Raw genomic sequence first — 57,671 nt, 5'->3', positions numbered from 1 at the left:
CAGATAACTACGTTAAACTTCTCATCCTGACGGCATTTTAAACCTCGCTCTTTTGCAAAGTTTACCAGATAATTACTGATCTGCTCCACATTTCTTGAACCATGAGGAATGGAACAGATTTCCTCAAAATACTGAAATACCTTTGCAGGTTCCAATGCTGATAATACTCCCATAATGTCCTCCTGTATTTGTACAAATATTTATTGTCAATGGGGCGCCTGCCAGATACATTTTCTGCCGGTGCCACATATTGATACCTTCTTCATGTATCCCGGATTCCGGCGGCTATTTCTTTTTGCCGGCAGCCGGGAAATATTCCGCGCCCCGCTTCTCCACCTGTCCTGTCTTTACCATATAGGAAAGAAGCTGATCCGCAAAATCTCTGGCATCCTTCACCACCGCCTTGTTGGCAGAAAAAGGCTGCCGGGCTTCCAGCCCTTCACAAAGCTTTGCCGCCTGTCCCAGAGTGATGGCGCTGTTCTTTTTCAGATATTTCTTTACCCGGCCCTGACCTTTGCTGAATAAAAGCTTCATCAGATCGCCGGACTGATTCTTCTGCCGCACGATGCCCCAGCCATAAATGAGCATGGTCACCAGGGCAAAAAAGATAATTCCCAAAATGATCGTACTGATTTTCATTTATCACTGCTCCCGTTCAGAAAAACCACGTATCCGTTACTTTCCAAAATTTTAAAATAAGATGCCAGACGCTCATAGAGCTGATCAGCTGCACCTTTGTGGGTATTTTTCAGAATCTGGCCAATCTCGTAAATGGTTTTCTTACCGTCAATCTGCTGCCAGACGCAGGTGCCATACTTATCCAGCTTGATAAAACTGTACCGGGGACGCTTAAAAAACTTCTGGGCAATGGTATTATAAAAACCAGTGTTCTCCACGGTCACCTCCACCAGACCATTCTCATCCAGCTCCCATTTCTTATCGTTGATTTCAGGGATTCTGTCCAGATAATTCTCCTGTTTTTTCTTTTTCTTCATGATACTCCTTCTCATTTTGCCTGAGGCAGATACACAAACGCTCTTTCCTCGTTACATAGCACTCTTTTCATATGGAAAAGGACACTGCCGCATTTATCTGCGGCAATGCCCCCTTATCATAGTACCTTCTGTTTTATGTGTCAATTACTGCGCTTTCTTTTTGCGGCAGAAATAGAACAAAGTGGCAAGGAGCAGCACAAATGCGATAATGCCGACCCAGTTTCCTACTGTAGCAAAGCTGTCTCCATAAATGCCGGAAATATCGATATTCAGATTGAATACAGCGACAATGGCAAGAATGATACCGACTATACCTTCACCGGCAATCATACCTGCAGAATAAAGCACACCGGATTCCACACAGTGGCGTTTCTGCTCTTCATTGTCATATTTTCTCTTTTCTTCCATAAACCATTTAATAAGACCGCCCACAAAGATCGGAGCACTCAGATGGATCGGAAGATACAGTCCGATAGCGAAGGCCAGTACCGGAATACCAAGAACCTCAACGGCAATGGCAATAAATACACCCATGAAAATAAGTGTCCATGGAAGAGTTCCGCCCATAACGCCTTCCACAACCATCTTCATAAGAGACGCCTGCGGAGCAGGAATCATTTCAGAACCAAATCCCCATGCCGCGTTGAGCAGGTACATAACACCGCCGATGGCAAAAGCTGCCACAACAGCACCGAGAATCTCACCGATCTGCTGAAGCTTCGGTGTTGCTCCAACGATGTAACCACATTTCAAATCCTGTGAAGTATCACCGGCAATAGCCGCAATGATACAGATAACTGTGCCGACTGTGATGGCGCCGACCATACCCTGTACGCCTGTCATACCGGCTGCCTTAAATACAAATGTAGTGATGATCAGTGTGGCGATGGCCATACCGGACACCGGGTTGTTGCTGCTTCCCACGATACCAACCATACGGGAAGAAACCGTAGCAAAGAAGAAACCAAAGATGACCACGATGACAGCTCCCACCGGGCTGATCGGAATAGCCGGAACCAGCCACATAACAACGGCCACGATCACAACACCGATCAATACGGTACGAAGAGAAATATCCACCTGGGTTCTCTCGTTGGTATCCATATGTTTTCCGAATCCCTTGATCGCCTTGGCAAAAGTTCTCACCATGGTCGGGAATGTCTTGATCAGACTGATGATACCGCCGGCTGCCACGGCTCCGGCTCCGATGTAACGGTTGTAGCTGCCCCAGATACTGGACGGATCCAGCTGATTAAACGGAATCGCATTGCCCGCTGTGTCCGTCACTGAGGACAACGCATCCCCTCCAAAGAAGGAAATCGCCGGAATCAGTACCAGGTAAGAAAGAATACCGCCGGCAAACATATAGCTGGAAATCTTCAGACCACAGATGTAGCCGACACCAGCCAGGGCAGGAAGAACATCCAGACCTACGCCGCAGGTATAATTCTTAGCATAAATATCAAAGTTAACTTCACTCGGGAATAATTTCAGTCCGTCTGCAATAAACTTGTAAACAGCTGAGATACCCAGTCCGGCGAAAACCACCTTGGACTTCTCGCCGCCCTCTTCACCGGCCAGAAGTACCTCCGCACAGGCAGTTCCTTCCGGATACGGCAGGGTTCCGTGTTCCTCTACGATTAAAGCTGTACGTAATGGAATCATAAAAAGCACACCGAGGATACCACCGCATAAAGCGACAATAGCGATGGAGAAAAATCCCGGTTCATTGGTCTTTCCTTCCGCTGCCCACATGAAGATGGCCGGAAGGGTGAAAATTGCTCCGGCTGCCAGAGACTCTCCGGCAGAACCGATGGTCTGCACCATGTTGTTCTCCAGGATGGAATCTTTTTTCATGATCACGCGGATAACACCCATGGAAATAACCGCCGCAGGAATGGACGCGGATACTGTCATACCAACCCGCAGTCCCAGATACGCGTTTGCTGCACCAAATACCACCGCAAGAATAAGACCCAGTACAACGGATGTCACAGTGAACTCCGGCACAATCTTATCTGCAGGAATAAAAGGCTTGAACTCATTTTTGTTGTCCATACTTTTCTCTCCTATTCTAGTAAAGTAATGTAGTACAAAAGCTATTATACTAACATCACTTAAAAAAATAAAGTCAAAATTGAAATATGTATAATTTTCCTAAAAATCCAATGCATTTTTTATAAAAAATTGACGAAAGGATACGGAAAACGCTATGAAACATTCCATATTATATTTCCTCTGTTTTTCTTTTTTATTCTTTTTCACCTGTATCTTTTTCTCCGCCTGCCATTTTCTTCCTGGTCAGAAAGGTTCTTCCTCTCAGAACACTTCTGAACCGGCTGCCGGAGCGGATAAGACCGGAGGCGAAGCTGGTGAGGGAACTGTCAATTCTTCCGGAGAAGGAAGCGGCGCCCCGGACTCTTCCGGCGCAGACGGCTCTGACAATCATTCTCAGGGTCAGGCTTCCACCGAATATGTGGATCCTTCCACCCTGCCGAATACCATGGCTTCCTGGTGGTTTAAACGCAACGAAGAACACCGGACACCGGAAGTTCAGAACGAAATCGATCTGACAAAGTATGACGCCTGGTATGCAAAACTAAATTTGAAAGAAGGAGAAAAGCCGGTATTTCTGACCTTTGACTGCGGCTATGAGAACGGATACACTCCCGGAATTCTGGATGTGCTAAAAAAACATAAGGCAGCTGCCGCCTTCTTTGTATGTAAACATTTCATTGAGGATCAGCCCGAATTGATAAAAAGAATGAAGGAAGAAGGGCACGTGGTGGGAAATCATACCGCCAACCATATTTGTATGCCCGAGAGCGATGAGAGGACGATCCGGGAAGAAATTGCCAATAATGCCAATTACATGAAAGAGGCGACCGGATATGAAATGGATCCTTTCTTCCGGCCGCCAAAAGGAGAATACAGCGAACGCACCCTGCAGATTACCAGGGAAATGGGGTATACCACCGTGTTCTGGAGCCTTGCCTATCCGGACTATGACGTGAACAACCAGCCGGGCGCAGACTATGTCATCGAACGGTTCGAAAAGTACATACACCCGGGGGCCATTCCGCTGATCCATAATATATCAGAATCCAACGCGCAGGCTCTGGACACCGTATTGACCAATCTTGAGAAGGAAGGATACACCTTCCGGTCTCTTTATGATCTGTCATCCACCGGAGATGCCTGAGTCAGGAGAGACTCCCTGTGATCTCCGGCATAGTTTCGAAAATTCATTTAGCGCCGGCAAAATCTCGGCAATCTATTTACCGCCGGCAAAATTTCAGACATACATTTACGCGAAAAACTCCTGCAGCACATCCTCCAGCAGCTGCTCCTCTTCCGGGGAGACAGGAGCTTCTACTTTTTTCTTTTTCCTGTTCTCCTCGGCATACCGGAGCAAACGGCGGTTACGGGCTTTCTGGCTGACGGAATCTTCCACAGCCTCCCTGCCGCTTATGGTATTTTCCAGTACATTTTCCAGATAATCGTTCATATTGACGATGACTCTGTGTTTCTTTTCATTGGCTCTGAGAAATGTATCAAGAAACAGCAAACTGCAGGCGGCAGTTATGCCGGTAAGGTACGATATCATTACATCCGCAAGAGGCGCACCCTGCTGGGATGCCGCCAGGGCGCCGGCTGCTCCGGCTATGGCGCAGCCGGCTATGGAAAGTCTCTCCAGCGTCAGCCAGAAAGAACAGGTCAATCCCAGTATCTTTTTTCTCTGGAATAATCGGTCAACAAAAGTAGCTACGTTATTAACCTTTACATTCATCTCATGATAATCTTCATATCTTTTTTTCAGGGAAACCAGCCATTTTTTCTTTGTCTTTCCTATCTGCGCTGTGGACTTTATCATGCTCCTGTAGGATATTTCCAGAATAAACCAGCTGATCACGCCGAGGAAACAGCACGCCACGATTGTTTTCATAAAAATCGTACTATTTATTATGTATTCGAACATTATCTTCCCTCCTGTTCAAATCGAAACAAACCATTTGCTGCAAATCCGCCGAAGACCCCGTTCTTCTTTCGCGGCCGGACAGGCGCCACCGGTCTTACGCCCCTCCCTTTTTGCAGCAGGAACCTTCCGCCAGGATTTTCCTGCCGCGCTGCCGCCTCCTGAAACTTTTTTTCATAAATTGTCTGGCTGGATTTGTCCCAATTATAAGCAATGGAATTTCGTTTGAAAAGGGGGATTCGTTCGTAAAAAAAATCCCTTCTCCTGCAAAAAGGGAAGGGATTTATCATAATCTTCTGTTATTTGCTCATTTTCAGGAACATGGCAGCCAGAAGCTTCACTGTGTGAACGATTGCCTGCTCCTCAAAAGTCTGATAAGACACCGGAGCGCTGTTGTCCGCTTTGTCAGAAATCGCGCGGATAATCACAAACGGCACCTGATTGAGGGTGGCAACCTGAGCCATAGCCGCTCCTTCCATTTCTGCACAGTAACCGCCGAAGGTCTCAACCAGTTCTTTCTTTTTGTCATTATCGGAAATGAACTGATCTCCTGTGACCACTCTTCCCACGAAACACTGAATCTCCGGATTCACGATCTCGCAAGCTTCTTTCGCCATTTCCACCATCTCTGTATCCGCCTGGAAAATGGACACCGGCAGATCCGGAATCACGCCCCGCTCATAGCCAAGTCCTGTCACATCAAAATCATGCTGCAGGGCATCGCTGGAGATCACGATATCTCCCACATTGATATCTTTATAAAGTCCGCCTGCCACGCCGGTATTGATAACCATGTCCACCTCGTAGACATCCACCAGAATCTGCGTGCAGACCGCCATATTGACCTTGCCCACACCGCTCTTTACCACAACTGCCTGCTGATTCCAGAGTGTACCGTGATAAAATGTCATCCCTGCCAGAGTCTTTGACTCCGCATCTTCCATCTGCTGGATCAGAGAGGAAACTTCTTCTTCCATTGCGCCGATCACGCCAATACAAACCATATCTATATCCTCCATTTTCTTTTTATGTGCTGCTTTACTCAGTTCATGTGTGATTCTCACACACATTTGTTTGTACCAGTATAACATATTTTTTCAGCTTGTGTACACCCTAAACTGGAATACAGATTTTTGTTTCGGGGAAACCCCGCCATTTTCCGGCTTCCCACAACAGATCCTGTATGTGAAGAAAATGAAATTCTCGCTAAAATACCTTAAATTTTTCGTAACATTTCGTAAAATTTAACTCTGTGAATTTGTAAAAAAAGGTGCTATACTGTTTTCACTAAATATTTCACAGTACAGAGAAATCTCCATCTCTGTGTGAGACCACATTTTTACAATTTTCAGCCGGGGTGTTCCCCGCTGAAAGTTGAGCCTCCGGCGGATCGCAGAGGCGCGCAGATGAAAGCTCCTTCGGAGCGCGCGCCTTGCGGCAAGTACGCCGGTGGCGTACTTGAACTATTTTTATAGAAAAGAGGATATAACACATGTACAGTTACAAGACCAGAGGAACTTGTTCCAGAGAAATACAGTTCGATATTGATAATAATATCATCAAGGAAGTACATTTTGTCGGCGGATGCATGGGAAATACCACCGGTATCAGCGCCCTTGTAAAGGGAAGAAATGTTGATGAAGTCATCAGTACTTTAAAAGGTATTGACTGCGGCGGCAGAGGAACATCCTGCCCGGATCAGCTGGCTCAGGCTCTTACAGCATATAAACAGCAGATGCAATAATTTTCAGGAGGCATGTTGTATGAAACGTATTCTTTTAACCGGCGGAGGAACTGCCGGACACGTCACACCTAATATGGCTTTGATTCCGGGACTAAAGGAAGCCGGTTATGATATTCATTACGTCGGTTCTTATAACGGGATCGAGCGGAGATTAATTGAAGACATGGGGATTCCTTATCACGGAATCTCTTCCGGAAAGCTTCGCCGGTATTTTGATATCAAAAATTTCTCAGACCCTTTCCGGGTGCTGAAAGGATACGCGGAAGCCTCCCGACTTATGAAAAAGCTGAAACCGAATATTGTTTTTTCCAAGGGCGGTTTTGTGGCCGTTCCTGTGGTTCTGGCGGCCAGAAGACGGCATATTCCTGTCATCATCCACGAGTCTGACATGACGCCGGGCCTTGCCAACCGTATCTGTATCCCGTCCGCCACCAAGGTCTGCTGCAACTTCCCGGAGACTTTAAAGAATCTTCCGGAAGACAAGGCGGTCCTGAGCGGTTCTCCTATCCGGAAAGAGCTTTTTGACGGCAGCCGGGAAGAAGGTCTTCGTCTCTGCGGCTTTGAGGGGGATAAACCGGTTCTCATGGCTATGGGCGGAAGTCAGGGCGCCGCTGCCATCAACAAAGCGCTGCGCTCCAATCTGGACGCGCTGCTCAGGCAGTTTGATATCATCCACCTGTGCGGAAAAGGTAATTATGATTCTTCTCTGGAAGATAAAAAAGGATACAAACAGTTTGAGTACGCCAAACGGGAACTGCCGCATCTGTTTGCCATCACCGACCTGATCATCTCCAGAGCCGGCGCCAACGCCATCTGCGAGCTTCTGGCCCTAAAGATACCAAACATTCTGATTCCGCTTCCGGCTTCTCAGAGCCGGGGCGATCAGCTCTTAAACGCCGCTTCCTTTGAGAAGTCCGGTTACAGCTACGTTCTGCAGGAAGAAGATATGACCGATGACAGTCTCTTAAAGGCGGTACAGTATGTTTATGACGAACGTGAGGAATACAAACAGGCTCTGGAAGAGAGCCGCCTCAACGACTCCATTGCGATCATTACAGATTTGATTATCAAATATTCTAAATAAGAAATAACGCCGGGTATTCCGGCGTTACAGGCTGTAGATAAAGATGGAGAAGATTTCACGCCAGAGGAATTGCATAAAATCGAAGAATAATAACTCCTAACACATTTAAGGCTCCAAAATCCACTTGGGGCCTTTTCAAACATTTAATAACTTACCATCAGGAGGTGCAGCATGGAGAATAACGGAAATATATTGATTTATCAGACAGAAACCGGAGAAACCAAAATAGACACTTATTTTAATGATGAAACTATCTGGATGACTCAGAAAAGCATTGCGGAATTATACCAAACTACTCCCCAAAATATTATTTTACATATAAAAAATATTTATTCCGATGGTGAATTAGATGAGAATTCAACTTGTAAGAATTACTTACAAGTTCAAACCGAAGGGACACGCAAAGTACAAAGGAATGTAAAAATATATAATCTTCAAGTAATTTTAGCCATTGGATACCGAGTCAGGAACAATATTGGTATGCATTTTAGAAATTGGGCCTCTTCTGTACTTTCTGAATATATGAAGAAAGGCTTTGCCCTCAATGATGAACGACTTAAAAATCCTAGAAAATTCGGAGAAGACTATTTTGATGAGCTTCTTGAAAGAATTCGGGATATCAGAGCTTCTGAAAAACGAATGTATCTCAAAATACGTGATATATTTGCTACGTCAGTAGATTATGACCCAAAAAGCAAACAAGCTCAATTATTTTATAAAACCGTTCAAAACAAGCTTCACTATTCTGTACACGGCCATACTGCTCCAGAATTAATATTTGAGCGGGCCGACGCCACCAAAGACAATATGGGATTAAAATCTTTTAAAGGTTCTAAGGTAAGAAAATCGGATGTGACAATTGCAAAAAATTATTTGAATCAAGAAGAGATTAGTAATTTAAACAGGATTGTAACTATGTATTTAGATTATGCCGAAGATCAAGCCAAACAGCACATTCCCATGTATATGAATGATTGGGAACAACGCCTTAATATGTTTTTGCAATTTACAGGAAGGAAGGTTCTTGAGTCAGGAGGTACGATAAGCAGAGAAGAAGCTGACAGATTCGCAAAAGAACAATACGAACTGTTCGACCATAATAGAAAAAAACTAGAAAATAGCAAAGTAATTATAGACGATTTGCCAACGTTGCCTCATCATTCATAAGAACAATTATTCCCTGACTGCTATTTTTATATCCTTCTCGATTCTGCTCTCGACACTGATATCAAAAACAAATATCTGAAATTTATCGTCAGCAGAATCGAGTTCAGCTGTGAAAACAAGGATAAATTCATATTATATGTCAATCTCAAGTCCCACCGGACAATGATCAGATCCCATGACTTCCTTATAAATCAGAGCATCTTTCATCTGCTCTTTGATCCGTTCTGACACCACAAAGTAGTCAATACGCCATCCGGCGTCCTTCTCCCGCGCCTTAAAACGGTAGGACCACCAGGAATAAGCCCCTGTTTTATCCGGATAAAAATATCGGAAACTGTCCACAAATCCGGCGTCCAGCAGCTCGGAGAATTTGTCCCGCTCTTCCTGAGTAAATCCGGCGTTCTTTTTGTTGGTCTTCGGGTTCTTCAAGTCGATCTCCTCATGAGCCACGTTCATATCTCCGGTCACGATCACCGGCTTATGGGCATCCAGCTCCTTCAGATAATCCCGGAAGGCATCCTCCCACCGCATCCGGTAATCAAGTCTTGCCAGCTCTGACTGAGAGTTCGGCGTATACACGGTCACAAAGTAAAAATCTTCATATTCCAGTGTGATGACTCTTCCCTCATGGTCATGCTCATCGATACCAATACCGTATACCACTTCCAGCGGCTTTTTCTTCGTAAACACAGCAGTGCCGGAGTACCCTTTTTTCTCCGCATAGTTCCAGTAACATTCATAACCTTCCGGGCAGAAATCAATCTGTCCTTCCTGCAGTTTTGTCTCCTGTACGCAGAAAATGTCCGCGTCCGACTCTTTAAAAAAATCTTCAAATCCCTTTTTCATACAGGCCCGAAGCCCGTTTACATTCCAGGATATCAGTTTCATGATCCTATTCTCCTATCTGTCATTTATATTTTCAGCGGTTTCGCCTGCCGGCAATGTTTCATCCGCACAGCGATATCGTCTCTTCCGGGCCGCCGGCTTTTCGCCCGGGCTGTTACCGGTATTCCATCCTGATGGAAATATCATTTCCTTCCACGGTCACATGTCCCACGCTTCCGCAGACCAGCGGCATCATCGGAGCCAGATGTCCCAGGTCCACATCCATGATGATCGGAACGTCATAGTGGGCAAGAACCTCCGTTACCGCCCGATATTGATCCATACCCATCATCTCCTCGCCAAAGCAGAGCGGGCGGCCGATAAGAAAGCCCTTTGTGTATTTAAACCAGCCGGCATGTTCCAGCTGCCAGATGGCTCTCCGGATACTCATGACATTTAAGTCACAGGACTCCATAAACCAGATGATACCGTCTTCTTTATATTTCTCATTGAACGACGCGACCTTATCAAACTTTGTGCCGCAGAGCGTTACCAGGCAGTCCAGGCAGCCGCCCAGCAGCCGCCCTTCCATCTCACAGTCCCTATCCGGAAAACGTTTTAAGACTTTCATTTCTGTGAGATTGTACGGCTCCAGAGGATTTTCCTCTGTCTTGAGACTTTCTTTCTCCCACAGGACATATCCGTGAACTTCCTGCTTGCTTCCGGTAAGCAGTCCATAGGCGTCAGCAAGGCTCTCATGCCACGGCTCCATGCCAAAAGCTGCCGCGCAGGGACCGTAGATGGATGCGGTATCACAGAGGGTGGTCAAAAGAAAGGTGAGGTTCGTGTTATCAGAATAACCCATGAACCACTTCGGCTCTGCCTGGCGGATGCTGTCAAAATCCACATGATCAAGGATGCCGCACATAAGCTCCCCTCCTCCGCAGGATATGAGCACGTCATTTTCCTGTGAAGTATACCACTGATTAAATTCTTCCGCACATTTTTCCGGCGTATTACTGATGCCGATACCACTGCCCTCGTACACATTTGGGCCACAATTCAAATTGTATCCTTTTTGTACCCAAATTTCTGCAGAATGGTCGAAAGCTGTTTTATATGGCTCAATATTGCACCCGAAAGATGGCGCCACAAAGCCTATTGTTCCTTTTTCAGGCAGAAATTTCCCATATCTCATCTTTTTCTTGCCCCTTTCTTTTACATTTTTATTCTTCTGTTTATTGCGTTTTATTACAAATTTGTTAACAACTATTGACAAATGTTAATAGTTGTATTAATATATGTCAGGTAAGCGTTAACACATTGACTAAAGGAGATCTATTTTGAGAAAATTATATTCAGGAATACCTATTCATATATTTGCGCTGGCACTTACCTGCGGCGGTCTTTTTTTTGCACCTGCTCACCTTCATGCCGAAGAGGCAACTGATGTTCAGGTAGCAGCCACCCAGAATACAACTATTTCTACAGAAAATACTATCACAACTTCCACAGATGGGACAAGCAATTCTGATGAAATTATTTCAGAAGACAAAAACACACCGGATTCTGATATTCAGGATGACAATTCTCAGGGAAGTACTTCATCTGATAACAATAATTCTGATAACAATTCTTCCGAAGAACCCGGTCAGGGTTCTTCCACCGGGGGAACAACCACAGAAACGCCGGCCACTCCGCCGACAGAAGAACAGAAACCGGCCACTCCGGCTGCTCCGTCCACACCGGCGAAACCAGCCACTCCGACAAACTCCGGAAACAGTTCTTCCTCAGCATCACAGGCTCCGGCTTCCAACACAACTTCCGGTAATTCCGGCAAGTCTTCCAAGAAATCTGAGAATACCAACTTAAATCGTTGGCTGAAGATTTGCGAAAACATGGGAAAGAATCTGAAAAAGAAGAAATTCAAATACAGCAACAGCGGAACCCGTTCCACCTATAAGGGTGCCCTTTCCAGCGGAAAAAAATCCAACTGCGCGCTTTATGTTTCCTGGTGCCTGCAGCAGTACGGCGCCCTGAAAAAAGGCAGAACATTTTATGTGCGTTCCAGTGGTTCTCTGAAAAAGAATTTTGGTAAATGGGGCAAAAAGGTAAAAGTCATCCGCGTCAACAAAACCTGTTCCTCCACAGACCTTCAGAAGGGTGATGTGGTATGCTGGGCAGGAATCGCCCACTGCAATATCTACGCAGGACGCAATAATTCCGGAGACCGTTTATGGTATGATGCAGGAAAATCTGCCACATACAGCGGACGTTCCGGCAGCCGTTTTGAAAATGTAGGAGCAAAAACACAGGGCTATCTTGATTCCAAACGGATTTCCTACATTATCCGCATTAAAAATCTGTAAAATACATACGCTCATACATTATAAAGGAGCCGTCGGCACGGACAATTTTTCAATTAAAGTTGTTCATGCCGGCGGCTTCTGTTTTATTGGATCAATGAATGATGCCTGAACGCATCGGTTATTCCATAATGGCGTCCACCGCGTCAAGAAATGCCGCGCGCAATCCTGCTCTGTCCAGAGCGTTGACACCGCGGATGGTAGTTCCTGCCGGTGAACATACATTATCTTTCAGGACTCCCGGATGTTCTCCGGTCTTAAGCTGCAGTTTCGCGCTGCCGAGGATCATCTGCGATACCAGTGCATATGCCTGCGCTCTCGGTACGCCGTATTTTACACCGGCGTCTCCCAGTGCTTCGATAACCAGATCAATAAACGCAGGACCGCAGCCGGTCAGTGTTCCCGCGATCCCCATGAGATGGGTTGGTATCTCCTCCACAAGTCCCAGCACAGAAAACAGTTCCATCAGTTCTTTTCTTTCCTGTTCTTCCAGAGAATTCGTCTCCTCAAATAATAAAACGCCTTCTCCCACCATGGCCGGTGTATTTGGCATGATAAACTGCACCCGGGTGGTCTCGTCAAGAAGTGGTTTATATTTTGCATAATCCCATCCGGCCGCAATGGAAATCAGCGCTTTTCCTGCCAGGGCATCTTTATATTCCGCCAGTACCCCTTCAATCTGATACGGTTTACAAGCCATCACAATGGTATCCGCCTCCCTGAGAAGGACTTCCATGCTCTCACAGGCTGTAAAGCCGATGGCCTGTGCATTTTTCTTAAGCTTGTCCTGATGCGGCGCATAGGCGTAAATATCACTGCCGTTTACTTTGCCGCTCCTGATGATTCCTTCCGCGATGGCCTTCGCCATATTTCCCATACCGATAAATCCTAATGCTTTCATGTTCTTTCCTTTCTTTCTGTGTATATTTCTTATTTTCGCCGGGATTTTATTATTATTCTGATGCGGTCCCTTCGTTTACATCTTTTCCGGCTTTTGATGAATGTTTTTCCAGGTGCGTTCATAAATCTGTTTTTCTTCCGGAAAATGCCTGAGAAAACTGTCTTCCGCCGCCACGGCAAAAAGAGCAAATTCCCGGGACAATCCCAGGCTCTCCGGCAGATCCACAGTTTTTTCCCGCAGATCTTCCGCAATTTTCACAATCAATTGATCTTCGGAAATCTTCGCCAGATGAAAAAGCACATTTGTATAACTTTTATCTGTCTTACAGATGGTGATATAGAAATCAAAAAAGTTCATATATTCGTCATACCAGAGATTCTCATATTCCGGATTCTCCTTCTGAAGTTCCGTCTGAAATGTCTCCCTCACCTGTTCCACAAATGTCCGGACTGTCTTTCTGCCAAAAAACGAACCTTTCTGCCCGGCAGCCATCGGAAGCATCGTCCAGAGTTTCAGATAGTTATCAGTTCCGTCCTGCTTTCCCTTTCGGTCTAAGTAGCGGGCTTCCCACAGTTTCCGCCGAAGCTGATCTTCCACCTTTTCTTCTGCGGAAGTCGTTTCCGCCATCCTGTCTTTCAGCATCTCCTGCCTCTTTACGCTGTCGGTTTCCCGGTAATAATTTTCCGGCCATGTGTACTGTACACTGGTCATCCATTTATCTCTGTCGATCATATCTCCTCCCGATATTTTTCCGCTGACATTTCTTTTCCCGATATCCGCTCTTTCAATGGATGATTCCTTTTTCAGGCAGATTACCAGGATTTCCTGCTGCGTTGATTCCAACGTCTTAAGTCTATCACAGAAAAAAAATTTTGTCCCTTTTATTGTAGAAAAAATTCTTCCGTGGTATGCTATAGGGCAGTGACGCCGGCGGCGTCGCTGGGAACAAGAAGACAACCAACTATGGAAAATAATAATTATGCTAAACACATACGACGATATTTTTATCGGGCATCCCGGCAGTTTATCTGCCCAAAAACTTGATATTTTATGGGAACTGGCCGGAGGCGGCGTCCGCATTCTGCGGGTCTACGGGGAACATCCGGTGGTCATGCTGCCGGAAACCATTGAAGGACAGCCGGTGACAGAAATTGGCGCCTACTGTTTTTCCCGTTCCGAACCCCGGCTGCCGGAGCAGTATTTTCATTATCACACAGATATACTACCTGACACAGGTACACGGTCTGATTCAAATGTGCTGCCTGACTCAAATACACAGCCTGACTCTCCGCACGGACCAGACGCCGGGGCATATGAGAAAGCTGCCGCAGATTCCGGACAGCGCTCGCAGCTTTCCTGTCTCAGCGGCTCTTCCGTGGAGGCTGTCTGGCTGCCGTCTTCCGTTACAACCCTTCATAATGCCGCTTTTTATAACTGCAGGAAGCTTCACACCCTCTCCGCAGGTGCCGGCATTCAGTCCATCGGAAGCGACGAATTTATGAATTGTACCAGCCTTTCCAGGCTGATCATGCGGTGCAGTGACACTGAGGCTGAAGGACTGCCTCTTCTGCTGGAACGTTATGCGGAAGACCTTCTGGTCCTGTTTGTACCGGAAGCGGATCCTATTTCCGGCTCTGTTTCGGAAAAACGCACGGAAAATGAAACTGCTTTTTCGAGACAGGCTGCCGTCTCCGCTGCTTTATTTTTTCCGGAATATTATGAGTGGCTGGATGAGATTTCCCCGGCGCACATTTTCAGCAGAAGTATCCACGGGGAGGGGTTTCGCATGCGAAAATGTTTTGAGAACGGCCGCATTAATTATGAAAAATACGACCTTTGCTTCGAGAACGCCCTGAAAGTAGAATCTGATGAATCTCTGTGCCGGATTGCCATTCAGCGGCTGCGATGGCCGAACGGACTGAAAGAAACAGCAGAATCTCTCTATACCGACGCTCTGACAGCCCGGCTTTCCACAGCAATTTCCATGGCCGTAAAAGCAAGGGATCTCCCTCTGCTTCTGTTTCTCTGCGGATATTTTTCCGCCGATGATTACAGTGCAGCTATCTCCGCCTGCGTGGATGCAGACTGGGGCGAAGGAAGCGCCCGGCTCATGGAAGAACAGCACCGGCACGGCAATTTTGCCGGCAAAAATTTTGACTTTGATGATTTTTAGTAACTATTCGGCCACGCGCCTGCCAAAGCAGTACTGACTTATGGCAAGTCTGCCTTTCTAAGGATTCTTGCTCTGGCAGAAACGCACTTTCTTAGAAAGAGAATGATTATGGCACACAGACAGACACAGACCGAGTGGGAAAATGAAATGTGTCTGAAGATTCTGGATGTAATCCGCAGTGAACTTTATCTGGATTTCCGGTATCTGGACATGGCTCTTTCTGCCCTCACCTGGTCTTCCAACGAACAAATTCATACCTTTGCCACGGATGGCAGTTCCCTGTTTTTTTCCCGTGAGCAGATTCTTCGTGTATTCCGGAACAATCCGCTCTTTTTAAACCGGGCCTATCTACACAGTATTTTTCACTGTATTTTCCGGCACCTCTGGATGCGGGGCAGCCGGGAACCGGCCATCTGGAATCTGGCCTGCGACATTGCGGTGGAATGGACCATCGATTCGTTTGAAAAAAAATCTACCCGGAGAACGCTGTCGCTGCGCAGAATGAACTATTACAAACATTTAAAAGAAGAGCATATTCCTGTCACCGCCGCTGCCATCTACCATGATCTGCTCGCCATCACGGATCATGAAGAGCAGGCTGCCCTGCAGTTTGAATTTTATACCGACGATCATCGCTTCTGGCCCAGAGATCCGTCCCAGTCTCCATCCTCTGCCCGGGCAGGGGAAAACTGGGAAAAAATCGGACGGCGGGTCTCAAAGGAGATGGAACTTAAAGGCAGACAGGACGGCGACGCCCTCTCCTCTGTACAAACGCAGATCAGTCAGGGCAGATCCCGGCGCTCTTACCGGGAATTTCTCCGGAAATTCACGGTGTTAAAAGAAGAACTGCAGTGCGATTATGATGAATTTGACTTAAATTATTATACCTACGGACTTCGGCTGTATAAAAACATGCCTCTCATCGAACCTCTGGAAAGCCGGGAGATCATGAAAATCTCCGAGTTTGTCATCGTCATTGATACCAGCTACTCCACTAACGGTCCTCTGGTCAAACGTTTTCTGGAGGAAACTTTTCAGATCATCCGCCAGAGAGACAGTTTTTTCCGGAAGAGTCATATCCGGATCATCCAATGTGACAACCAGGTCCATACTGATACCATCATACGGTCTCAGGAAGATATCGACCGGCTGCTTCAGAATTTTTCCCTCATCGGAGGCGGCGGCACCGATTTCCGTCCGGCTTTCGCCTATGTCGACCGGCTGCTGGACGAAGGCGTCTTTCACAACCTGAGAGGATTGCTTTATTTCACCGATGGCAAGGGCATTTATCCGACGAAACGTCCGCCTTACGAGACGGCGTTCGTCTTCGTCGATACCCCCGGATATGGAAGAAATGTTCCGTCATCCGGCGGAACTGCGGGAACTTCTCCGCAGCAGAACGCATTTGGCGACGACATCCCGGAGGTTCCTCCCTGGGCCATGCGCATCCACCTGGATGAGGATGAACTGGGAATGTGAAGATTCCTCTGACATATTGAAACTATAAAAATCAGGCTCTTTACCACGTTATATCATAAAGAAATTTAGAGGATTGATACCCATGAATATAAAGAAAGCAAAAGAAGATATCAAAAATACTGTCCGGGCTTATCTGGACAAGGATGAATACGGTCAGTACCGTATTCCGGAAATCCGGCAGCGTCCCATCCTTCTGATGGGACCTCCCGGCATCGGCAAGACACAGATCATGCAGCAGATTGCCAGAGAGTGTAATATCGGCCTTATCGCCTATACCATCACCCATCACACAAGGCAGAGCGCCGTAGGCCTGCCTTTTATCAAGGAAGAGGTATTTGACGGCGTTACCCGCTCCGTCACCGAATACACCATGAGCGAGATCATCAGCAGCATTTACCGCTATATGGAGGAAACCGGCAAAAAAGAAGGCATCCTTTTTATCGATGAGATCAACTGCGTTTCTGAGACGCTTGCCCCGACCATGCTGCAGTTCCTCCAGTGCAAAACCTTCGGCAATCAGGCGGTGCCAAAGGGATGGATCATCACCGCCGCCGGCAATCCGCCGGAATACAACAAGAGTGTCCGGGATTTTGACTTCGTAACTCTGGACCGTGTGCGTAAGATTGATATTGAGGCTGATCTGGAAGCGTTTCGCAGCTACGCCCGCACCCGCCATATCCATCCGTTTATCTTAAGCTACCTGGAGCTGCGCCCGCAGAATTTTTATCGCGTGGAAAATGATGTGGACGGTATGCAGTTTGTGACCGCCCGTGGATGGGAAGATCTCAGTTATCTTATCTATTCCTATGAATCCCTGTCTATCCCGGTGGAAGAAGATATCATTCATCAGTTCCTGCAGCATGAAGATATCGCCAAAGATGTGGCTGCCTATTACGATCTGTATCAGAAATATCGCGATGAATATGATATCAGCCGGATCCTCACCGGAGAAGTAAAGAATTCTGTCTTCGAACGTCTCTTCCGGGCCTCCTTCGACGAACGGCTGAGCTGCGTGGAACTGCTCACCGGCGGTCTCCACAACTATATTGCCGCCGCCATGGAAAAAGACCGGATCACCACGGAATGTTACGCCTTTCTTAGACAGTACCAGAAGGGGCTGAAAGAGCTGCTGTCCGCTGAAACGGAGAATACCGGCCAGGACAACTCTATGGCTGTCTCCGGAAATGTATCCGATACTCCGTCCGGCAGCGCCGCCTGGAGCCTGTGGCAGCAGATGCTCTCCGACCGCGATGCTTCTTTCACTCTCACAGAAAAAACCGGCCTTGTCTCCGCGGAAGATAAGAAACAGCATCTTTCAATCATGCAGCTGCTCCGGGAATGGACGCCGGATACCGTTGCCGCTCCGAAAGAAGCTTTCGGACAGGTGAAAAACGGGTTCGACCATCTGCGTGAACAGCGCAGCGAGGCTGTTACAACGGCCTCAAAAGCTCTCGACTACAGTTTTACCTTTATAGAGGACGCTTTCGGCGAAGGACAGGAGATGGTCATCTTCGTCACCGAACTTACCATGGATTCGGAAATCTCCGCTTTCATCACTGAAAACGGCTGCGAGAAATACTTCCAGTACAATAAGACTCTTCTGGTGGGCAGCCGCCGAGCCGCCATCTTAAACGAGCTGAACCGGGATGACATTTATTCGGACGCTTCGGCGTATGAGTTTTAGAACAATCTTATAATCCGGGTGAATGACCGGCCCACAGATTAAAATGATCGCGGACAATACTAAATGTAAAGAATCATAGACCAAAAAAAGCGCCCTGAAAGAACTTCCCACACTTTATGGGATACTTTCAGGGCACTTTATAACTATATTCTTAATTCACTTTCCAATTCAGTGTATACAGTTCCAGGATGCCTCTGTCATACCTGCACTGGTTCCCGTTCCGCAGCGCTTGCCATGATCTTTTTAATGATTGCTTCATCTACCCCCTGTTCTCTCATCAAACGCACCATCTTCTCACAGCCTTCCCGCAGGCCCTCTTCTTTTCCTCCGTTAAAGATTCTCTCTGAGTATTCACACATTTCTTCCATTCCTCCTTTTTCCCGTTTCAGATAATGTACCCGTCGGGACAGGGCTCCCTGGCTCATGTCCTCCGGGTCGCTGGTTTTATATAACATTTTTTAATCCACCGCAGCGCAATCCCAGCAAAGTGTCTTTGCTTTCATAGAAACACCGTTTCCTATAAAAGCAAAAAAACACTGTCCTATGTTTTTACATAAGACAGTGTTAAAGACATAAATTGGTGATGTAACCGTTGATGATATCTCTCATGATATTCTATATAGCCGCAAACAGGTTACATCCCACAAAGGAAATGGCCGCGGAAAGAAGAATCTTCCACAGAAGATGGATATCTTTTTTCTGCTCCAGCACAAAGACCAGAGCAATGATAATCAATGTGATTACCGATAAGATCGTCATGGTCAGGCTTCCTCCGGCGATTTCCAGAATACCGGAAAGGTATAGTGACAACGCCACGTTTAAAAGCAGACCGGAAATGATCGGACGGATAAAATGTTTGACCACCGCGAAAATCCGGAGATTCTCATATTTATCATAAATCATCCGGACGACAATGACGATGGCTCCCGAAGCCGCCACACTGCAGGCAAAACCGCAGACGGCCATAAACAGTCCCATGACCACAGAACCGTTCTGTTGAAAGCCCATGACATAGCCGCAGCCGGAAAGGATCTTACAGAGAATGGAACCCGGCAGCGCGTTGGCCACCGATACGATACTTCCATAGAAATCCTGATAACTGATCATTCCGCTGTCCACAAACATTCCCTGTGCTACGGACAGGTATGCGTCTCCGCCTCCGAAGGAAAGCACGGAAGACAGAAAACCATCTCCGATATATCTGGCAACTCCCGGCAGGGATATGATCGCCGGGAAAGAGAGAATCACCGTAAACAAGCCCCAGCATATGAGAGAGATGGCCAGCGCCTTTCCTGCAAAAGCTCTCTTCTGGGAACTTTCCATGAGTGTCTGCACCATACCGATGACAGACAGCAGAATCATCAGTCCCACCAGAAACGGCTGCAGCACTCCCGGAATGAGATGAGCCTTGCCGGCACACAGGAAATATAAAAGTGCAATGACGAGGGCCGGAATTGCCCGTTTCTTATCCCGTGGTTTTCCCTTGGTAAAAAGAATCACAAAAAATGCCGCTCCCAGTATCTGAATAGTGGAAATACCAAAGATCGGTGTGATGGATAAACCAAGAATCTGATAGATATTTGCCTCTCCGGAGAGCAAAAAGACTCCCATCATAATAATAAAATACAGGATGCTCTCATTCTTATCCTTCGCCTGCTGCAAAGTTCCGGTACAGTACCTGATCAGAGTGAGAATTATGTAGGCGGAGATTCCCACTGCAAGATAACTGATCTGTGTTTTGAGCATCTGTCCCGCGCTGGAAAAAATGACCAGAAATAACACGGTGAGAAAGGCTCCCGGAAAGGCCATGGCGGAGGCGGCAGCCATCATGCCCCTGTTTCCATCGGTCTGATAACCGATTCCGCTGGCGATTTCCACCGGGAGCGCTCCCGGCGTAATACTGGCGATCATTACCTCATTATTAAATTGTTCTTCTGTTACGACCTTATTTTTCTCCACGATTTCTTCTTCTATAACAGGAATGAGGGCGGTACCGCCCCCAAATCCTATAAAACCGATTTTTAACATGGTCGTAATCATTGACGTAAACTTTTTTGTGTTCATTATCAATGCCTCTTACTGATCTTTTCCTGAAATGTGGCGGATCTTTCTCTTCAGTCTGTAGAAGAAAACATCTTCCCGCAGATCCTTGATCATCTTCTCAAGCTCTTTCTTCGTCTGTCTATCTCTGTCACTGGCCTCTTTCCGGATCTCGGCGTTCTCCCGTTTCAGGTCAAAAATCTCATTTTTCAGGAGAAGATTTTCCGTACGCAGAGCGTGGATTCTGTTATCGGCTGTCTCAATCCTGCGGGTGGTCTCGGTCATGTCCTCAATCTCTTTGTGCTGGTTTAATACCACCTCGCTGACAGTCTCGAACTTTTCTTCTTCTTCCGGTGTGATGCCCTGCGCCTCCTGCTCTTCCTTTTTCTCCAGCTCAAACTCTTCGGCGTACTGCTTCACAGCCTCAATTCTGCTCTCCTTGAGACGCTCCATATCCTGAGTCATCTTATCTATACATTCCTGTTGACGCACAACCACATCAGCAAAGTAACGGATGATATCCTCGTACATAAAACGATTCTGCGGTGTCCAGCACTCGCCTTCTTTGATCTTTGTGTCAAACAGCGGCTCGTCCTGTCCCAGATATTCCTTTGCGATTGCCTGATTGCTTTTCTCATATCGTTTCAGAAATGCAGTGAGTTCTTCTTTGGAAAACATCGTAAAATTATTTTCCGCATCCTTTAACTCTTCACAAGTCATAGCAGCATTTCTCATGAAAGCGACCACTCTCGGATTATCCGGCAGCACGGAGTTCACAATCCGCATAATCTCCTGACTGTTCCCGGTAAGAGACTTGTTCGCTTCTGCTTCCGTTATCTGATATTCATCCTTATATTCCAATCCAATTGCCTCCAAAAAATCAGAAAAAATAGTGTTTCCGTTTCCTTTAAATTTATCCCGCTCAAACACGCGGACAATGATATTTTCCTTTCCAACGACCGCAGCGATCTTTTCCAGATGATTATAGTAATTCAGCACGATCCGCCGGGTCTTTTTCTTAAAGGAAAGCCATTTGATACAGGCGTTGGTATTCCATCCTTCCTTCACCTGCTGGCTGAGCCAGGAATTGGCCATACCATCCTGTCTTCTCAGATATACAATAACCTTGATATCATAGCCGTGTTCCCTGGCATCCGCCTTAATTTTTTCCCAGAATTCAAACTTTGCTCCCAGGGAGGCATGCCAGATATTCTCATCGGAAAGGATGACATTAGGATACTTTTTAAATTCTTCATGGATCATGGCAAGACCTCTGTCCCAGAGTTCTTTTTCCATCTCCACATTTTCCGTCTTATCAGGATAATAAACCCTTCCCACAAGAAAATGTCCGTTTCTCCGATGAGCCACGTGAGGATACACAAAATCCAGCAGCGGATAACTGTATCCTTTTTCCCGGAAACGCTCCTGATTCTCCACAAAAAACATCTGAATGGATGTGGTCGCCGTCTTCGGCGTTCCCATGTGTATATACAGTGTTGGCATTCGTTCTTCCTCTTCCTCAGATTTATTTGATCAGTACAGGAGCAGTCACGGTTCCGGCATTTCGCCGAATCCGGTACCGCTATCCTGTGGATTTATCTAAATCTGTCCCTCAATTTGTTTCAGAAGCGCATCCACGCACTCTTCCAGAGGCATACTGCTGGTGTCAATGGTCACATCCGGATGCTCCGGCACTTCATACGGACTTGAAATTCCGGTAAAGTTCGGAATCTCACCAGCTCTCGCCTTCTTATATAAGCCCTTCACATCACGTTTTTCACATTCTTTCAGTGGTGTGCTTACATATACTTCAATGAAGCTGTCCTCACCGATGATCTCTTTTGCCTTTCTTCGGTCTCTCACGTAAGGGGAGATGAAGGATGTGATGACGATCAGTCCGGCGTCATTCATCAGCTTGGCCACCTCGGAGATACGACGGATATTCTCAATACGGTCCGCCTCCTTGAAACCAAGGTTTTTGTTAAGCCCCATACGGACATTATCTCCATCCAGAAGCATGGTGTGCTTTCCGAGAGCCACCAGACGTTTCTCCAGCTCGTTGGCCAGAGTGGACTTACCGGATCCGGACAGACCAGTCATCCAGATGGTCTTTGGCTGCTGACCCTTCTGCTGTGCACGGAACTCTCTGGTGATATCCATCTCATGCCAGGTCAGATTGTCGGTACGACGCAGAGAATGCATCACAACGCCGCAGGCAGAGGTCATATTTGTGATACGGTCAATGAGAATCAGACAGCCCAGCGCCTGATTTTTCTTAAATTTATCGAATACGATCTTATCGGAAACGGAGATATCGCAGACGGCAATCTCATTTTTATAAATCGTGTCGGCGTGAACTTCATTTCCTGTATTGACATCAATCTTATACTTGATATTCATGACAACGGCCGGAACCATCTTGGTGCCAAGCTTTAAGAGATAGTTCTTTCCGGCAACCAGATAGGAATCGTCCATCCAGAGCAGTTCCGCTGTGAACAGATTGCCGACAATAGGCTTTGTATCTTTCGCCAGCACGCAGCCTCTGGAAACGTCCACCTCTCTGTCCAGAGAAATGGTAACGGCATGACCGGCATCAGAAGTCTCCACTTCTTTTCCACTGTCGATGATTCCCTTTACCACCGCCTTCTCGTTGGAAGGAAGAGCGGTAATCTCATCGCCGACGCTGATCTCGCCGGTCTCGATCTGTCCCTGGAATCCACGGAAAGTACGGTCCGGACGGCATACACGCTGTACCGGCATGGTAAATCCTGTCTCAGAAGGATTCTCATGAACATCGATATTCTCCAGATAAGTCAGCAGGGACTCTCCCTTATACCAAGGCATATGACTGGATTTTACCGTAACGTTGTCGCCCTCTGTGGCTGAAACCGGAAGAATCTTGATGGAATTATAATCGTATTCTCCCATCATCATCTTGATCTCTTTCTGAATCTTATCAAAACGGTTCTCATCATAATGGATCAGGTCCATCTTGTTGACTGCGAACACAAAATGTTTGATACCCATCAGAGCGCAGATTCTTGTATGTCTTCTGGTCTGCACCAGAACTCCCTGGGTGGCGTCCACCAGGATAACCGCCAGATCCGCGAAGGAGGCGCCCACCGCCATATTTCTCGTGTACTCTTCATGTCCCGGAGTATCTGCCACGATGAAAGAACGATGTTCCGTGGTGAAATAACGGTACGCCACGTCGATGGTGATTCCCTGTTCTCTCTCTGCCATCAGGCCGTCCAGCAGCAGGGAATAATCAATGGCTCCTCCTCTGGAACCCACCTTGCTATCCAGCTCCAGCGCTTTCTCCTGGTCCGCAAATAACAGCTTGGCGTCATAAAGCATATGTCCGATCAAAGTGGACTTACCGTCGTCCACGCTTCCACAGGTAATAAATTTAAGAAGACTATTCATTTTAGAAGTAACCCTCCCTCTTTCTCTTTTCCATGCTGGCTGCTCCGCCGTCACTGTCGATGACACGACTGGTACGTTCTGACGATACAGCACTCAGAGTTTCGTCGATGATGGCGTCCAGAGTATCTGCTGTACTCTCAATACCTCCGGTCAGCGGATAACATCCGAGAGTACGGAAACGGATCATGCCATGTTCAATCTTTTCGCCCTCTTTTAACCGCATTCTGTCATCATCCACCATGATGATATTGCCGTCTCTTCTGACGAACGGACGGTCCGCCGCAAAATACAGCGGTACGATCTCGATATTTTCCCGCTTGATATATTGCCAGATATCTGACTCTGTCCAGTTGGAAATCGGGAAGACACGCATCTCCTCACCTTTGTGAATCTGCGTATTATAAAGCTTCCACATTTCCGGACGCTGATTCTTCGGATCCCAGGCATGGCTGGAATTACGGAAGGAGAAAATACGCTCCTTGGCACGGGACTTTTCCTCGTCTCTCCGGCCGCCGCCGAAAGCCGCGGTAAAACCATATTTGTCCAGAGCCTGCTTCAATGCCTGCGTCTTCATGATATCCGTATAGGCAGCGCCATGGTCAAATGGGTTGATGCCCCTTTTTACACCGTCCTCATTGATATATTCAATCATATCAAGGCCATACTTCTTTGCAGTTTTATCACGGAACTCAATCATTTCCTTAAACTTCCATGTGGTATTTACATGAAGGAACGGAAACGGCGGTTTTTCCGGATAAAACGCTTTCAGTGCCAGATGCAGCATGACTGAAGAGTCTTTTCCGATGGAATAAAGCATTACAGGTTTTTCACATTCTGCTACAACCTCACGCATGATGTATATCGCTTCCGCTTCCAACGCATCAAGATGTGTCATATCACTCATGAATCATACTCCTATTCTATAAATTTTGGTGTCGGGACGCCTGCGGATTCCTGTATATTCCATACGGTACCCGGCGTCAGAAAATATTGATAGTAAAAATATATAACAACAGAGAAAGAGTGTTTCCGCTCCGTCTCTGGTATTAACATACGGTACAAACATTAACGCTTCATGAAAGAATCGTACTTTGTTTTCATTTTATAAAAACGGCTGCCTTTAATCTGCGCCAGTTCCTTCTGAAGGGCGGCCTTTTCCTTTTGCAGAGCCTCAACCTTCTTTCTCTGATTATCGGCGTTCTGCAGTAATTCCATACTTTCCCTGCGGTATTTTCCAAGATATTCCGCCAGGCGTTTTTCCTGCTCTGCCACTCCGATCACAGAAAACGGATGAATCAGGTCCAGTCTGTTCTTCCGGGCGCGCATACGATCAAACAGGGTATCCGCCCCGTTCATGGCTTCCCTGGAAATTCTTGGCACCTTATTGGTATCCAGAAAATCCAGATAATGGCTGAACCGGTCTTCATGACCATCCTTAAGACGGCTGTAATCGGTCTTTTCATACATGGAAATCACATCCATATCCCCGGTGAGATCATTGGCTGTGATACATGGAATATGATGATAGTCCGCCAGTTCTTTCACCCGGCAGTCCCCGGCATAAATATAACATGGAACGCCGGCCAGCACTGCGGCGATATTGCCGTGAATCCGGCTGCCAAAATTAAAATCCTGCTGTCGGAGAAAATCAAACCAGGAATCAATGTCCAGCACTCCGACAATCCGGTCATCCCGCATCATGGGATGATCAAAATGCATAGGATAATCCGCCGGCACCTTTTCTCTGTTCTCCTCAGTTATATAAGGATCACCCACGTAGAGCATACGAATCTCCTCGATCACCTGTGTAATAAATACCGAGTGTTCGAATCTTTCACCCTGTTCTCTCAGAAATGTATAGAGATTCTCCGGCAGCCCCGCCTTAAAATTCATGGTCACCTTCGACGCCGGCGTAAGCTCTGTCTTCTTCGGTTCCGGAAGCCTGTCTCCAAACATATAAAGAGACGGACAGCCAATGACTGTAAAATCCTTTTCCGGACGGAATCCCTTCTGCTTTAAGTACTCCGCGGTGATCTCTCCCCGCACGCCGATGATGGAGGACTTATCAAGCACTGCCCGCACAAAAGCGGTGGATTCCTCATCGTGAAGAAACGTCCACTTGTTGGATTTCAGGCTGCGGGCCAGCCCCACACCGACAACCACACAGGGAATCGTCAGACGCTCCACTAAATCTGTGAGCATCTTTAATTCTTTCTTAAACGTGGTCCGGAACGCATTGGCCAGCGGAATCAGAAACATATCATACTCTGCATTCCACCGTTCCACCTGTTCCTCCGAATAGATCAGATCTGTTCTTATGGTGGTGATCACCGTATCTTCCGTCAGCACTGACCGTGCCAGACTGGATTGGAAAATCAGATTACCGGTGTTATTTCCAATGAGGTTCTCAAGGAGAATCTCAGAAATGTTTCTCTCTTCCCCGAACGGCATAGCCGAACGCATCAATATTTTTTTCACATTAACTCCTTCCAGATACCGCTCTGCCGCTGCCGCGTCCCTCTTCGGCACCTGCCGGTATCCTCGCTGTCTTTTGACTTTTGTGTTATAGATTATTACATAATTATTACACGTTAATTTATTATATATTCAAACCCTGGAAACTGCAAGAAAAATCGAGTATATCCGGGCCGAATACCCCCTGTTTGTCCCTATTTTATAAGATATTTCCCGATGATCTGTCAGAAATTCATATTTGAAATATAAAGTTCCATAAACCTGGAATCAGAAGCCAGTTCTTTGTGCGTACAGATGTCCGGTATCTTTTCGAGCTTTCTCCTGCTGTCGGAATCCAGCAGCACCATCTGCACACCTCTGCCGGCTCCATTGCCTACAGAAATGATTTTGTCTCTCGCCACTGGCGGCAGCAGACCGATGGACAGTGCGTGATCCACATTGATATAATTTCCAAAAGCCCCCGCCAGCACCAGTGTATCCACCTGATCAGCTGTGATGCCATATTCCTCAAGAAGCGCCAGGCAGCCGGAACAGATGGAGCTTTTGGCCAGCTGAATCTGACGGATATCCTTCTGACAAAGATACACCGGATGTTCTCCCTCCACAAAATAAAAGGCCATATTATACTCTCCTGCTTCCCTGAGCCGCTGGCAGAAAGAACTTCCCGGATGTTCTTTTTCATACTCCTGCGCGGAAAGCAGACGGCCGGTATCGTCAATCAATCCGACTTTCCGCATTTCCGCGACGGCGTCCACCACGGCCGAGCCGCACAGCCCCCGGGGAGCGGAATCACCGATCACCTGAATCGTCACCTGATCATCGTCCAGAGAAATGCTTTCCACTGCTCCTTTCTCTCCCCGCATGCCGCAGGCAATATTTCCTCCCTCCAGAGCCGGGCCGCAGGCTGTGGACGCCACCATAAATCCATGATGGTTCCCCACAGCGATTTCTCCGTTGGTCCCCAGGTCGACCATCAGATATTTCCTGTCATCCTCTTCCAGCGTCAAAAGCACCGCCGTCGTATCCGCTCCCACAAATCCTCCCAGCAGAGGCAGAAATTCCACCATCCCTTCGGAAGCGCAGTGAAGTCCCGCTTCCCGACCGCTGGTCAAGATTTCTTTGGCAGTAATATTGGCAAAGGGACTTTTTCCCAGATTCACAGGATTGATCCCGTAAAACAAATGCTGCATGGTACTGTTCCCACAGAGAACCACATGATAAAGATTCTCTTCCTCCGACATCTCCAGAGCCCGATCCAGAAGCTCATTGACGGTCTCCCGGATCAGCCTCTGCATCTCTTTCAGATTATCCGGCCTTTCCTGCGCAAACATATTTCTGGAGATCACATCAGCGCCATGGGTAATCTGCCGGTTGGCGCCGGATTCCGTCTTTATCAGCCGGCCGTTCACCAGGTCATACAGGTAACAGACCACCGTCGTCGTCCCGATATCCACCGCCGCTCCGAAGCAGACCTCTGTCCGGTCTCCTTCCTGGACATCGATGATGCGGTCCCCATAATACACAAAAGTACATCCCTCAAAATCCGGGGCAGCGCTGAATTTCGCGAACTTCCGCATCACCGGTACAGACACCCCTGAAAGAAAGGCTTTGCCGCTTTCCGGCATCAGTTCTTCTTTCGTCCGGTACACCTTTTTCACTGACGGCGAAAACCTTACGCCGGACAGCTGACTTTCTGTTAACACACTGCTTTCATGGAGATAATCCTTTTCTTCCAGATAAACCTCCTCGTCCATTCTTATCATTTCCCGGCACGCCAATACCTCTTCCAGCGTTCCATTTCTTTTTACTGTCACCCGGCATTTTCCGCAGACGCCCCGTCCGCCGCAGACCAGATTCAGCGGATATCCCGCTTTCTCACAGGCCCCGGCCAGAGTGCCGCCTTCCACAGTTACTATTTTATTCTGATTCACAAACCGTACGGTATACTGCATTTCTTCCTCCTGATTTTCTCTTTTCACCTGTCACATGAGAATTCATATTATATAATACGTCCGATTATATATTACATCAAAAATAATGTACAGACGGCGGCGCCTGTTCTCTCCGATTTTTCTTTCTGCCCCCAACAAAATGATCCCTCTGGTTGTTTTTCAAATATGAGAATGTTATAATTTCGGTATGAATGTCTGTATCTGTCTTTAAGACAGACAGAAAAGAAATGGAGGTCCTGATTATGGGTAAAATGACAATATGCGTATACGGAGCTGCCAGCAACAAAATTGATTCCGTTTTTATCACAGAAACGGAGAAGCTCGGAGAAGAAATTGCCCGTCGTCATCACCAGATCATATACGGCGGAGGCGCCAGCGGAGTCATGGGGGCCTGTGCCCGGGGTGCTGCCCGTGAAGGCGGAACTGTCATCGGAGTGGTACCAAATTTTATGGATGAATTCGAGATCATCAATAATAACTGTACTGAAATTATCCGGACAGAAACCATGAGTGAACGGAAAGATGTCATGGAAGACCACGCCGATGCCTTTATCATCGCTCCCGGCGGTATCGGAACCTTCGACGAGTTCTTTCAGATTCTTACCTTAGCAGAACTCGGAAGAAAGAACGCTCCCATCGTCATTTACAATACAGATGGCTACTACGACGATATGATTGTTTTTATGAAGAAATGTACAGAAAAAGGATTCATCCGGGAACGGGCGCTGTCTTTGTTCCGGGTCTGCACCACCGCAGAAGAAGCGATAGACGCCATCGAAGAGATGAAAGCACAGAATAATTTGTGATAACTAAAACAAGAGTGTCGCAAAATCTTTAAATTCGATGATTAAGCGACACTCTTGTTGCTCTATAAAACCAGAATTTATATAGTCTTCACAACGATAAAATCTTCTTGCTGCTTCCCTTTTACATTTTTATATAATTATCATACATTTGCTGTGCTGCTTGTACAAGATCTGTTGTACAAGGGAGGCCTAATTCCATGCAGAGTTTATTGATATAGGGTAATTCCAAATTTGCTGTTTGAAATAATTCTGGAGTCTGTAAGGCATTCTGGCTTTCGCCATAAAAAAGGATTCCCCGGTTTGCCATGATAATCAGTTTTTGAAAATTTTCCAGGACAAATTCAATGTCATGGGAGATAGTGATTACCGTTTTCTTTTTTTCTTTTAGTTTCTGAAAAATGTTTTTTAATAGGTTCCGTCCATATGCATCCTGTCCTGCGGTCGGCTCGTCAAAAATTAAAATATCCGGGTCCATGGCAAGGACGGAAGCCATGGCCACGAATCTTCTCATGGATACGGGCAGGTCAAAGGGGTTCTCTGCTCTGTATTTCTGCAGACCTGTCATTTGGATGGCTTCCTCGATTTGGACCTTTATATTTTGTCTTTTTTTCCTAATGATTTTTTTACAAAATCCAATTTCTTTTTCCACCGTGGAATGAAAAATCTGATCATCGGGATTTTGAAATACATAACCAACATTTGCGGCAATGTGGGCGGTAGTATAGTTTTTTGTGTTCATATCGCCAATCCATACCACTCCGTCAGAGGGATGCAAAAGTCCGTTGATCAGTTTTGCAAAGGTAGATTTTCCTGTTCCGTTGTGTCCTATTACTGCAATTTGCTCTCCGCCGTTTATTTTTAAATCGATGGAGACAAGAACTGGTGGATTGTTTGGGTAAGAAAAGTTTACATTTTGAAACAGAATATCTTTCATGGGTCATCTCTTTTCTACTATCGGAAACAACAGTTTTTCAAGTACCGTTTTTGTCTGTGCATAAGTTGTAGGCAGTGTAATAATCGGTATTCCAGATTCTCTTAGCTTTTGGCATAAGAGTGTTACCTGTGGCGGCATAATTCCGATTTCTTCCAATTCCGGATTCGATAAGATTCGCGTTTTGTTGCCTTTGTCGTATACACGTCCTTTCTCTAAAAGTACAACTTCATCGACATATTCTGCGATCCAATCTGTTTTATGTTCTGCTATGATTATTGTTTTGTTCTGTTCTTTTAGCTTCTTTATAATGTGGAATACATTACTCGTTTCCTGAGGATCCAGTTGGCTGGTCGGTTCATCCAGAATCAATATATCGGGATTTTGCACAAGAGCAGAGGCAAGGGCCGTTCGTTGTAATTGACCACCGGAAAGCTGGCGCGGATGTTTTAAGGCGAGATCCCGAATATTGGTGTTTTCCATGGCCTGGATAACTGCAGCTTCTATGTCGTCGGCAGGGACACCCATATTTTCTAATCCATAGGCCACTTCTTCAAATACCGTATCTTTCACACCGCTTAACTGTGTAAAGGGATTTTGAAATACGTAGCCGATTTCTTTTACCAGTTGTCCGCCATATTCTGCAATTGGTCTGCCTTTCAATAATACTTCCCCGGTAATAGTTCCCTGGTAAAATTTCGGCATAAATCCACGAAGCAGTGAACAAAGAGTTGTTTTCCCAGATCCATTGGCTCCCAGTATTCCATATACTTTCCCCTGTTCCAGCATAAGGTTGATATTTTGCAGAGATGGGGAATGTTGTAGCGGATAGGAGTATGTTATCTTTCTACATTCTAATATCGGATACATAATACTATCCTCCCTATTAAAATCAGTATAGTTATAACGATGGCTGCTCCCACTGCGTATGACTCATGTCCACTGCGTTTTATTTCCAATAAATGCGTTTTGGGACCCTGTACGAGAAATCCTTTTGTCTCCAGACTCAGTGCACGATCTTCCAAATCAATGACTGCCGTCAAAAACAGCGGAAGCAATACAGAAATAAATGCCTTTGTCCGGATGATAGCATTCCCTTCAGTTTCAATTCCTCTTGCTTTTTGTGCATTGAGAATAGTTTTACTGTTTTGAGAAAGAATATCAATCATCTGCAGGGTAGAAAGGATAATATATGTTAATTTATAATGGATGCCAGTTTTTTCCATTGCTCCTATCATTTCTCTATTTTCTGTTGTCTGAAAAAACCAGATGAAAATTCCGGCGATATTTATTAATGTAAATGCCATGGAAATACCCGCCTGCATCCCTTCTTTATAGATTGTCACAAAAGAATACCTGAAAATACAGGTTTTGCCGGGTATAAGAAAAAATTGCACAGTAAGAATGATGGCAGCAAATTTCACTATATTTTTCAGAATTGTATATCCTTCCCGTGGAATCTCACTTAACATAAATAATAGAATAAGAAGTCCTACTTCTGGAATTAACAGTAAGGGCAGCGACCAATCTGTGATTCTTGCTGTACCGATTATTAATGTACAAACTATATATAACAGAACAATGATCAGTTTTGCTGTAGGATACAGTGCTGCGATTTTGTTTGTTTTATATATTTGTATTTTTTCTGTATAGGTTTTTTTCATTACCGGTCATCCTTTCTTTTTATATAGTACCGTCCGCATTTAAATTTAATCAACATCCGAGGCGGAATGCAGGAAATGACGAAAAGACATATCATAAAAGATAGTATTCTGTCCAGCACGGTAAAAATACTTTCTGTTCCTAAAAAAGCTGTCCAGATATTGGCGCCTGATGCCATGACAACTGCGGTAATAATGGACGTTCCGCCACCGGTAATTCCACTATATAGCAGTACAACAATCGGCGCGGACAGAATGATGGTCACTGCAACTATAAGAACAAAAGAAAGTATTCTTTTCCACCAGGATGAAAACATATTTCTATCTGCAAGAAATCCTGTCACCAGTCCAACTCCTATATTCACAACCACAAAAGGCAAAACCGAAGGATTAATAATGCCTGATACAAGATTGGACAATGCTCCAGTTGCTGCTCCTACCCAGATACCACATAAAACAGCTACAAATATTGTCCCCACTGCGTCCAGATATAAAGGAAGTTTCAACACGGCAGCCATTTGTCCTCCCACGAAATTCGCGGCTACTCCTATAGGAATAACAAGAATGGCCAACATAGAAAAATCACGTTGGATCCATTGTACTTTATCTTTCACGCTCCCCCTCCTTTATATATATTGCTTAGTTTTTCACGTTTCTTTTTTCTATTACTGTTACTTTAGCACAAAAGAATTATCTAAAAAATGACATTTGACAGTTTATCTTTGTATTTTAAAATAAAAAAATAGAAAGTACGGTCTAATTACCATACTTTCTATTTTCGTATTTTTTATTCGTTTCTTTTTCCTGTAACTTCTTCCATTTCCGGAATTGATACCGCTGCGCCTTTTCGGGAAACAGCAATAGCTGCGGCTTTTGCGGCTGTCTGCATTGCTTGCTTTACATCGAGTCCTTTTAGAATTCCTGATAGATAATATCCGGTAAAGGTATCTCCTGCTGCTGTTGTGTCCACAACGGTCGCCGCATATTTTTCTTGTGAAATACAGCCTTTCTTTCCCTGGTAGACAGCACCTTTTTCACCTAATGTCAGAACAATCTCTGCATGCGGAAAGGTTTCCTGTACTTTCTTTAAAACTTCCATGTCGTTTTCTTTGTAGTTTACCAAGTTTTGAGCCTCCATTTCATTAAGAATGAAACAATGGATATGATTCAGATTGATATCAAAAATTTTATCGTCCATTGGAGAAGGATTTAATACTATATGCATTCCCTTTTTATGGGCACTTTCTACTATATATGGCAGCTCATTGATTTCATTTTGCAAAAGCAGCCAGTCATTCTCCGAAAAATTATCTAAAATCTGGTCTATATACTCTCTGGTTATCGTCTGATTCGCACCGCCATACAATATGATACAGTTATCACCGTACCTATCATTTTGAATAATAGCATTTCCTGTGCGTATTTGATCGGATACCGCCAGATATTTCGTGTCCACTCCTGCCTCTTCGAGAATTTCTTTCAGGAAAATACCATCCATTCCTATGATTCCCGCATGGCATACCGGTACGCCTGCTCTGCTTAATGCAATGGATTGATTTAATCCCTTTCCTCCGCTTGAGACACGAAGATTGCTTGAGGAAATAGTTTCTCCTTTTCTTGCAAAATGCTCCACTTCATAAACATAATCAATATTCAGAGAACCAAAATTCAGTATTTTCATTATGCTTTACTCCACTCGCAAAGTTCTGTAAATGTATTCTTTATATTTATCTGGATAAAGCTTGCTGCAGATATATACATTTGGCTCTTTGCCGGAGAAGTAATTGACATCCACTAAGACGGAACCATAGCTTGGACCATCAGAAACATCGACTTCACAGTAATATTTTTCACATTTTTCAATACATTCCGGGTAAAGTGCCGCTGCCATAGCCGATGGATCTGCCATATCAAGATAGGCATCTCCAAAACGTTCCTTATTCATTTCCATCAAATCTTTATTACAATCAATAGCAAACTTTCCAAGAGCGCTTCCACTTCTGATTTTATCAATTTCCTGTGGATTTAACATGCTTTCGCCCAAACAGGCATCCCAACCTACATAGATAATTGTATCTAATCCGGATTCTGTGACAATTTTGGCTGCTTCTGCATCCTGCCAGATGTTAAATTCCGCCACCGGTGTAACATTTCCGGCACCCAAGCCGGCCGTTCCCATAATAACTATGCGGCCTGCTTTCTTCATAGCTTCATAATCCAGTCGAATAGCCATCGCAATGTTCGTCAGCGGTCCCAAAGCGATAATATCAATTTCTCCTTTTTCGCTGTTTCGTAAACATTCCAGCATTTTTAAGACACCATTTCCTTCCTGGGCTTTCAAACGTTTCGGCACCAGTCCAATGTCACCCATTCCGTCATTTCCATGGGTTTCATGGGCATAAATGAGCTCTTTTAAAAGCATTTTATCAAGCCCTTTATATACAGGCGGTTCATAAGTATCTGCATATTCAATGGTAGTCAATGTATTGATCGTAGCCTGATCAACATGTACATTTCCTGACACGGTAGAAATCATCACAATTTCATAAGCGGGATCATTTAAAGCCATGGCAATGGCCATTGCATCATCCGAACCACAGTCAGTATCAATAATAATTTTTTTCTTCTGTTCCATAATGATAATCTCCTTTTTTCCTTTTATATTCATTCAAATTTCTGTTTCAGAGGTTGCAAGTTTTACAACAGCTGCCGAAAGTATACATACTGCCAGCATAATCAATGCAAAAATGTAAGAAAAATCAATTCCCAGGCTGGCAATAACAACCCCTGTGATCACTGGTGTGAAAAAATCTGCAAAACCACTTGCTGTCGCCACTAAAGAACTTGCAACACTGATTCGTTTGTATCCGATTCGTGTAGCAATGGACACAATCACACTGAACAGTACCCCCAGAAACAGTCCTGCAATAAAAAGTCCAATAAAGTAAACTGGTGTTTTATTGATTGACATCGCTCCAAGAATAGCAATAAAAGCAACCGTACAATTCATTAACAGAACAGTCTGACTCTTTATGTATTTTAATACAATGACGAATACTGCTCCGCCAATTACACAACCTATGTTATATAACGTGAACATAAAGGCCGCAGATGCTTCAGAAACTCCTCTACTGATTGCAAAACTGGAGGTATATAAACCAATAGCACTGGACACTGCACTAAATGCAGCGACTACTAGAAAAATTCCTACATAGACGACATATGGTTTCTTTGTATACAAAGGTTGAATATGTTCTTCTGTCTCTTCTGCAATTTCTTCTGTCTCTTTTGCAAAGAATGTCAACACAAAAATTACAATGGCAACTGCAGCTAATACAAAATAGGAATAGTAAAACGGCAGTTTTCCGGAAAGCATTACCCCGATCAAGAACGGCGTAACAGAAGTTCCAATACCGAAGAGGGTTTGGCCGCCACTGAGTGCACTGGAATAGTTTTTCTTAAATACCATACTCAGTAAAACCGGTGTCACAGCATCCTGTGTTCCCATACCAATGCCTCCCAATACGGCAAACAACATTCCTGCATAATAATTTACAATAAGTGGAATTCCTAATAAATATGCACCAGTTAATGCGGCACCGATTGCCAGAACCTTCAATGGCCCGATTTTTTCAACCATACGCCCGGTTATATAGACGGTTAACACACGTCCCAAAGCATAGGCAGAACCCAATAAGGCCACTTTGTCCAACCCGATTCCATACATATCTACTAACTGAGGAAGGCTGCTGCCAACGACGACACAGGAAGCACCCGTCAGAAAATACATGGCAAATGCCAGAAAGCCCAATAATTTGTTTCTATTTTTCATAGTTTTGTTTACCTCTCTTCCTTTATGATTAGTTATCATATCCGGATATATTTTGTGTGTTTTACACAAAACTTTTTTCTAACTTGATATTAATTTACCATAGTTGTATAATGCAGAAAATGACAGGTGTCATTTTTTCTGCAATTTTACTAGTAGAAAGGAAAACACTTATATGCAAACAAATCTTGAACATGCATTGAAAATTATCTTAGAGAAAACATACGATAAAAAAAACCCTTCCCTTTCCCTCATGGAAATCGTTCCTATGAAGGATCTTTTGGTTTTTGAAAAAAACGATACTATTTTGAATCAAAAAGATCCTTTGGATTACTTTTATTTTTTATTAAGCGGACGCGTTTCCGTTTGGAATGAAATTTCGTGGAACAGCAATAATATTATTGAATATCTGGAACCACTGGAGGTTTTAGGCTTAATTGAATATTTGAATCATACGAACTACTACACTGCCTATATATTAGCGGAAAGCAAATGTACAATATTTAGAATTAAAACAGAACAATTTATTCAGATTTTACAGAACAATAATACCTTATGCTTCCAGATGCTTTTTGTTCTGGGTAAAATCTCGGCGTTGAATATGGAGAGTGCTGAAAAGCATTATCTTTTCACCCCCAGAGACATTTTGGGACACTATTTGTTTTTACAGGCATGCCATCAACGTCCCTATACTTGCAGACTGACAAGAACTGCACTGGCTGAGAAATTGCATATCAACTTAAGAACCTTATACCGCCATATCTATGCATTGGAAAGGGAAAATTTTCTCCAATTACGAAAAGGAAAAATTGTCATCGAAGAAGAGCAATACCAACGGCTTGCTGAAAAATATAAAGATATTATTTTGTAGCATATGACATAATAATATACGGTAAAAAACTAACAGCGAAATGCATCCTATGGCATTTCGCTGTATACGTTCCTAATTATTGTTTGATAGCATGATTGTCTGCGCCAAAAATGTAACGTCCCCATTTTTTCATAAAAAACCGCGGTAATCATACCATATTTGTGCGCGTCGTGCTTTCTGCATGATCCTCTTTTTTATCTTTCTCCAGTTTATCGGTCCATTTCTTTCTCTCCACATAACGGCCCAGGACGAAGGCAACGATTCCCACTCCGATACCGGTCTGCACACAGAAAATCAGACTTTCCACTTCTCCCGGCAGCTCTCCGCCCAGGGCGCTTTCCAGCACCGGCGTAAACCACGGTTCATATTCTTTTCCCTGAATCTCAGAAATCATCTGACTTCCCGCGTCATCAGAACCCCCGAATTCCGCATTCTTCAATGCAAACAAAGGAACGATGGCAATCAAAACGGCAATGACCAATAAGATAATAACTGTTTTTGTATTTTTACTCATGTTTACTCTCCTTCCTCCGAAACAATGTCTTTCCGGCTTCCGCCATTTAAAAACTCAGACTTTTCAGCTCATTTCTGGCATAAGTTTCCAGGGCAATGACAATAACCACTGTCAGGATACCCTCGATGACCGCCAGCGGAACCTGCGTTGTGGCGAAGATTCCCAGGAATTTTACAACAGAAGCGCCGAATCCTCCCACTTCAGACGGATAGGCTGCCGCCAGCTCCACGCTGGTTACACAGTAGGTAAACAGATCTCCCAGGAAGGCTGCCAGAAAGACAGTCACTTTTCTGTTGACGTTCATTTTTGTCAGGAGTTTATAAACTGCATAAGCGAGAATCGGTCCCGCGATAGCCATGGAAAAACAATTGGCTCCCAGGGTGGTGATACCGCCGTGGGCCAGCAGAACTGCCTGGAACAGCAGTACAATGATACCCAGAATACTTGTAACACACGGTCCGAATAAAATCGCGCCAAGTCCCGTTCCGGTCATGTGGGAACAGCTTCCGGTCACTGACGGAATCTTCAGGGAAGAAAGTACAAACACAAAGGCACCGGTCAGCGCGAGAATCATCAATGTTCTCCTGTCTTCCTTTAAAACCTTTTTAATATTCCAGATTCCGACAGCAAGAAACGGAATACACACAATCATCCAGAAAATACAGTGGGCCAGCGGAAGATAGCCTTCCATGATATGCATGGCATTGGAAACCGGAGCCACCGCAAACAGTACCAACAGGGCAAATGCCAGAATACTTAATTTCTCTTTTTTCTTTAATAACATCGAATTTTCCTCCTTTTTCTTTGCACAGGCATGTTCCTACAGACGGCTTACCATCTGATCAAACTCCTGTATATTTTTAGGATAAAGTTCTCCATCAGGAACCATACCCTTTCGTTTTAAAATATCATAAATGTCAAAAAGCACCGGATGCTTCAGATTTGCTCTTTTCAGAATCTCTTCCTGTTGAAAGACTCTGAGAGGGGTATCATCCGCAATGACCTTTCCCTGACAGAATACAATCACTCTCTCCGCCCAGCGGTAAGCAAAATCCACATCATGGGTGGACAGCAGGATGGTTCTTCCTTCCTGTCCCATTTTCTGGAGCACCTCCTCCAGCATCTGTGCGTTCAGCGGGTCCAGCGCCGCCGTCGGCTCATCAAAAATAATGATCTCCGGCTCCATGGCGATGATATCTGCAATGCTGACTCGTTTTTTCTCTCCTCCGCTTAAATAGTGGGGAGGCCGTTCCCGGAACTCGGAAATGTTCATATAATCAAGGGCTTTATCTACCCGGCGCTGCACTTCCTCCCTGGGCAGTTTCAGGTTCATGGGACCAAAAGACACTTCCGCCATGACTGTGGAGGCGATAATCTGATTATCAGCATCCTGAAATACGATCCCCACATTTTTCCGTAAATGATTCAACCTTTTTTTCGTAATCTTTTCTCCGCGATAAATGATCTCCCCTTTATGAGGTTTTAACACGCCGTTGATATTCAGAAAAAATGTCGACTTTCCCGCTCCGTTTGAACCCAGAACCGCGATTTTTTCTCCCTCATAAATTTTCAGATCCACCCCGTTTAACGCGTGTTTTTCGTCATTATAAGTAAAATGTAAATCCTTCACTTCCAAAATCGGGCTATCCATTTTCTGCTTCCTTTCTTCCATCGTTCTGTCCATACATGCCCATCTCTTTATCCATTTTTTTCATCCGTTAATTTTCATAAAATCGTTCTGCTGGTCAGTGCCCATAAAGCAAATAAAAGAATCACGAACACCGCTGCCAGTATGATCTGCCTGCCTCTGGCCGGTTTTTCTTCTTCCAGAAACCGAAGCTCCCCGTCGTAACACCGGGACTCCAGTGCATTATAGTAATCATTTCCCCGTTTCAGAGAAACGATCAGAAGATTACTTGCCACCTGCCCGAAAGAATAACAGGAGGTCTTAAAATCCACATAGCCCAGTCTTGACTCCGCCGAGTTTTTCATACGGCTGTGGGTATCCATCATGATGAAGATATACCGGTAAATCATATTCATAAGCTCAACCAGAACCTTGGGAATATGAGCCTTCCTGAGAACCGAAATCAATTCTCCCAGAGGCGTTGTCAGAGTCATCATATAAAGGGCGCTCACCGCTCCCAACGCTTTCAAGATCAGCCCCGCAGCCCGCAGCAGGCTGGCATTGGAACAGTAAATATAAAACAAATGGAAGATTCCCACATGATACTGTCCCGCAGGTTCCAGGGAAAAACCTATGGCAATGGCAGCGCTTCCGAACAGCAGAAACAATATCGGTATCAGCATCATAGAAATATAATGGTGAAAAGGAAGACCTCCCACAACCACTGTCAGATATCCCATCATCAGAATCACCATGACAGAGACATATATATTATCAAGAATGATGCACAACAACAGACACAGGACCGCAAAAATCACTTTGAAAGACGCATTCCATTGTCTCAGACCGGAAGCATAGGCAAAATAATCCACTGACAGGATAGAGCCGCCGTGCTTGTGCCCGATTCCTCCGTGTCTGTGCCCGCTGTTTTTCACTCTACCTTTCCAGAATCCGTGGATAAACATTCCGACAGCAAGACAGACCAATGCTATTTGCACAAATGTATTCACTGCATACCTCCACGCATATCAACAAGAGAACATTAAATAAAATTCTTCTCTGTAAATATCGTTTTTATATTTATTTTTTGCTTAAATTATGGATATAATAGAAAATAGAAGTTAAATAGACCCTGCTATATACAAAACTGGAGATAACAGGCTGTAAATAAAATGATTTTCTAAAATAATTATTCGCACCGAACTGTCGGTATTGATATATTCTATCAATTTCTGTTAAAATTATAGCACAGACATATCCATTGTAAAGAGAAATTTATTATCATTTTTAAACAAAACAGACAATTTAGTATAGTGTAGGTATGAAAAAATTTTAACTCTTGACATTTCTTAATATAAATATTTTAATAAAACAAATGATTAATAATAATTTAATGTTTATTTCATTGAAAATTTGTTCATAGTATTATATTATAAAAACACGAAGTAAAGTTTTCCATACTACTTTACATTTTAGAAGGGACTGATTATTACATGAGACAAAAAACTAAAAAACTAACAGATAGCGAAAAACAGGTTCTTGATCTCCTCTGGGACAGTGAAGAACCATTAACATCCACCGAGATTGTGAAATTATGTGCCGGACGCACATGGAAACCAAGTTACATCCACATCATGATCAACTCTTTATTAAAGAAAGAAATGATCAAAGTGGCAGGATTCAAAAAGACGACCAAGAATTATGCACGTACCTTTGAACCAACCATGACGAGAGACCAGTGGAGCCTCTTCCAGGTAAAACAGGACCAGAAGTCCGCCTCATCAGCTCTGTCTCACCTTTTTACCGCCCTGGTAGAAGAAGAAACTGACGCCGATCTCCTGGACGAGCTGTCCGTAATCCTTGATAACAGGAGACGGGAACTGAGAATGCAAAAAGAATCCGAATCTGATTCTTCTCTGTAGTCTCTCCCATCATACGATCACTGAATACTCCTATATTGATCTGTCTTAATTGCATGACAGAAGATAACCCGTGAAATATTCTAAGAAGATTCCCCTGTTTTTTTATTGTAAATGACAGGGAGGGTTATTTTGATGTCGATACAATTATATATAACATTAAATAATAGTTAAAATTATTTATATATAAGAATATCAACAAATAATGAAAGCCGCTGCAGGCGTATGCCCTCCATAAAATACAGCTGATATGATCGTTTATCTTCCATCCGGAACTGCAGCCATCAAAGCTGCCATCAGCTATATTTCACATGGACACTCCGTTCGCAGCGGCTCCCTTTTTCTTTTCAGAATATTTTTGCCGTATTCCTTTACGGTATTTCTTTTTTTACTTCTCTACTTCTTTCCTTTTAATCCTGAGAGCACAGACCGGAGAGGATTCCTTCCGCCGGATGGTTTGGCGTCAAGCTTTTTTTTACACTCTGCCAGCTCCTTTTTCATATCCTGGATCTGCGTCTGCAGTTCACGGTTCTCCTGACGAAGCTGAACGGTCACGCGCCCGATCAGACTGATGATATCCTGCTCCATCTCTGTGTTGTCGAGAACCCATTTCTTATTCTTAGAAAAGTCCATATCGAATAAGTCTTCATCTTTGCCGAAGTATTCCTGCATGAGCTTCCGGTTGCCCTCCCGGTACTTCTCCATGAACTGCCGCGTCTCTTCGGCGGAGAACATAGTTTCTCCTTTAAGATTCGTATGATTATCAGAGATTTCCCGGACAATTCTCTTAAAGAACAGACGGTCATGCTTGTTCATATTGAGCATATTCAGAATACGCTTGATCTCATGGGAATTGCCAAACAGGCTGTTATTCCGTTTTCCCTCAGAAATCACAAAACGGCTGTCATATCTGACTCCAAGAGCTTCCATGAAATCTTCATAGATGGAACCGTTTTTAGTCAACTACTAGACCTACACTTGAATATACCCTTTTATGCAGGCTCCTTTATTGGTAACTCAAAATAATAACCCATCCCATAGGCAGTATGAATATAATTGGAAGCATCTTTAAGCTTTAGCCTGAGCTTTTTTACAAGCGAATCTACAACTCTATCACTTCCCTCATAATTAATGCCCCATACAGCAGTTATGATCTGATCTCTGCTCTGAATGGCATGCTTATTGCGCATGAAGAAAGATAGAAGCTCAAACTCTTTGATGGTGATATCAATATATTCATTGTCCACCTTGAGCGTCCTCTTATCAAGATCAAGCTCCAGAATTCCTTCCTGAATGGAATTATCCGTTCCATACACACGCTTTAAGATGGCTTCAATCTTCATTTTGAGCAGAGGAAAAGAGACATAGCTGGAAACGCACTCGTCCGCGCCCATACGATACGCCACGATCTGCGGTTCCGGTTCTTCATTTTCCATGAGCATAATGACCGGTACGTCGCAAAAAGAGCGAAGTTCCTCCAGAATATCGCACCGTTTCTTTTCGCAAAGATTACTGTCCAGTATGATAAGATGAATGTCCGTATTATTTTCCGCGTAAATTTCCATTGCTTTTTCTCCGTCTGAAGAATACAAAATATCATAGTCATTTTCAAAAAATCTGCAAAACTCTTTAATGTACTCCACGTTTTTTTCCATTAAAAAGATTGTATTACGTCTCATAATTACTTCTCCTTTCATGGACTTTCAATGTATACCCAGGTTTTCATGTTTTTTTTAACTATTCATATTTTTCTCTCTTAAAAAGCATTCTTATAACGCATATTTTATTTTTTCTTTCTCACGAAAGAAAATACAGTTTTCAACGGATTATCTAACTGTACCTGAATATTTTTTAAAATCTCTTTCTGTTCTGACAACTCTCTCTCTGTTTCTTTTACTCTCTTTTTTAAATCTTTATTTTCTTTTCTAAGCTCGATAATGGCACGTCCCATAAATTGAATGATATCTTTCTCCATCTCTTTATAATCCAAAACCCATTTCTGATTTTTGGAAAAATCCATATCAAACAAGTCTTCGTCCTTACCAAAATATTCTTTCATAATCTTTCGATTGCCTTCCCGATACTGCTCCATGAACTTTAGAGCCTCTTCTGGCGAAAACATAGTCTCCTTCTTTAAATCTGGACGTTGTTCAGACATATCAATAACAATACTTCTGAAAAATTTATTGTCTTGATCTCTCAAATCAGGAATAGTATTCAAAATTCTCTTAATCTCATGAGTATTTCCCACAAGGCTAACATTTCTCTGCCCTTCTGAAATCACAAAATGGCTACTGTATCTCATACCAACAGCATCAATGAAATCTTCAAAAATAGAACCATTTTTAAAATACTGTCTACCAAATCTTCTAACAATAATATTTTCTTTTTCTACAAACTTCTCAATAAACTTGAGTGAATCATAATATTCTAGTTCAAACTTAGTAGGATCCTTGACAAAATTCTCCCAAGAATCTTTAGAATATACTCTTTTACCAATTTTTATTTTTTGATTCCACCAGGAAGTGGCAAGGCTATCCTGCCTTCTAAGATAGACTACAACCTTTATCACATAATCATGCTCATCCGCCTCTTTTTTAAGCCGTTCCCAGAGATCTGTTTTACCTCTCTTAAAAACTACATTCCAAATTGCCTCATCTGAAAGAATGATATTATCAAATTTTTGAAAATTATCCAAAATAAAATCCATACCCTGACGGAAAAATTTTGCTTCTTCCATCTGATTTCTATTTTTGTTCTCATCATAACCCTTATAAGAAAGAAAAAAACCATTTCTCATAATATTGATATATTTAAATTTATGCGGAAAAATTGGATAGCAATAACCCTGTTCCTCAAATAACTTTGCATTTTCTGTGCAAAAATGCTGTAAAGAAGTTGTTCCTGTTTTCGGTGTTCCTATATGAATATACAATGTTTTCATTTATCTAAACCCCTTTCGTCTTTAGCCTATAGTGTTTCATTCTAATTCTTAAAGATTAAAATAAAATTAAATTTTTTCTGGGAAAATCAGATAAAAGGTACTGCCTTTCTTCTCCTCACTTTCCACTGTAATCTTCCCGGAATGGATCTCAACGATCCTCGCCGCTATGGACAGGCCCAGTCCGAACCCTTCCGAATTTCTTGCCTTATCGGCCCTGTAAAATCTGTCAAAAATATGTTTTCTCACATTTTCGCTCATGCCGCAGCCATAATCCCGGACCATGAGCCTCACAAAACCATTCTCTTTTTTTAAAATGACATCCACATCGGAATGATCATAACTGTACTTCATGGCATTATTGATAATATTGCGGATGGCGGCCATGATCAGCCCCACATCCACTCTCGCCTCGGCGCTCTCCAGGGAAAGCCTGAGGTTAATATCCTTCTCATCATGCATCTTCTCGCTCTCACAGACTTCTTCCACAATATCCCGAAGATCCACATATTCGAAATCAATACGGATTCTGTCCTGGTCCAGCCGGGACAGCTGCAGAATCTGAGAGATAATGTCATTGGTCTTTTTCACCTGACGCTCAATGAGAGAGATCGCCTCGTCAAATTCTTCTTTGTCACTGATGTGCTTCTTTGCATACTGGCACTGCGCCAGAATCACCGATACCGGCGTTCTCAGCTCATGGGTCACATCCGAAGAAAACTGTTTTTGTTTATCAAAAGCCTCCTCCAGTCTGTCCAGCATCCTGTTATTGGCCTGGGCCAGAATTTCTATCTCCTTAAACATGCCATCATATTCGATTCTCGTGGACAGATCTTTCTCCACTCCGATTTTCTCAGACGTCGCACATATCTGCCTGATCGGACCCACGATACGTCTGGAAAATACAGACGCCAGAATGGTGGCAATCAGCACGATCACCGCGGCACAGATATAAGATGCGTACTTTAACGTCCTGTATCCGCTGGAAAGATCCTGTATGTTTACTATACTCCGCACATAGGCGATAATCCTTGTCTTTCCTGCATCGTCCCGCTTGATGATTGAACGGTCATAAGTAAAATATTCTTCCCTTCCACAGGTGATCTCCCGAACCTCCTTGGTCACGGGCTTCAGTTTCTCCATATTTCTATCCGGATACGCTCCCCTCACCAGGTGTCCGGCGGAATCCAGCACTACCTTTATGATGCCGTCATCATCATACACAAAATTATCGGAAACCCAGACTTTTCCATTTCTCATTTCAATATTAAGGTAATCGTATCTGGATTCTTTGCGAATCTGGCTCTTTAAGTCATAATCAATGGCCGCATCGGAAAAGTAAGTGATAAACAACGCCATCAACACCGCCGTGATAAAAGTGATCCCTATAAAACGCATAGAGATATACTTCTCAATGGACGTTTTTTTCTTTTTTATTCGTTGCATTTCAGCATATACCCTACCCCTCTTACTGTCTGGATCAGCTTCTCGTCAAAATCATCATCAATCTTCTTCCTGAGATAACGGATATAAACATCGATAACATTAGATTCACCACTATAATCCATATCCCATATATTCGATTCGATCTGCGCCCTCGTGAGCACAATATTTTTGTTGCGAATCAGACATTCCAAGATCGCATATTCCTTCGGTGACAGAGAAATCTCCCTGCCCTGTCTCGTCACCTGTCTCGTATTGACGTTGAGAATCAGGTCTCCACATGTATATATATTCTCACGGACTTCCGGTTTTCTTCTCACGATCACCCGGAGTCTCGCCATCAATTCGTCAAAAGAAAAAGGCTTGACCATATAGTCATCTGCCCCGATGTTAAGTCCGAATACGATATCATCCACGTGGTCGCGGGCTGTCAGAAACAGCACGGGAGTCTCAATCTTCATCTCCCGTACCTTTTTCAATACCTCAAAACCACTCATCTTCGGAATCATCACATCCAGGATCACAGCGTCATAATCTATGGTTGTCATATATATCACGGCATCCTCGCCATCGTAGCAGGAATCGACAATATAGCCCTCTGCTTCCAGATTCTTCACAATAATACTGTTCAGATCTTTCTCATCTTCCACAACCAACAGCCGCATCTCATCCTCCATATCTGCATTTACATTTATTTATCTATCTTATCTCACGATTTTGAGTAAATAAAGTTCTCAGAATCATCTTTCTTACTATAACATACACTATATTAAAATAACAAAAAAGAGGGTTTCATGAATTTTTCAGAAAAAATCCGCTGGAATATTCAAAGAAAAAGCTTCAGCAACAGAGGAATCTGGAAATGGATCAACCAGATCGTCAAAAGCTTTGATGAAATCATCCATACTCTCAATGACAAATAAGAAAAGGGAGGGACTTACCGCAATCCCTCCCTCTTTCGGGCCATCCTCCTGTCAATGAACAGATTGAGCAGATACTGCAGGACCGCCACCACCGGAACTCCGAGAAATAATCCAAACACTCCAAAGTACGCCCCGCCTAAAGTAATGGCAAATAAGATCAGAATCGGCCGAAGCCCTGTGGAATCTCCCAATATTCTCGGTGCCAGGATCAGGCCGTCAAATTGCTGCAGCACAAAAATCATCACTGCAAATATCAATCCGTATTTAAACTTTAAAGCCGCCAGAATACAGATTCCCGGCACTGCGCCGATATACGGCCCAAAATAAGGAATCATGTTCGTCAGTCCTACGATCACGCTTATGAGAAGCGCATAAGGCAGCCGCAGCAGGCTCATGAGCAGGAAACAGAGGACGCCCACGATGAGCGCATCCAGCGCCTGGGCTGTCACATACCCGGTAAAGATATCGTTACAGTTTTTCACCACGACAATCATGGAATCCACCCGCTGCTTCGGAAGAAACGCATAGGATATCCTCTTGATAGTTCTGAAGATCAGCTGCTTATCCGACAGAAGATACACGGAAACCACCACAGCGATCACGATGGTAATGAGCCACTGAATCACCGCCACCGACGCCTCATACATCCACGGAATCAATTTTGACGCCAGAGAAGTGGACAACTCCATAATCTTCGGTGACATCTGATCGATAAATGTACGGATCACGCCGTCATTTAAAATTGTAAATTCTTCCGACAACTTCCACAGCCAGTTTGAAAACGCTGTATACATGGCCGGAATCTTTCCGGAAAGCTCCGACAGGCTGGAAATCAGCTGCGGAATAATATAGACAAGACATACCGCCGTAAGCCCCAGTACCACCACATACGCCAGTGCGATCGCCAGCATCCGGCTTCTTCTTCCCTTCTTCACAGACCACATCCGGAGAACCACTTTTTCATGAATAACATTTACCAGCGGATTCACAATAAATGCAATGAGGATTCCCACAAGAAATCCGGACATGCTGGACAGGAAATGCCTGATCACCGCCGCCGTCTCATCCCAGTGGAAAATCACCCGAAAAATAATGCAGGCAGCCAGAATCACAAACACCGTATAGATACAGATTGTAAAATATCTCTGATTGGACTCAAAATGATTTCTGTTCATATCCCCTCCTGCTCCCTCTTTCCTTCAAAAATATCTTCTTTCTTCTATATCATATACTCCATCCCGGAAAAATAAACAAAATCCCTCAAAAAATTGTACTGAAAAAAATACTTAAAAATAGTAAGAAAAATGAAAAAAAGCTTGCATTTTTTTCGATTGTAATATATAATGTTCCTTGCGTTGAAAAGTTCGCAACAATTTCAAATGCATGCGCTTTTAGCTCAGTTGGTAGAGCACCTGACTCTTAATCAGGGTGTCCAGGGTTCGAGCCCCTGAAGGCGCATTGAAAGCACTGTTTTTGATGGGGAAGCCATTGGGGACGGTGTTTTTTTGTTGTCCATTTATTAGTTTCGGGTATAAGCACTCTGATCCCTTTCAATACATCCATTTATTTTCTTTCATAATCAGCAGCATGCAGTTAAGAAAGAATCCTGCAAAGCAGGATTCTCCGCCTGCGGCGGGTCGCGAAAGCGGCATCTTCCTATCCGCCGCCAGGCGCACTGAAATAAAAAAACTTCCGGCACCTCATATGCCGGAAGCTCTTTTGCTGTCTTTTTTATTTTCTCTTTCCTGTTCTTCTGTTTCTTTTGTTTCCGGAGGATGTGGAAGATCCGCTGCGGGTTCTGGATGAGGAAGTTGAAGAACTTCTTCCTGTCCCGGCGGTTCCGCCGCTTCTTGTATTGGAAGACGCTTTCTTTTTCTTTCTCTCAAGCATTCTCTGCTGTCTTCTTTTCTCCGCCTGTCTTCTCCGGATAAAGCTGATAATGATAGCCAGGATGATGATAACTACAATGACACGGACGATATAATTAAAGACCTTGCTGGGAGTCATACGCCCCTCATCCACCGGAGCGGTTTCCAGATTATCATCGGCGCTTCCATTGCTGACATAACTCTGCGCCGCCTCACTGTTTAAATCATAAGTGACCGGCGCCGAGCCTATCACCGTATCTCCCGCGGAAATATTAATATATCCGATCCTTCCCGTGTGAATGTCCTCATCCAGCACAAAGGATGTGGTCAGAGCGGAATCATCAAAATCTTTCTTCACAAGAATATAATAATCTGACGGGAAGGTACATCCCAGCCTCTGGATATTGGTGATCTTATCTGCCGGGATATCCGAATCCGCGGTGAGGGCCGCGTTCAGATCAAAGGAAGAAAGCGGCGTGAGAGCTTTCACCTGGTCAAATCCCCATTCAAATAAATCGGTAGTGTCATAATAACTATTGTCGGCTCCATAATCTTTGAGAATCACACAGATCAGCTCCACCCCATCCTTTTTGGCATAGGTGACCAGAGTGTTGTGAGCTGCCATGGTATATCCCGGCTTGGAACCTTCCGCATACTTATAATAATAATCGCTGTTCTCGCGGATAATCTTGGAATGATTCCACAATTCCAGTGTATCTGTCAATGTATCACTCTTCTTCAGAGTGTAGCTCTCTGCTTCAGCGATGGTACGGAAATCCTGATATTTCATGGCCTGCTGAAGAATCAGAGCCATATCATGGGCTGTGGTGTAGTGGTCTTCATCCGGAAGCCCGTGGGGATTGGTAAAATGTGTCCCGGTACACCCCAGTTCCGCTGCCCTCTGGTTCATCAGATCAGCAAACGCCTCATCAGAGCCGGAAATGTGTTCTGCCAGAGCGGCGGCCGCCTCATTGGCTGAAACCAGCATGAGCGCATATAAAGTATCTCTTACCGTAAGCTGAGCGCCCACATTGATTCCCGCGCTGCTGCTTCCCGGCTCAATACCGTTGACCGCTTCATTGGAGAAGGTAACAATATCATCCATGGAACAGTTCTCTATGGCTAAGAGGGCTGTCATGACCTTTGTGATACTGGCCGGATACTGCTTGGAATTCTCATCTTTTCCATACAGAACGGCACCGGAAGCCGCATCCATGAGAATAGCCGAATCTGCGGTGATATCCGGAGCTCCTTTCAGATCCTCGATTCCATAAGCTGCCGCGCTGGCTTCGGCGTTATCATCGGTGCTGCCTTCCTCCCCGCCGGTTTCTCCGCCGACATCAGACGCAGCTGTATTTTCTTCTTCCGCACGGCCTGTATTCTCCGCCTCAGAAGATACCTCATCCCCTGCGGTCTTTTCGCTGCCAGTGGTGCTCTCAGAAGCAGCTTCCATCGATGTATCTTCCTGGAAAGAATACTGTGCCTGTGCGGGAAGACAGACATAGCAGCTCATGGATAAAGCCATTATTAAAGCAAATAGTCGTTTCATATGTAAGATCTCCTTGTGGTTAGATTTTCTAAAACATTACATTTTAAGTATCGTGCGTATATTTTTTTATTTTATACTATCATTTTGTACTAATCAAGTAAAAAAAAATTGCAAAAATGTTACTTTTCGAGTAGGATGTATAAAGCAGGTTTTCATAAAACCCGGACCGGGGACTCTTATGGATTCATTTTTTAGTATACCATCTGTTTCCCTGTCTGATATATATCTATATTTATGCGAATGTGAGGTTCATCATGCGATTAAGAAATGTAAAAGGTTCGAGAGAACAAATTGCTGAAAATGAATATGTTTTAAAAAACGCAGAGAATAATAAAGGTAAATGGAAAGAATTCTTTCAGGACGACAAACCGATTCATCTGGAGATCGGTATGGGAAAAGGCCGCTTTCTCATGGAAATGGCAAAGCTTCACCCGGACATTCATTATATCGGAATTGAAAAATATTCCAGCGTCCTGGTGCGCGCCCTGGAAAAAATGGAAGAAGAACCTCTGCCTAACATACATTTTCTGCGAATGGACGCGGAGTATATTACCCAGTACTTTGACAAAGGAGAGGTGGCAGAAATCTATCTGAACTTTTCCGATCCGTGGCCAAAAGACCGGCATGCCAAACGGCGTCTCACTTCCCGGCAGTTTCTCGCCCGCTATGATGAGATTCTTGCCGACGACGGCAAAGTCATTTTTAAGACAGATAACAGGGGGCTCTTTGATTTCTCCCTGGAAGAGGTGAAGGAAGCCGGCTGGATTCTTGATTACGCCACCTTTGATCTTCATCACAGCGAATATCTTGACGGAAATGTAATGACAGAATATGAAGAAAAATTTGTAAATCTTGGCAATCCTATCTGCAAGATGGTGATTCACCGGGCAAAATAAAGGGGCTTATATTGCAATTCCCACTTTTCAGGTGTACAATACATTTTCAGGACATGTATACACATCTATACATCCACCCTTTACCACATAAAGCAAACATAGGCGGACGGATGAAAGCGCTGCCGCCGGAATTCGGGAGGTATGAACATGAAAGTATTAATGATCAACGGAAGTCCCCGCAAAGGAGGAAATACATCCATCGCTTTACAGGAAATGGAAAAGACTTTCCGGGAAGAGGGAATCGAAGTGGAAACTGTACAGATTGGCAATGAAGATGTCAGAGGCTGCATCGCCTGCAATACCTGCGCCACCAAGGGACAGTGTGTGTTCGATGATGTGGTAAATGAACTGGCTTCGAAGTTTGAAGCCGCCGACGGCCTTGTAGTTGCCAGCCCGGTATACTTTGCTTCTGCCAATGCCACTCTCGTTGCCTGTCTTGACCGCCTGTTCTACAGCACCGGCTTTGACAAGAGCATGAAGGTTGGAGCAAGCGTTGCTGTGGCAAGACGCGGCGGATGTTCTGCAACCTATGACGAACTTAATAAATATTTTACCATCTCCGGCATGCCGGTGGCATCCAGCCAGTACTGGAACAGCGTTCACGGCCGGAAACCGGGTGATGCTTCGCAGGACATCGAAGGATTACAGACCATGCGTGTTCTGGCCAGAAACATGGCATTCCTCATGAAGAGCATTGCCCTTGGCAAAGAAAAATATGGTATGCCAAAACAGGAATCTGAACATATCTATACAAACTTTATCGGATAACAGATTTTAATCAGATCATGGATCTTAACGCAAAAAAAGGAATCCCGGCAACAGGATTCCTTTTTTAGTCTTATTTATTTTTCGGCTCCAGCACTGCCTTGCCGCCCATGTACGGACGAAGCACTTCAGGAATGCTGACAGTTCCATCTGCGTTAAGATTATTCTCCAGGAATGCGATAAGCATACGAGGCGGAGCAACCACTGTGTTATTGAGGGTATGCGCAAAGTATTTGCCGTTTTCTCCCACCACACGGATCTTTAATCTTCTGGCCTGTGCGTCTCCTAAGTTGGAACAGCTTCCCACCTCGAAATATTTCTTCTGACGCGGGGACCATGCTTCCACATCCACGGACTTCACTTTAAGATCCGCCAGGTCTCCGGAACAACATTCCAGAGTACGTACCGGGATATCCAGAGAGCGGAATAAATCTACGGTGTTCTGCCACAGTTTATCAAACCACATTGGGCTCTCCTCCGGCTTGCAGACAACGATCATCTCCTGCTTCTCAAACTGATGGATCCGGTATACACCTCTCTCCTCGATGCCGTGCGCTCCCTTTTCTTTTCTGAAACATGGAGAATAGGAAGTCAGCGTTCTCGGAAGGGTATCTTCCGGTAATACTGTATCAATGAACTTTCCGATCATGGAATGCTCACTGGTTCCGATGAGGTACAGATCTTCTCCCTCAATCTTATACATCATAGCGTCCATCTCTGCAAAACTCATAACGCCTGTAACCACATTGCTGCGGATCATGAACGGAGGCACACAGTAGGTAAATCCTCTGTCAATCATAAAATCACGGGCATAGGAAATCACAGCGGAATGTAATCTGGCGATATCGCCCATGAGATAATAGAAACCGTTGCCGGCAACCTTTCTCGCACTGTCAAGGTCAATTCCATCAAAGCTTTCCATGATATCTGTGTGATATGGAACCTCAAAGTCCGGAACCACCGGTTCGCCGTATCTCTGCACTTCCACATTCTCACTGTCATCTTTTCCGATCGGAACGCTCGGATCGATGATATTTGGAATCCGCATCATGATAGAAGTCACTTTCTCGCCGATCTCCGCTTCCTGTGCTTCCAGCTCTGCCAGACGCTCCGCGTTCTTTGTTACCTGCTTCTTAACTTCTTCTGCTTCTTCTTTTTTGCCCTGCGCCATCAGCGCGCCAATCTGTTTGGAAATCTTCTTTCTGCTGGCTCTTAACTCATCGGCCTCCTGCTGTGTCTGTCTTCTCTTCACATCAAGATCGATCACTTCATCTACCAGCGGCAGTTTCTCATCCTGAAACTTATTTCTTATATTCTGTTTAACGATTTCCGGATTTTCTCTAACAAATTTTAAATCTAACATACGTTCCTCCAGAGGGTAAATTTTCATGTATTATAATAGTCTATTCCCCGGTGATTTGCAAGTTTTATTGCTCTTTATGCGGCGGAATCACAATCTGTACCGCCTTTGGAATCAATTCCAGCTCCAGCGGAAAACTGTCCATGAGCTGTTCGCCGTCATAATCCACATTTATCTCCTGGTCATCCACATTTTCAATCTTCAGGTAATTTGTCTGGAAATATTCCACTGCCGGATGATTCACATGATCTCCCTGCAAAATAGATAAAAGCAACGGCGTTACCTGAAAAATATCCATTTTCTTAATGATGATCACATCAAACTTGCCGTCCGAGGTGGATGCCAGCGGAGCAATCTCCCGAAAACCTCCGACACTCTGACTGTTTGCGACCATAAAAAGAAGAATCTCTTCTTCGAGACTCTTTTCTTCAGAAGTAAATCTAAGCTTTAAGGTTCTTCCAAACTGTTTCGGAAGATCCATGGCACCTTCCAGATAGTACGCCAGCTTACCCATGGCAGCCTTCTTATCTTTTGCAACTTTAAAACCAATATCAGACAGCAGACCGGCGGCCACCACGTTGATAAAATACCTGTGGTTCACCCTGCCGGCATCCACCCTTTTGAGATGAAACTCCTGAATCATCTCACAAAACTCTTTCGGTGTCTGCGGCAATTTCAGATAGTTTGCAAAGTCATTGACCGTTCCCGCAGAAATCACTGCCACCGGAATATCACTTTCGCTGAGGATGATTCCGTTAATGACCTCATTTAATGTTCCATCACCTCCAACGGCAACGACAAAATCATATTCTCCTTTTTTCAGCCCCGCTGCTTTATCAAGAGCGTCGTCCTGTTTCTGTGTATAAAAAACATCTATGGTGTTGCAAATCTGATCCATGATCAGATTGCCCGCAATCTCTTTTATTTTGTCATGAAAATTCTGCCTTCCGGATGATGGATTAATAATAAACAACCCTTTCATAGTCATCCCTCCTATAAGATTCGGCAATAACTGCATACTGCCATGATTGAGATATCACAATTCTATCATTATCTAATAGTATGCACAAGTGCTTTACTTCATCTTTACCAGTTCTTCTCAAAGATTATCATGGAGGATATTGAGAACGTTTCTCAGCTCTCCGGCAGCAATCTGTCCCGGTGCGGATGCCTTTCCCGCACTGCCAAATGTCACGGCCGACCCGAATACTTCTCCGCACATCCGGCTGATCAGTCCGTCACCGGCCATGGACATGGTAATCAGCGGTATCTGCCCATAAAGCCGGTACATTTCCTCCGTAGCACAGAGCAGCTCCAGGACATCAGCTTTATTCTGAGGCATCACCGCAATCTTGGCAATATCGGCCCCGGCATCCTGCATGCTCCTTAGTCTGCTGATGATTGCATCTTTCCGCGGTGTTTTTTCAAAATCATGATTGGAGGCAATGACTTTCACATCATGGGCATGCGCCTCGTCAATGAGATTACGGACTGTTTTACCGGGAACGCTTCTATGATTGCCATTCCCATCGTGGCTTTCTCCGTTTCCGGAAATCATCTCCTTTTCCGTTTGTCCCATAAAAAACTCCACGTCAACCATATCGGCATATCCCGTCCCGATGACCATGCCGTTGAGCGCTTCATAATCTGACACGTCAATCTCCCGCTGGCCTCCCTCTCCGGCGGTGCGGAAGGTAAAAAGCAGAGGTATCTCTCCAAGAATCTCCCGAAGTCCGGCCAGTACTCGTTTCACCGGTTCCGGCTGCGCAATATCCGCAAACCAGTCTCCCCGCCATTCCACCAGATCCACAGGAAATGTCACTGCGTTTCTGGCCTCTGACAAAATCTCTTCTTCTGTCACACCCACAACGGGCACACAGATTTTCGGCATGCCTTCACCAATCTTTATCTTTCTCACTGTTACTGGATGTATCATTTTTCTCATCACTCCGTCTGTGTTTTTGATGCTCTTTGAAGTTCCGATACTATCTCCCGGCAGATATCATAGGATGACTTTCCATCAGTAGAAATGATAAAATCCGCTGCCGCTTCATACTTTGGTCTTCTTGTCTCCATCATCCGGGAAATGTATTCTACATTTTTATGTCCGTTCAATAACGGGCGGTCGTCATCATCCCTCACTCTCTCAAGAATCGTTTCCGGAGATGCAGTCAGGAAGACAACCTTCCCATTTCTCTTCATTTCCTTTACATTTCTTTCCCTGAGGGCAACTCCTCCTCCGCAGGAAATGATCACATTTTGGCGGGCCTGCATATCAATCAGAAGATTCGTCTCCAGATCCCGGAAATACTCTTCCCCATATTTTTCAAAAATCTCCGGTATGCTCATCCCCTGCTGATCTGCGATCACCTGATCCATCTCAATGACTTCCATGGAAAATGCTTCGTGCATCATGCCGGCAATAGTGCTTTTCCCGGCGCCCATAAAACCAATGAGGACAATATTATAAGGAAAAAGAGAAATCTCCGGATTCTCTGCGTCACCCAGAAATTCTTTTCTTAATAATTCACACTCGTTCATGGTGTCTCCTTTTTATGATCTCATATATTCTTTTTGTCACGGTGGTATTTTATCACAGATAACCTTTTATTCGCAACGAAATCACGCGGTTGTCTGACAAATCCCGCAGGCTATATTTTCTATTCTTCTCTTCTTCTTTCACCACCGGTACATTTTTGGGACACTTTTTTCATTTATTTCCTATAAAACTTAATACTCCGTTGATAAAACGGTAATGCTTTTCCGATATAGTCTCTTTGTAGTACGCTGTCCTCCGGCAATATGTTGTATTGGGAAAGCGGACGGCGATATCAAGGAATACGGGAGATTACATATGAAAAAAATGCACAGGAATTTATCTTTAGAAGTCTTTTTTGAATACCTCATCTATTTCTTTTTATATTCCGTTCTCGGATGGATTTATGAGGTTGTGCTGGAAGTCTTTATCTACCGGTGGGGATTTTCCAACAGAGGCGCTCTCTTCGGTCCCTACTGTGTGATTTACGGGTTCGGAGCTCTGATTTTTCTGATTCTTTTGAAGGATCTGAAATCCAGACGCATTGGCACAAAAAAATTAAATCTCACTCCGCTGCTGGTGTTTTTCGCTATCATCTTCATCGCCACCGTCGTGGAGCTGATCGGCAGTTATATCATGGAAGCCACCCAGGGTGGATGGATGTGGGATTATTCCGACTATTTTGCCAACTTCCAGGGACGGATTGCCTTAAACCCAAGCATCCGGTTCGGTATCGGCGGCATGGTGATTCTTTATCTTTTGCAGCCGCTCTTTGAAAAAGGCGTGAAGAAGCTGTCCGGAAAGACGGTGATCTTAACCGGAGGAATCATTGGTGCAATCCTTCTGGTTGATTTTCTGCATCTGCTGCTTTTTTAAATCCATATTAAAATAAAATATGCTCCTTCTTACGATGACAGTACATTTGTCAGCCGTAAGGGGAGCATATTTTTATTCTTCAGTTATTATTTTCCTGCACGGACTTCTTCAAATTCTCTCTGCATTTCTTCCGTAGGCGGCGCCGTGAGCAGGGAAACCACCACGATGCATACACAGGAAATCAGGAAAGCCGGAAGCAGCTCATAGATATCCCAGATACCTCCCAGCGGGCGGATGAGAAGGTTCCAGATAAATACCATACATCCTCCGCTGATCATTCCCGCGATGGCTCCGGCACGGTTGATCCGTTTCCAGAAGAGGGAAAGTAGCATCAGCGGTCCAAAGGTCGCACCGAATCCTGCCCAGGCAAAACTTACGATGGTAAAGATCACGCTGTCCTCATCCATGGCGATGAAAATAGCGATCACCGTAACTAAGAGCAGGGTGATACGTGAAATCCATAATACTTCTTTATCGCTGGCTTTTTTATGTAACAGTCCCTGATAAATATTTTTTGAGAAGGCAGACGCGGCAATCAGCAGATAGGAATCTGATGAGCTGATGGTCGCAGCCAGAATACCTGCCATCACCAGACCGGCCAGCAGCGGCGGCAGCAAATTGGTTGCCAGAAGAATAAATACATTCTCCGAGGTGGCTTCTGTTGTCAGTGCTGTCGGGAACAGGCTTCGTCCCATGATACCGATGAATACGGAGATGATCAGGGAGACAAGCACCCACACCGTCGCGATACGGCGGGACATTTTCAGTTCATCTTCCTTTCTGATGGCCATAAATCTCAATAATACCTGAGGCATACCAAAATATCCAAGGCCCCACGCCAGACTGGACAGAATAGTCAGGATGCTGTAGCTGCCCGCTTCGCCAAAGGCCGGAGCGCCATTTACCACCTGCTGTACCCCATCAGATACCACCGGTGTTGCAATTCCAAAGAAATCAAGGAATCCCGGAATGGACTGTGCATTGGTGATGACCGCTCCCAGACCTCCGGCTGCCACTGTACCTGTAACGACAATGACGACCAGAGCCACGATCATCACAACGGCCTGCATGAAGTCAGAGGCACTCTCCGCCAGGAATCCGCCGATGATCGTATACACCAGCACAAAAACCGCTCCGACGATCATCATCGGCACATAATCAAAACCAAATAAAGTTGAGAATAATTTACCGCAGGTTACCAGACAGCTTGCCGCATATACTGTAAAGAAAATCAAAATAAACAGCGCGGAAATTGTCATGATAATCTTCTTGTCCTCATGAAAACGATTGGAGAAAAACTCCGGCAATGTGATAGCGTTGGCCTTCTCACTGTAACGGCGTAGCCGTTTGGATGTGATCAGCCAGTTAATGTAAGTTCCCACTGCCAGTCCGATGGCTGTCCAGGCGGCGTCGGCAATTCCACACCAGTACGCCACTCCCGGCAGTCCCATGAGAAGCCATCCGGACATATCCGAAGCTTCTGCACTCATGGCAGTTACCCATGGTCCCAGTGTCCGGCCGCCGAGGAAATAATCTTCAGAACTCTGGTTTGCTCTCTTGGCAAAGGCCAGACCGATTCCAATGACGATCAGCATATAGAGAACCATGGTGATCATAATCTGCATGGTATCATTCATACTCTTTCTCATCCTCCTATATACAAAAATATTTTTCAGTATAGCAGAAGCCACTGTGATTTTCAAGATTCAGCCTGGTTTTTATGCGTTTTCACAGCATCATACCAAAGTTTCCGGTAAGATTACTGTTACTATCATCCTCTGTTTTGAACATCCTCTTCCAGTTCATGCAGTCTGCGGACGCCTTCCGGATTCTGCTTTTTCAGTCTCCGCTCCAGGATCGCCTGTTTTTCATCCAGATGTTCCTGCACATTCGGATGCTCTCTTAACAGTTCATCCCTCAGGATACGTCTTCTTCTCTCAATGAGGCTGACCACCAGAGAACTCTTCTCTTTCACTTCCGGCGGAAATTCATCTATATGAAGTTCCAGTCTCCGCAGCAGTTCATCTTCATCCAGAGGTCCCAGGGAATGCCAGTAATTTAACTTTTCA

Annotated in this window: 56 protein-coding genes and 1 tRNA gene (2 of these 57 running past the window's edge); 16 read left to right on the top strand and 41 right to left on the bottom strand. The window is 44.7% G+C overall.

What is annotated here, in order from left to right:
• From B5E53_RS09770 to B5E53_RS09755, 4 genes are all read right to left on the bottom strand, one after another.
• A protein-coding gene (locus B5E53_RS09770) for an aminoacyl-histidine dipeptidase (protein ID WP_087314500.1) crosses the window boundary here: on the bottom strand, positions 1-173 show its 5' portion. Its footprint begins 1,279 nt before the window's first position; the window shows 173 of its 1,452 coding nt (coding positions 1-173); it begins with the start codon at positions 171-173; its stop codon lies off the left edge, out of view.
• A 112-nt stretch (positions 174-285) separates the two neighbouring features.
• Positions 286-639, bottom strand: a complete 354-nt coding sequence (locus B5E53_RS09765; protein WP_087314498.1) for a hypothetical protein — start codon at positions 637-639, stop codon at positions 286-288.
• Complete coding sequence (locus tag B5E53_RS09760; protein WP_087314496.1) at positions 636-995, bottom strand: PqqD family protein; 360 nt, start codon at positions 993-995, stop codon at positions 636-638. Before B5E53_RS09760 ends, B5E53_RS09765 begins: the two co-directional genes overlap by 4 nt.
• Positions 996-1,139: 144 nt before the next feature.
• On the bottom strand, positions 1,140-3,053 hold the full coding sequence (locus B5E53_RS09755) for an oligopeptide transporter, OPT family (RefSeq protein ID WP_087314494.1): 1,914 nt from the start codon (positions 3,051-3,053) through the stop codon (positions 1,140-1,142).
• Positions 3,054-3,207: 154 nt separating this feature from the next.
• On the opposite strand from B5E53_RS09755, the gene B5E53_RS09750 reads away from it, so the two are divergent.
• Positions 3,208-4,197, top strand: coding sequence for a polysaccharide deacetylase family protein (locus B5E53_RS09750; RefSeq protein WP_242963618.1), 990 nt, complete (start codon positions 3,208-3,210; stop codon positions 4,195-4,197).
• 105 nt (positions 4,198-4,302) lie between these two features.
• On the opposite strand, the gene B5E53_RS09745 is transcribed toward B5E53_RS09750, so the two are convergent.
• Positions 4,303-4,974, bottom strand: a complete 672-nt coding sequence (locus tag B5E53_RS09745) for a hypothetical protein (RefSeq protein WP_087314492.1) — start codon at positions 4,972-4,974, stop codon at positions 4,303-4,305.
• A gap of 296 nt (positions 4,975-5,270) precedes the next feature.
• Positions 5,271-5,975 carry a 5'-methylthioadenosine/adenosylhomocysteine nucleosidase gene (locus tag B5E53_RS09735; protein WP_242963617.1) on the bottom strand — a complete coding sequence of 235 codons (705 nt, stop codon included), beginning with the start codon at positions 5,973-5,975 and terminating at the stop codon, positions 5,271-5,273.
• Positions 5,976-6,463: 488 nt separating this feature from the next.
• Here B5E53_RS09735 and B5E53_RS09730 point away from each other — a divergent pair, with 488 nt between their 5' ends.
• The 3 genes from B5E53_RS09730 to B5E53_RS09720 all read left to right on the top strand — a co-directional run bounded on the left by B5E53_RS09730 (position 6,464) and on the right by B5E53_RS09720 (position 8,966).
• On the top strand, positions 6,464-6,715 hold the full coding sequence (locus B5E53_RS09730; protein ID WP_087314488.1) for a TIGR03905 family TSCPD domain-containing protein: 252 nt from the start codon (positions 6,464-6,466) through the stop codon (positions 6,713-6,715).
• A 19-nt stretch (positions 6,716-6,734) separates the two neighbouring features.
• Entirely contained in the window at positions 6,735-7,799 is a 1,065-nt protein-coding gene (locus B5E53_RS09725) for an undecaprenyldiphospho-muramoylpentapeptide beta-N-acetylglucosaminyltransferase (protein WP_087314486.1), read from the top strand.
• A gap of 171 nt (positions 7,800-7,970) precedes the next feature.
• Positions 7,971-8,966 (top strand): virulence RhuM family protein, encoded by a 996-nt coding sequence (locus B5E53_RS09720; RefSeq protein WP_087314484.1) that lies wholly within the window; start codon positions 7,971-7,973, stop codon positions 8,964-8,966.
• 132 nt (positions 8,967-9,098) lie between these two features.
• Here B5E53_RS09720 and B5E53_RS09715 read toward each other — a convergent pair whose 3' ends face one another.
• Positions 9,099-9,854, bottom strand: coding sequence for an exodeoxyribonuclease III (locus B5E53_RS09715; protein WP_087314482.1), 756 nt, complete (start codon positions 9,852-9,854; stop codon positions 9,099-9,101).
• Positions 9,855-9,966: 112 nt separating this feature from the next.
• On the bottom strand, positions 9,967-10,989 hold the full coding sequence (locus tag B5E53_RS09710) for a S66 peptidase family protein (RefSeq protein WP_087314480.1): 1,023 nt from the start codon (positions 10,987-10,989) through the stop codon (positions 9,967-9,969).
• Between the two features lie 145 nt (positions 10,990-11,134).
• Here B5E53_RS09710 and B5E53_RS09705 point away from each other — a divergent pair, with 145 nt between their 5' ends.
• Positions 11,135-12,160, top strand: coding sequence for a hypothetical protein (locus B5E53_RS09705; protein ID WP_087314479.1), 1,026 nt, complete (start codon positions 11,135-11,137; stop codon positions 12,158-12,160).
• 118 nt (positions 12,161-12,278) lie between these two features.
• On the opposite strand, the gene proC is transcribed toward B5E53_RS09705, so the two are convergent.
• On the bottom strand, positions 12,279-13,058 hold the full coding sequence (gene proC / locus B5E53_RS09700) for a pyrroline-5-carboxylate reductase (RefSeq protein ID WP_087314477.1): 780 nt from the start codon (positions 13,056-13,058) through the stop codon (positions 12,279-12,281).
• Positions 13,059-13,133: 75 nt separating this feature from the next.
• Positions 13,134-13,901: a DUF6553 family protein gene (locus B5E53_RS09695; RefSeq protein WP_087314474.1), complete on the bottom strand. Its 768-nt coding sequence runs from the start codon at positions 13,899-13,901 to the stop codon at positions 13,134-13,136.
• A 136-nt stretch (positions 13,902-14,037) separates the two neighbouring features.
• On the opposite strand from B5E53_RS09695, the gene B5E53_RS09690 reads away from it, so the two are divergent.
• The 3 genes from B5E53_RS09690 to B5E53_RS09680 all read left to right on the top strand — a co-directional run bounded on the left by B5E53_RS09690 (position 14,038) and on the right by B5E53_RS09680 (position 18,394).
• The gene (locus B5E53_RS09690; RefSeq protein ID WP_087314472.1) at positions 14,038-15,231 is read left to right on the top strand and encodes a leucine-rich repeat protein; all 1,194 of its coding nucleotides are present in this window, start codon (positions 14,038-14,040) and stop codon (positions 15,229-15,231) included.
• Positions 15,232-15,339: 108 nt separating this feature from the next.
• Positions 15,340-16,710, top strand: a complete 1,371-nt coding sequence (locus tag B5E53_RS09685; protein WP_087314470.1) for a VWA-like domain-containing protein — start codon at positions 15,340-15,342, stop codon at positions 16,708-16,710.
• An 82-nt stretch (positions 16,711-16,792) separates the two neighbouring features.
• A complete protein-coding gene (locus tag B5E53_RS09680; RefSeq protein WP_087314468.1) occupies positions 16,793-18,394 on the top strand; it encodes an ATP-binding protein in 1,602 nt (533 codons plus the stop codon).
• 197 nt (positions 18,395-18,591) lie between these two features.
• On the opposite strand, the gene B5E53_RS09675 is transcribed toward B5E53_RS09680, so the two are convergent.
• The 7 genes from B5E53_RS09675 to B5E53_RS09645 all read right to left on the bottom strand — a co-directional run bounded on the left by B5E53_RS09675 (position 18,592) and on the right by B5E53_RS09645 (position 28,287).
• Complete coding sequence (locus B5E53_RS09675; RefSeq protein WP_087314466.1) at positions 18,592-18,849, bottom strand: hypothetical protein; 258 nt, start codon at positions 18,847-18,849, stop codon at positions 18,592-18,594.
• A gap of 160 nt (positions 18,850-19,009) precedes the next feature.
• Positions 19,010-20,458 (bottom strand): chromate transporter, encoded by a 1,449-nt coding sequence (locus tag B5E53_RS09670; protein WP_087314464.1) that lies wholly within the window; start codon positions 20,456-20,458, stop codon positions 19,010-19,012.
• A 12-nt stretch (positions 20,459-20,470) separates the two neighbouring features.
• Positions 20,471-21,937, bottom strand: coding sequence for a hypothetical protein (locus B5E53_RS09665; protein ID WP_140401475.1), 1,467 nt, complete (start codon positions 21,935-21,937; stop codon positions 20,471-20,473).
• A gap of 96 nt (positions 21,938-22,033) precedes the next feature.
• Positions 22,034-23,860 carry an adenylyl-sulfate kinase gene (gene cysC, locus B5E53_RS09660; protein WP_087314460.1) on the bottom strand — a complete coding sequence of 609 codons (1,827 nt, stop codon included), beginning with the start codon at positions 23,858-23,860 and terminating at the stop codon, positions 22,034-22,036.
• A 1-nt stretch (position 23,861) separates the two neighbouring features.
• On the bottom strand, positions 23,862-24,764 hold the full coding sequence (cysD, locus tag B5E53_RS09655; protein WP_087314458.1) for a sulfate adenylyltransferase subunit CysD: 903 nt from the start codon (positions 24,762-24,764) through the stop codon (positions 23,862-23,864).
• Positions 24,765-24,925: 161 nt separating this feature from the next.
• Complete coding sequence (locus tag B5E53_RS09650) at positions 24,926-26,389, bottom strand: polysaccharide pyruvyl transferase family protein (protein WP_087314456.1); 1,464 nt, start codon at positions 26,387-26,389, stop codon at positions 24,926-24,928.
• A 170-nt stretch (positions 26,390-26,559) separates the two neighbouring features.
• The gene (locus B5E53_RS09645) at positions 26,560-28,287 is read right to left on the bottom strand and encodes an ASKHA domain-containing protein (protein WP_087314454.1); all 1,728 of its coding nucleotides are present in this window, start codon (positions 28,285-28,287) and stop codon (positions 26,560-26,562) included.
• 242 nt (positions 28,288-28,529) lie between these two features.
• Between B5E53_RS09645 and B5E53_RS09640 the strand changes: the two genes are divergently transcribed.
• Positions 28,530-29,093, top strand: a complete 564-nt coding sequence (locus B5E53_RS09640) for a TIGR00730 family Rossman fold protein (protein ID WP_162611883.1) — start codon at positions 28,530-28,532, stop codon at positions 29,091-29,093.
• 121 nt (positions 29,094-29,214) lie between these two features.
• On the opposite strand, the gene B5E53_RS09635 is transcribed toward B5E53_RS09640, so the two are convergent.
• The 7 genes from B5E53_RS09635 to B5E53_RS09605 form a co-directional block, all read right to left on the bottom strand.
• On the bottom strand, positions 29,215-30,027 hold the full coding sequence (locus B5E53_RS09635; protein ID WP_087314449.1) for an ABC transporter ATP-binding protein: 813 nt from the start codon (positions 30,025-30,027) through the stop codon (positions 29,215-29,217).
• Between the two features lie 3 nt (positions 30,028-30,030).
• A complete protein-coding gene (locus B5E53_RS09630; RefSeq protein ID WP_087314446.1) occupies positions 30,031-30,894 on the bottom strand; it encodes an ABC transporter ATP-binding protein in 864 nt (287 codons plus the stop codon).
• Positions 30,879-31,688, bottom strand: a complete 810-nt coding sequence (locus B5E53_RS09625; protein WP_087314443.1) for an energy-coupling factor transporter transmembrane component T — start codon at positions 31,686-31,688, stop codon at positions 30,879-30,881. Before B5E53_RS09625 ends, B5E53_RS09630 begins: the two co-directional genes overlap by 16 nt.
• A complete protein-coding gene (locus tag B5E53_RS09620; protein WP_087314441.1) occupies positions 31,688-32,299 on the bottom strand; it encodes a hypothetical protein in 612 nt (203 codons plus the stop codon). Before B5E53_RS09620 ends, B5E53_RS09625 begins: the two co-directional genes overlap by 1 nt.
• 173 nt (positions 32,300-32,472) lie before the next feature.
• Positions 32,473-33,366, bottom strand: a complete 894-nt coding sequence (locus B5E53_RS09615; protein WP_087314439.1) for a ribokinase — start codon at positions 33,364-33,366, stop codon at positions 32,473-32,475.
• A 6-nt stretch (positions 33,367-33,372) separates the two neighbouring features.
• Complete coding sequence (locus B5E53_RS09610; protein WP_087314525.1) at positions 33,373-34,320, bottom strand: nucleoside hydrolase; 948 nt, start codon at positions 34,318-34,320, stop codon at positions 33,373-33,375.
• 33 nt (positions 34,321-34,353) lie between these two features.
• Entirely contained in the window at positions 34,354-35,517 is a 1,164-nt protein-coding gene (locus tag B5E53_RS09605; protein ID WP_087314437.1) for an MFS transporter, read from the bottom strand.
• A gap of 172 nt (positions 35,518-35,689) precedes the next feature.
• On the opposite strand from B5E53_RS09605, the gene B5E53_RS09600 reads away from it, so the two are divergent.
• Positions 35,690-36,385, top strand: coding sequence for a Crp/Fnr family transcriptional regulator (locus tag B5E53_RS09600; RefSeq protein ID WP_087314434.1), 696 nt, complete (start codon positions 35,690-35,692; stop codon positions 36,383-36,385).
• Between the two features lie 148 nt (positions 36,386-36,533).
• On the opposite strand, the gene B5E53_RS09595 is transcribed toward B5E53_RS09600, so the two are convergent.
• From B5E53_RS09595 to cbiQ, 4 genes are all read right to left on the bottom strand, one after another.
• The gene (locus tag B5E53_RS09595; RefSeq protein ID WP_087314432.1) at positions 36,534-36,899 is read right to left on the bottom strand and encodes a cobalt transport protein CbiN; all 366 of its coding nucleotides are present in this window, start codon (positions 36,897-36,899) and stop codon (positions 36,534-36,536) included.
• 46 nt (positions 36,900-36,945) lie between these two features.
• Complete coding sequence (locus B5E53_RS09590; RefSeq protein WP_087314430.1) at positions 36,946-37,683, bottom strand: energy-coupling factor ABC transporter permease; 738 nt, start codon at positions 37,681-37,683, stop codon at positions 36,946-36,948.
• 36 nt (positions 37,684-37,719) lie between these two features.
• Positions 37,720-38,550, bottom strand: coding sequence for an ATP-binding cassette domain-containing protein (locus B5E53_RS09585; protein WP_087314523.1), 831 nt, complete (start codon positions 38,548-38,550; stop codon positions 37,720-37,722).
• Positions 38,551-38,624: 74 nt separating this feature from the next.
• The gene (gene cbiQ, locus B5E53_RS09580; RefSeq protein ID WP_242963616.1) at positions 38,625-39,536 is read right to left on the bottom strand and encodes a cobalt ECF transporter T component CbiQ; all 912 of its coding nucleotides are present in this window, start codon (positions 39,534-39,536) and stop codon (positions 38,625-38,627) included.
• Positions 39,537-40,019: 483 nt separating this feature from the next.
• On the opposite strand from cbiQ, the gene B5E53_RS09575 reads away from it, so the two are divergent.
• A complete protein-coding gene (locus B5E53_RS09575) occupies positions 40,020-40,448 on the top strand; it encodes a BlaI/MecI/CopY family transcriptional regulator (protein ID WP_087314428.1) in 429 nt (142 codons plus the stop codon).
• 393 nt (positions 40,449-40,841) lie between these two features.
• On the opposite strand, the gene B5E53_RS09570 is transcribed toward B5E53_RS09575, so the two are convergent.
• The 5 genes from B5E53_RS09570 to B5E53_RS09550 all read right to left on the bottom strand — a co-directional run bounded on the left by B5E53_RS09570 (position 40,842) and on the right by B5E53_RS09550 (position 45,494).
• Positions 40,842-41,408, bottom strand: a complete 567-nt coding sequence (locus tag B5E53_RS09570) for a hypothetical protein (RefSeq protein WP_087314426.1) — start codon at positions 41,406-41,408, stop codon at positions 40,842-40,844.
• Between the two features lie 29 nt (positions 41,409-41,437).
• A complete protein-coding gene (locus B5E53_RS09565; protein WP_162611882.1) occupies positions 41,438-42,124 on the bottom strand; it encodes a response regulator transcription factor in 687 nt (228 codons plus the stop codon).
• A gap of 104 nt (positions 42,125-42,228) precedes the next feature.
• The gene (locus B5E53_RS09560; RefSeq protein WP_087314422.1) at positions 42,229-43,389 is read right to left on the bottom strand and encodes a hypothetical protein; all 1,161 of its coding nucleotides are present in this window, start codon (positions 43,387-43,389) and stop codon (positions 42,229-42,231) included.
• A gap of 66 nt (positions 43,390-43,455) precedes the next feature.
• Entirely contained in the window at positions 43,456-44,832 is a 1,377-nt protein-coding gene (locus B5E53_RS09555) for an ATP-binding protein (protein WP_087314420.1), read from the bottom strand.
• Positions 44,820-45,494: a response regulator transcription factor gene (locus tag B5E53_RS09550; protein ID WP_087314416.1), complete on the bottom strand. Its 675-nt coding sequence runs from the start codon at positions 45,492-45,494 to the stop codon at positions 44,820-44,822. The genes B5E53_RS09555 and B5E53_RS09550 overlap by 13 nt, the downstream gene beginning before the upstream one ends.
• 129 nt (positions 45,495-45,623) lie before the next feature.
• On the opposite strand from B5E53_RS09550, the gene B5E53_RS19970 reads away from it, so the two are divergent.
• Positions 45,624-45,752, top strand: a complete 129-nt coding sequence (locus tag B5E53_RS19970) for a hypothetical protein (protein WP_275532677.1) — start codon at positions 45,624-45,626, stop codon at positions 45,750-45,752.
• 14 nt (positions 45,753-45,766) lie between these two features.
• Here the strand turns inward: B5E53_RS19970 and B5E53_RS09545 are convergent, their stop codons facing one another.
• On the bottom strand, positions 45,767-46,927 hold the full coding sequence (locus B5E53_RS09545) for an AI-2E family transporter (protein WP_087314414.1): 1,161 nt from the start codon (positions 46,925-46,927) through the stop codon (positions 45,767-45,769).
• A gap of 210 nt (positions 46,928-47,137) precedes the next feature.
• On the opposite strand from B5E53_RS09545, the gene B5E53_RS09540 reads away from it, so the two are divergent.
• Positions 47,138-47,210 (top strand) — tRNA-Lys (locus B5E53_RS09540).
• A gap of 273 nt (positions 47,211-47,483) precedes the next feature.
• Here B5E53_RS09540 and B5E53_RS09535 read toward each other — a convergent pair.
• Positions 47,484-49,169, bottom strand: coding sequence for a D-alanyl-D-alanine carboxypeptidase family protein (locus B5E53_RS09535; protein WP_087314413.1), 1,686 nt, complete (start codon positions 49,167-49,169; stop codon positions 47,484-47,486).
• 254 nt (positions 49,170-49,423) lie between these two features.
• On the opposite strand from B5E53_RS09535, the gene trmB reads away from it, so the two are divergent.
• Positions 49,424-50,065 (top strand): tRNA (guanosine(46)-N7)-methyltransferase TrmB, encoded by a 642-nt coding sequence (gene trmB, locus B5E53_RS09530; RefSeq protein ID WP_087314411.1) that lies wholly within the window; start codon positions 49,424-49,426, stop codon positions 50,063-50,065.
• A gap of 147 nt (positions 50,066-50,212) precedes the next feature.
• On the top strand, positions 50,213-50,833 hold the full coding sequence (locus tag B5E53_RS09525) for a flavodoxin family protein (RefSeq protein ID WP_087314409.1): 621 nt from the start codon (positions 50,213-50,215) through the stop codon (positions 50,831-50,833).
• Positions 50,834-50,903: 70 nt separating this feature from the next.
• Here B5E53_RS09525 and serS read toward each other — a convergent pair whose 3' ends face one another.
• The 4 genes from serS to B5E53_RS09505 form a co-directional block, all read right to left on the bottom strand.
• Positions 50,904-52,193, bottom strand: coding sequence for a serine--tRNA ligase (serS, locus tag B5E53_RS09520; RefSeq protein WP_087314407.1), 1,290 nt, complete (start codon positions 52,191-52,193; stop codon positions 50,904-50,906).
• Positions 52,194-52,257: 64 nt separating this feature from the next.
• Entirely contained in the window at positions 52,258-53,172 is a 915-nt protein-coding gene (locus tag B5E53_RS09515) for a diacylglycerol kinase family protein (protein WP_087314405.1), read from the bottom strand.
• Positions 53,173-53,289: 117 nt separating this feature from the next.
• Positions 53,290-54,126 carry a type I 3-dehydroquinate dehydratase gene (gene aroD / locus B5E53_RS09510; protein WP_343215628.1) on the bottom strand — a complete coding sequence of 279 codons (837 nt, stop codon included), beginning with the start codon at positions 54,124-54,126 and terminating at the stop codon, positions 53,290-53,292.
• Positions 54,127-54,134: 8 nt separating this feature from the next.
• A complete protein-coding gene (locus B5E53_RS09505; RefSeq protein ID WP_087314403.1) occupies positions 54,135-54,731 on the bottom strand; it encodes a shikimate kinase in 597 nt (198 codons plus the stop codon).
• Between the two features lie 313 nt (positions 54,732-55,044).
• On the opposite strand from B5E53_RS09505, the gene B5E53_RS09500 reads away from it, so the two are divergent.
• On the top strand, positions 55,045-55,602 hold the full coding sequence (locus B5E53_RS09500; RefSeq protein WP_162611881.1) for a putative ABC transporter permease: 558 nt from the start codon (positions 55,045-55,047) through the stop codon (positions 55,600-55,602).
• Positions 55,603-55,688: 86 nt separating this feature from the next.
• Here B5E53_RS09500 and putP read toward each other — a convergent pair whose 3' ends face one another.
• Both putP and B5E53_RS09490 read right to left on the bottom strand, forming a co-directional pair.
• Entirely contained in the window at positions 55,689-57,239 is a 1,551-nt protein-coding gene (putP, locus tag B5E53_RS09495) for a sodium/proline symporter PutP (protein WP_087314399.1), read from the bottom strand.
• 134 nt (positions 57,240-57,373) lie between these two features.
• Positions 57,374-57,671, bottom strand: the 3' end of a protein-coding gene (locus tag B5E53_RS09490; protein ID WP_140401474.1) for a SulP family inorganic anion transporter. 1,865 nt of this gene lie beyond the right edge of the window; only the last 298 of its 2,163 coding nucleotides appear in the window; the start codon falls outside the window, past its right edge; the stop codon is at positions 57,374-57,376.

Origin of the sequence: Eubacterium sp. An11, from assembly GCF_002161065.1 — a bacterium.
GTDB lineage: Bacteria > Bacillota > Clostridia > Lachnospirales > Lachnospiraceae > Anaerobutyricum > Anaerobutyricum faecale.
This window is presented reverse-complemented; position numbering and strand designations above follow the sequence as displayed.

What these genes read in the sequence shown, in the direction of transcription:
- B5E53_RS09610 (WP_087314525.1), bottom strand. Translation starts at nt 34,320, where the DNA reads ATGGAACAGAAGAAAAAAATTATTATTGATACTGACTGTGGTTCGGAT.
- cysC (WP_087314460.1), bottom strand. Translation starts at nt 23,860, where the DNA reads ATGAATAGTCTTCTTAAATTTATTACCTGTGGAAGCGTGGACGACGGT.
- B5E53_RS09565 (WP_162611882.1), bottom strand. Translation starts at nt 42,124, where the DNA reads ATGAGACGTAATACAATCTTTTTAATGGAAAAAAACGTGGAGTACATT.
- B5E53_RS09555 (WP_087314420.1), bottom strand. Translation starts at nt 44,832, where the DNA reads ATGCAACGAATAAAAAAGAAAAAAACGTCCATTGAGAAGTATATCTCT.
- B5E53_RS09625 (WP_087314443.1), bottom strand. Translation starts at nt 31,688, where the DNA reads ATGAAAAAAACCTATACAGAAAAAATACAAATATATAAAACAAACAAA.
- aroD (WP_343215628.1), bottom strand. Translation starts at nt 54,126, where the DNA reads ATGATACATCCAGTAACAGTGAGAAAGATAAAGATTGGTGAAGGCATG.
- B5E53_RS09560 (WP_087314422.1), bottom strand. Translation starts at nt 43,389, where the DNA reads ATGAAAACATTGTATATTCATATAGGAACACCGAAAACAGGAACAACT.
- B5E53_RS09725 (WP_087314486.1), top strand. Translation starts at nt 6,735, where the DNA reads ATGAAACGTATTCTTTTAACCGGCGGAGGAACTGCCGGACACGTCACA.
- B5E53_RS09760 (WP_087314496.1), bottom strand. Translation starts at nt 995, where the DNA reads ATGAAGAAAAAGAAAAAACAGGAGAATTATCTGGACAGAATCCCTGAA.
- B5E53_RS09545 (WP_087314414.1), bottom strand. Translation starts at nt 46,927, where the DNA reads ATGAACAGAAATCATTTTGAGTCCAATCAGAGATATTTTACAATCTGT.
- B5E53_RS09645 (WP_087314454.1), bottom strand. Translation starts at nt 28,287, where the DNA reads ATGCAGTATACCGTACGGTTTGTGAATCAGAATAAAATAGTAACTGTG.
- B5E53_RS09750 (WP_242963618.1), top strand. Translation starts at nt 3,208, where the DNA reads ATGAAACATTCCATATTATATTTCCTCTGTTTTTCTTTTTTATTCTTT.
- B5E53_RS09515 (WP_087314405.1), bottom strand. Translation starts at nt 53,172, where the DNA reads ATGAAAGGGTTGTTTATTATTAATCCATCATCCGGAAGGCAGAATTTT.
- B5E53_RS09600 (WP_087314434.1), top strand. Translation starts at nt 35,690, where the DNA reads ATGCAAACAAATCTTGAACATGCATTGAAAATTATCTTAGAGAAAACA.
- B5E53_RS09745 (WP_087314492.1), bottom strand. Translation starts at nt 4,974, where the DNA reads ATGTTCGAATACATAATAAATAGTACGATTTTTATGAAAACAATCGTG.
- B5E53_RS09500 (WP_162611881.1), top strand. Translation starts at nt 55,045, where the DNA reads ATGAAAAAAATGCACAGGAATTTATCTTTAGAAGTCTTTTTTGAATAC.
- B5E53_RS09735 (WP_242963617.1), bottom strand. Translation starts at nt 5,975, where the DNA reads ATGGTTTGTATTGGCGTGATCGGCGCAATGGAAGAAGAAGTTTCCTCT.
- B5E53_RS09590 (WP_087314430.1), bottom strand. Translation starts at nt 37,683, where the DNA reads ATGTTATTAAAGAAAAAAGAGAAATTAAGTATTCTGGCATTTGCCCTG.
- putP (WP_087314399.1), bottom strand. Translation starts at nt 57,239, where the DNA reads ATGAATGATACCATGCAGATTATGATCACCATGGTTCTCTATATGCTG.
- B5E53_RS09585 (WP_087314523.1), bottom strand. Translation starts at nt 38,550, where the DNA reads ATGGATAGCCCGATTTTGGAAGTGAAGGATTTACATTTTACTTATAAT.
- B5E53_RS09640 (WP_162611883.1), top strand. Translation starts at nt 28,530, where the DNA reads ATGGGTAAAATGACAATATGCGTATACGGAGCTGCCAGCAACAAAATT.
- B5E53_RS09730 (WP_087314488.1), top strand. Translation starts at nt 6,464, where the DNA reads ATGTACAGTTACAAGACCAGAGGAACTTGTTCCAGAGAAATACAGTTC.
- B5E53_RS09680 (WP_087314468.1), top strand. Translation starts at nt 16,793, where the DNA reads ATGAATATAAAGAAAGCAAAAGAAGATATCAAAAATACTGTCCGGGCT.
- B5E53_RS09550 (WP_087314416.1), bottom strand. Translation starts at nt 45,494, where the DNA reads ATGCGGCTGTTGGTTGTGGAAGATGAGAAAGATCTGAACAGTATTATT.
- B5E53_RS09575 (WP_087314428.1), top strand. Translation starts at nt 40,020, where the DNA reads ATGAGACAAAAAACTAAAAAACTAACAGATAGCGAAAAACAGGTTCTT.
- B5E53_RS09665 (WP_140401475.1), bottom strand. Translation starts at nt 21,937, where the DNA reads ATGCCAACACTGTATATACACATGGGAACGCCGAAGACGGCGACCACA.
- serS (WP_087314407.1), bottom strand. Translation starts at nt 52,193, where the DNA reads ATGTTAGATTTAAAATTTGTTAGAGAAAATCCGGAAATCGTTAAACAG.
- B5E53_RS09595 (WP_087314432.1), bottom strand. Translation starts at nt 36,899, where the DNA reads ATGAGTAAAAATACAAAAACAGTTATTATCTTATTGGTCATTGCCGTT.
- B5E53_RS09720 (WP_087314484.1), top strand. Translation starts at nt 7,971, where the DNA reads ATGGAGAATAACGGAAATATATTGATTTATCAGACAGAAACCGGAGAA.
- B5E53_RS09755 (WP_087314494.1), bottom strand. Translation starts at nt 3,053, where the DNA reads ATGGACAACAAAAATGAGTTCAAGCCTTTTATTCCTGCAGATAAGATT.
- proC (WP_087314477.1), bottom strand. Translation starts at nt 13,058, where the DNA reads ATGAAAGCATTAGGATTTATCGGTATGGGAAATATGGCGAAGGCCATC.
- B5E53_RS19970 (WP_275532677.1), top strand. Translation starts at nt 45,624, where the DNA reads ATGAATTTTTCAGAAAAAATCCGCTGGAATATTCAAAGAAAAAGCTTC.
- B5E53_RS09630 (WP_087314446.1), bottom strand. Translation starts at nt 30,894, where the DNA reads ATGTATCCGATATTAGAATGTAGAAAGATAACATACTCCTATCCGCTA.
- B5E53_RS09615 (WP_087314439.1), bottom strand. Translation starts at nt 33,366, where the DNA reads ATGAAAATACTGAATTTTGGTTCTCTGAATATTGATTATGTTTATGAA.
- trmB (WP_087314411.1), top strand. Translation starts at nt 49,424, where the DNA reads ATGCGATTAAGAAATGTAAAAGGTTCGAGAGAACAAATTGCTGAAAAT.
- cysD (WP_087314458.1), bottom strand. Translation starts at nt 24,764, where the DNA reads ATGAGTGATATGACACATCTTGATGCGTTGGAAGCGGAAGCGATATAC.
- B5E53_RS09675 (WP_087314466.1), bottom strand. Translation starts at nt 18,849, where the DNA reads ATGTTATATAAAACCAGCGACCCGGAGGACATGAGCCAGGGAGCCCTG.
- B5E53_RS09710 (WP_087314480.1), bottom strand. Translation starts at nt 10,989, where the DNA reads ATGAGATATGGGAAATTTCTGCCTGAAAAAGGAACAATAGGCTTTGTG.
- B5E53_RS09690 (WP_087314472.1), top strand. Translation starts at nt 14,038, where the DNA reads ATGCTAAACACATACGACGATATTTTTATCGGGCATCCCGGCAGTTTA.
- B5E53_RS09670 (WP_087314464.1), bottom strand. Translation starts at nt 20,458, where the DNA reads ATGAACACAAAAAAGTTTACGTCAATGATTACGACCATGTTAAAAATC.
- B5E53_RS09505 (WP_087314403.1), bottom strand. Translation starts at nt 54,731, where the DNA reads ATGAACGAGTGTGAATTATTAAGAAAAGAATTTCTGGGTGACGCAGAG.
- B5E53_RS09535 (WP_087314413.1), bottom strand. Translation starts at nt 49,169, where the DNA reads ATGAAACGACTATTTGCTTTAATAATGGCTTTATCCATGAGCTGCTAT.
- B5E53_RS09635 (WP_087314449.1), bottom strand. Translation starts at nt 30,027, where the DNA reads ATGAAAGATATTCTGTTTCAAAATGTAAACTTTTCTTACCCAAACAAT.
- B5E53_RS09685 (WP_087314470.1), top strand. Translation starts at nt 15,340, where the DNA reads ATGGCACACAGACAGACACAGACCGAGTGGGAAAATGAAATGTGTCTG.
- B5E53_RS09525 (WP_087314409.1), top strand. Translation starts at nt 50,213, where the DNA reads ATGAAAGTATTAATGATCAACGGAAGTCCCCGCAAAGGAGGAAATACA.
- B5E53_RS09765 (WP_087314498.1), bottom strand. Translation starts at nt 639, where the DNA reads ATGAAAATCAGTACGATCATTTTGGGAATTATCTTTTTTGCCCTGGTG.
- B5E53_RS09715 (WP_087314482.1), bottom strand. Translation starts at nt 9,854, where the DNA reads ATGAAACTGATATCCTGGAATGTAAACGGGCTTCGGGCCTGTATGAAA.
- B5E53_RS09605 (WP_087314437.1), bottom strand. Translation starts at nt 35,517, where the DNA reads ATGAAAAATAGAAACAAATTATTGGGCTTTCTGGCATTTGCCATGTAT.